The 57,671-nt window shown below is 64.9% G+C and carries 51 protein-coding genes (2 of these 51 cut by a window edge); 25 read left to right on the top strand and 26 right to left on the bottom strand.

The window, feature by feature from the left end:
- Both ACODSP_RS00570 and ACODSP_RS00575 read right to left on the bottom strand, forming a co-directional pair.
- Nucleotides 1-818: the beginning of a TonB-dependent receptor family protein gene (locus tag ACODSP_RS00570; RefSeq protein WP_488963692.1), read on the bottom strand. Its footprint begins 1,249 nt before the window's first position; only the first 818 of its 2,067 coding nucleotides appear in the window; the start codon lies at nucleotides 816-818; the stop codon falls past the left edge of the window.
- A 100-nt stretch (nucleotides 819-918) separates the two neighbouring features.
- Complete coding sequence (locus ACODSP_RS00575) at nucleotides 919-1,299, bottom strand: hypothetical protein (RefSeq protein ID WP_488963693.1); 381 nt, start codon at nucleotides 1,297-1,299, stop codon at nucleotides 919-921.
- Between the two features lie 154 nt (nucleotides 1,300-1,453).
- Here ACODSP_RS00575 and ACODSP_RS00580 point away from each other — a divergent pair, with 154 nt between their 5' ends.
- On the top strand, nucleotides 1,454-2,134 hold the full coding sequence (locus ACODSP_RS00580; protein WP_488963694.1) for an RluA family pseudouridine synthase: 681 nt from the start codon (nucleotides 1,454-1,456) through the stop codon (nucleotides 2,132-2,134).
- 59 nt (nucleotides 2,135-2,193) lie between these two features.
- Here the strand turns inward: ACODSP_RS00580 and spt are convergent, their stop codons facing one another.
- From spt to ACODSP_RS00610, 6 genes are all read right to left on the bottom strand, one after another.
- On the bottom strand, nucleotides 2,194-3,411 hold the full coding sequence (spt, locus tag ACODSP_RS00585; protein ID WP_488963695.1) for a serine palmitoyltransferase: 1,218 nt from the start codon (nucleotides 3,409-3,411) through the stop codon (nucleotides 2,194-2,196).
- A gap of 3 nt (nucleotides 3,412-3,414) precedes the next feature.
- Nucleotides 3,415-3,666, bottom strand: coding sequence for an acyl carrier protein (locus ACODSP_RS00590; RefSeq protein ID WP_054167148.1), 252 nt, complete (start codon nucleotides 3,664-3,666; stop codon nucleotides 3,415-3,417).
- A gap of 213 nt (nucleotides 3,667-3,879) precedes the next feature.
- On the bottom strand, nucleotides 3,880-4,824 hold the full coding sequence (locus tag ACODSP_RS00595; RefSeq protein ID WP_488963696.1) for an NAD-dependent epimerase/dehydratase family protein: 945 nt from the start codon (nucleotides 4,822-4,824) through the stop codon (nucleotides 3,880-3,882).
- 2 nt (nucleotides 4,825-4,826) lie between these two features.
- A complete protein-coding gene (locus ACODSP_RS00600) occupies nucleotides 4,827-6,560 on the bottom strand; it encodes a fatty acyl-AMP ligase (RefSeq protein WP_488963697.1) in 1,734 nt (577 codons plus the stop codon).
- 175 nt (nucleotides 6,561-6,735) lie between these two features.
- On the bottom strand, nucleotides 6,736-7,863 hold the full coding sequence (locus ACODSP_RS00605) for a hypothetical protein (RefSeq protein WP_488963698.1): 1,128 nt from the start codon (nucleotides 7,861-7,863) through the stop codon (nucleotides 6,736-6,738).
- Nucleotides 7,860-9,221 (bottom strand): lipopolysaccharide biosynthesis protein, encoded by a 1,362-nt coding sequence (locus tag ACODSP_RS00610; protein ID WP_488963699.1) that lies wholly within the window; start codon nucleotides 9,219-9,221, stop codon nucleotides 7,860-7,862. Before ACODSP_RS00610 ends, ACODSP_RS00605 begins: the two co-directional genes overlap by 4 nt.
- A gap of 211 nt (nucleotides 9,222-9,432) precedes the next feature.
- Between ACODSP_RS00610 and ACODSP_RS00615 the strand changes: the two genes are divergently transcribed.
- The gene (locus ACODSP_RS00615; RefSeq protein WP_102111595.1) at nucleotides 9,433-10,254 is read left to right on the top strand and encodes an MlaA family lipoprotein; all 822 of its coding nucleotides are present in this window, start codon (nucleotides 9,433-9,435) and stop codon (nucleotides 10,252-10,254) included.
- 204 nt (nucleotides 10,255-10,458) lie between these two features.
- Here the strand turns inward: ACODSP_RS00615 and ACODSP_RS00620 are convergent, their stop codons facing one another.
- Genes ACODSP_RS00620 through ACODSP_RS00640 form a run of 5 tightly spaced genes read right to left on the bottom strand, consistent with a single transcriptional unit; the run spans nucleotide 10,459 to nucleotide 14,938 of the window.
- Nucleotides 10,459-11,214, bottom strand: a complete 756-nt coding sequence (locus tag ACODSP_RS00620) for a sulfite exporter TauE/SafE family protein (RefSeq protein ID WP_488963700.1) — start codon at nucleotides 11,212-11,214, stop codon at nucleotides 10,459-10,461.
- Nucleotides 11,215-11,271: 57 nt separating this feature from the next.
- Nucleotides 11,272-11,886, bottom strand: a complete 615-nt coding sequence (locus ACODSP_RS00625; protein WP_488963701.1) for a class I SAM-dependent methyltransferase — start codon at nucleotides 11,884-11,886, stop codon at nucleotides 11,272-11,274.
- On the bottom strand, nucleotides 11,886-12,821 hold the full coding sequence (locus tag ACODSP_RS00630) for a hypothetical protein (protein WP_488963702.1): 936 nt from the start codon (nucleotides 12,819-12,821) through the stop codon (nucleotides 11,886-11,888). The genes ACODSP_RS00625 and ACODSP_RS00630 overlap by 1 nt, the downstream gene beginning before the upstream one ends.
- Nucleotides 12,818-13,771 (bottom strand): diacylglycerol/lipid kinase family protein, encoded by a 954-nt coding sequence (locus ACODSP_RS00635; RefSeq protein WP_488963703.1) that lies wholly within the window; start codon nucleotides 13,769-13,771, stop codon nucleotides 12,818-12,820. The genes ACODSP_RS00630 and ACODSP_RS00635 overlap by 4 nt, the downstream gene beginning before the upstream one ends.
- Before the next feature lie 6 nt (nucleotides 13,772-13,777).
- Nucleotides 13,778-14,938 (bottom strand): CDP-alcohol phosphatidyltransferase family protein, encoded by a 1,161-nt coding sequence (locus tag ACODSP_RS00640; protein ID WP_488963704.1) that lies wholly within the window; start codon nucleotides 14,936-14,938, stop codon nucleotides 13,778-13,780.
- Nucleotides 14,939-15,033: 95 nt separating this feature from the next.
- Between ACODSP_RS00640 and ACODSP_RS00645 the strand changes: the two genes are divergently transcribed.
- The 7 genes from ACODSP_RS00645 (at nucleotide 15,034) to ACODSP_RS00675 (ending at nucleotide 21,718) form a co-directional block, all read left to right on the top strand.
- Nucleotides 15,034-15,933, top strand: coding sequence for a metallophosphoesterase family protein (locus ACODSP_RS00645; protein WP_488963705.1), 900 nt, complete (start codon nucleotides 15,034-15,036; stop codon nucleotides 15,931-15,933).
- Between the two features lie 200 nt (nucleotides 15,934-16,133).
- On the top strand, nucleotides 16,134-16,580 hold the full coding sequence (locus tag ACODSP_RS00650) for an HIT family protein (RefSeq protein WP_488963706.1): 447 nt from the start codon (nucleotides 16,134-16,136) through the stop codon (nucleotides 16,578-16,580).
- A complete protein-coding gene (locus ACODSP_RS00655; RefSeq protein WP_488963707.1) occupies nucleotides 16,577-17,827 on the top strand; it encodes an LptF/LptG family permease in 1,251 nt (416 codons plus the stop codon). Before ACODSP_RS00650 ends, ACODSP_RS00655 begins: the two co-directional genes overlap by 4 nt.
- Nucleotides 17,824-18,903, top strand: coding sequence for an LPS export ABC transporter permease LptG (lptG, locus tag ACODSP_RS00660; RefSeq protein WP_488963708.1), 1,080 nt, complete (start codon nucleotides 17,824-17,826; stop codon nucleotides 18,901-18,903). The genes ACODSP_RS00655 and lptG overlap by 4 nt, the downstream gene beginning before the upstream one ends.
- Nucleotides 18,904-19,020: 117 nt before the next feature.
- Nucleotides 19,021-19,803, top strand: a complete 783-nt coding sequence (locus tag ACODSP_RS00665; RefSeq protein WP_488963709.1) for a sterol desaturase family protein — start codon at nucleotides 19,021-19,023, stop codon at nucleotides 19,801-19,803.
- A complete protein-coding gene (locus ACODSP_RS00670) occupies nucleotides 19,800-20,954 on the top strand; it encodes a dATP pyrophosphohydrolase (protein WP_488963710.1) in 1,155 nt (384 codons plus the stop codon). The genes ACODSP_RS00665 and ACODSP_RS00670 overlap by 4 nt, the downstream gene beginning before the upstream one ends.
- Before the next feature lie 5 nt (nucleotides 20,955-20,959).
- Nucleotides 20,960-21,718: an NTP transferase domain-containing protein gene (locus ACODSP_RS00675; RefSeq protein ID WP_488963711.1), complete on the top strand. Its 759-nt coding sequence runs from the start codon at nucleotides 20,960-20,962 to the stop codon at nucleotides 21,716-21,718.
- Between the two features lie 149 nt (nucleotides 21,719-21,867).
- On the opposite strand, the gene ACODSP_RS00680 is transcribed toward ACODSP_RS00675, so the two are convergent.
- A complete protein-coding gene (locus tag ACODSP_RS00680; RefSeq protein ID WP_488963712.1) occupies nucleotides 21,868-23,289 on the bottom strand; it encodes an aminotransferase-like domain-containing protein in 1,422 nt (473 codons plus the stop codon).
- A 277-nt stretch (nucleotides 23,290-23,566) separates the two neighbouring features.
- On the opposite strand from ACODSP_RS00680, the gene ACODSP_RS00685 reads away from it, so the two are divergent.
- From ACODSP_RS00685 to serA, 11 genes are all read left to right on the top strand, one after another.
- Nucleotides 23,567-24,166, top strand: a complete 600-nt coding sequence (locus ACODSP_RS00685; protein WP_488963713.1) for a LysE family translocator — start codon at nucleotides 23,567-23,569, stop codon at nucleotides 24,164-24,166.
- 69 nt (nucleotides 24,167-24,235) lie between these two features.
- A complete protein-coding gene (locus ACODSP_RS00690; RefSeq protein ID WP_488963714.1) occupies nucleotides 24,236-24,532 on the top strand; it encodes a type II toxin-antitoxin system HigB family toxin in 297 nt (98 codons plus the stop codon).
- A gap of 40 nt (nucleotides 24,533-24,572) precedes the next feature.
- Nucleotides 24,573-24,959, top strand: a complete 387-nt coding sequence (locus ACODSP_RS00695) for a helix-turn-helix domain-containing protein (RefSeq protein ID WP_488963715.1) — start codon at nucleotides 24,573-24,575, stop codon at nucleotides 24,957-24,959.
- 116 nt (nucleotides 24,960-25,075) lie between these two features.
- On the top strand, nucleotides 25,076-26,437 hold the full coding sequence (locus ACODSP_RS00700; RefSeq protein ID WP_488963716.1) for a pyridoxal phosphate-dependent decarboxylase family protein: 1,362 nt from the start codon (nucleotides 25,076-25,078) through the stop codon (nucleotides 26,435-26,437).
- Between the two features lie 23 nt (nucleotides 26,438-26,460).
- On the top strand, nucleotides 26,461-27,249 hold the full coding sequence (locus ACODSP_RS00705; RefSeq protein WP_488963717.1) for a PhzF family phenazine biosynthesis protein: 789 nt from the start codon (nucleotides 26,461-26,463) through the stop codon (nucleotides 27,247-27,249).
- Nucleotides 27,250-27,278: 29 nt separating this feature from the next.
- Complete coding sequence (locus ACODSP_RS00710) at nucleotides 27,279-27,872, top strand: DJ-1/PfpI family protein (protein WP_488963718.1); 594 nt, start codon at nucleotides 27,279-27,281, stop codon at nucleotides 27,870-27,872.
- Nucleotides 27,872-28,516 carry a LysE family translocator gene (locus ACODSP_RS00715; protein ID WP_488963719.1) on the top strand — a complete coding sequence of 215 codons (645 nt, stop codon included), beginning with the start codon at nucleotides 27,872-27,874 and terminating at the stop codon, nucleotides 28,514-28,516. Before ACODSP_RS00710 ends, ACODSP_RS00715 begins: the two co-directional genes overlap by 1 nt.
- Nucleotides 28,517-28,528: 12 nt before the next feature.
- A complete protein-coding gene (locus ACODSP_RS00720; RefSeq protein ID WP_488963720.1) occupies nucleotides 28,529-28,966 on the top strand; it encodes a GNAT family N-acetyltransferase in 438 nt (145 codons plus the stop codon).
- Nucleotides 28,967-29,152: 186 nt separating this feature from the next.
- The gene (locus ACODSP_RS00725; RefSeq protein ID WP_488963721.1) at nucleotides 29,153-30,859 is read left to right on the top strand and encodes a hypothetical protein; all 1,707 of its coding nucleotides are present in this window, start codon (nucleotides 29,153-29,155) and stop codon (nucleotides 30,857-30,859) included.
- Between the two features lie 251 nt (nucleotides 30,860-31,110).
- Nucleotides 31,111-32,268, top strand: a complete 1,158-nt coding sequence (locus ACODSP_RS00730; RefSeq protein ID WP_488963722.1) for a phosphoserine transaminase — start codon at nucleotides 31,111-31,113, stop codon at nucleotides 32,266-32,268.
- Nucleotides 32,269-32,472: 204 nt separating this feature from the next.
- Nucleotides 32,473-34,053 (top strand): phosphoglycerate dehydrogenase, encoded by a 1,581-nt coding sequence (gene serA / locus ACODSP_RS00735; RefSeq protein ID WP_488963723.1) that lies wholly within the window; start codon nucleotides 32,473-32,475, stop codon nucleotides 34,051-34,053.
- A 67-nt stretch (nucleotides 34,054-34,120) separates the two neighbouring features.
- On the opposite strand, the gene ACODSP_RS00740 is transcribed toward serA, so the two are convergent.
- Nucleotides 34,121-34,684 carry a DUF1993 domain-containing protein gene (locus tag ACODSP_RS00740; protein ID WP_488963724.1) on the bottom strand — a complete coding sequence of 188 codons (564 nt, stop codon included), beginning with the start codon at nucleotides 34,682-34,684 and terminating at the stop codon, nucleotides 34,121-34,123.
- A 217-nt stretch (nucleotides 34,685-34,901) separates the two neighbouring features.
- Here ACODSP_RS00740 and ACODSP_RS00745 point away from each other — a divergent pair, with 217 nt between their 5' ends.
- Together ACODSP_RS00745 and ACODSP_RS00750 are read left to right on the top strand one after the other, a co-directional pair.
- Nucleotides 34,902-35,264, top strand: a complete 363-nt coding sequence (locus ACODSP_RS00745; protein ID WP_054167173.1) for a methyl-accepting chemotaxis protein — start codon at nucleotides 34,902-34,904, stop codon at nucleotides 35,262-35,264.
- 244 nt (nucleotides 35,265-35,508) lie between these two features.
- The gene (locus tag ACODSP_RS00750; RefSeq protein ID WP_488963725.1) at nucleotides 35,509-36,732 is read left to right on the top strand and encodes a TIGR03862 family flavoprotein; all 1,224 of its coding nucleotides are present in this window, start codon (nucleotides 35,509-35,511) and stop codon (nucleotides 36,730-36,732) included.
- Nucleotides 36,733-36,839: 107 nt separating this feature from the next.
- Here the strand turns inward: ACODSP_RS00750 and ACODSP_RS00755 are convergent, their stop codons facing one another.
- From ACODSP_RS00755 to ACODSP_RS00805, 11 genes are all read right to left on the bottom strand, one after another.
- Nucleotides 36,840-38,132, bottom strand: a complete 1,293-nt coding sequence (locus tag ACODSP_RS00755) for a DUF3422 family protein (protein WP_488963726.1) — start codon at nucleotides 38,130-38,132, stop codon at nucleotides 36,840-36,842.
- A gap of 88 nt (nucleotides 38,133-38,220) precedes the next feature.
- Complete coding sequence (locus ACODSP_RS00760; RefSeq protein ID WP_488963727.1) at nucleotides 38,221-41,310, bottom strand: hypothetical protein; 3,090 nt, start codon at nucleotides 41,308-41,310, stop codon at nucleotides 38,221-38,223.
- 22 nt (nucleotides 41,311-41,332) lie between these two features.
- Nucleotides 41,333-42,127 carry a MinD/ParA family protein gene (locus ACODSP_RS00765; RefSeq protein WP_054167179.1) on the bottom strand — a complete coding sequence of 265 codons (795 nt, stop codon included), beginning with the start codon at nucleotides 42,125-42,127 and terminating at the stop codon, nucleotides 41,333-41,335.
- On the bottom strand, nucleotides 42,124-43,131 hold the full coding sequence (locus tag ACODSP_RS00770; protein WP_488963728.1) for a flagellar biosynthesis protein FlhF: 1,008 nt from the start codon (nucleotides 43,129-43,131) through the stop codon (nucleotides 42,124-42,126). Before ACODSP_RS00770 ends, ACODSP_RS00765 begins: the two co-directional genes overlap by 4 nt.
- A gap of 112 nt (nucleotides 43,132-43,243) precedes the next feature.
- On the bottom strand, nucleotides 43,244-45,361 hold the full coding sequence (flhA, locus tag ACODSP_RS00775; RefSeq protein ID WP_488963729.1) for a flagellar biosynthesis protein FlhA: 2,118 nt from the start codon (nucleotides 45,359-45,361) through the stop codon (nucleotides 43,244-43,246).
- Between the two features lie 55 nt (nucleotides 45,362-45,416).
- Complete coding sequence (locus ACODSP_RS00780; RefSeq protein WP_488963730.1) at nucleotides 45,417-46,952, bottom strand: sigma-54-dependent transcriptional regulator; 1,536 nt, start codon at nucleotides 46,950-46,952, stop codon at nucleotides 45,417-45,419.
- Between the two features lie 43 nt (nucleotides 46,953-46,995).
- The gene (locus ACODSP_RS00785; RefSeq protein WP_488963731.1) at nucleotides 46,996-47,901 is read right to left on the bottom strand and encodes a motility protein A; all 906 of its coding nucleotides are present in this window, start codon (nucleotides 47,899-47,901) and stop codon (nucleotides 46,996-46,998) included.
- Nucleotides 47,902-47,904: 3 nt separating this feature from the next.
- Nucleotides 47,905-48,234: a flagellar motor switch protein FliN gene (fliN, locus tag ACODSP_RS00790; RefSeq protein ID WP_444732615.1), complete on the bottom strand. Its 330-nt coding sequence runs from the start codon at nucleotides 48,232-48,234 to the stop codon at nucleotides 47,905-47,907.
- Between the two features lie 39 nt (nucleotides 48,235-48,273).
- A complete protein-coding gene (locus ACODSP_RS00795; protein ID WP_488963732.1) occupies nucleotides 48,274-49,017 on the bottom strand; it encodes a FliH/SctL family protein in 744 nt (247 codons plus the stop codon).
- A 12-nt stretch (nucleotides 49,018-49,029) separates the two neighbouring features.
- Complete coding sequence (gene fliF, locus ACODSP_RS00800) at nucleotides 49,030-50,685, bottom strand: flagellar basal-body MS-ring/collar protein FliF (RefSeq protein ID WP_488963733.1); 1,656 nt, start codon at nucleotides 50,683-50,685, stop codon at nucleotides 49,030-49,032.
- A 270-nt stretch (nucleotides 50,686-50,955) separates the two neighbouring features.
- A complete protein-coding gene (locus ACODSP_RS00805; RefSeq protein ID WP_488963734.1) occupies nucleotides 50,956-51,789 on the bottom strand; it encodes a helix-turn-helix domain-containing protein in 834 nt (277 codons plus the stop codon).
- Between the two features lie 153 nt (nucleotides 51,790-51,942).
- Here ACODSP_RS00805 and dnaE point away from each other — a divergent pair, with 153 nt between their 5' ends.
- The 3 genes from dnaE to ACODSP_RS00820 form a co-directional block, all read left to right on the top strand.
- Nucleotides 51,943-55,434, top strand: a complete 3,492-nt coding sequence (gene dnaE, locus ACODSP_RS00810) for a DNA polymerase III subunit alpha (RefSeq protein ID WP_488963735.1) — start codon at nucleotides 51,943-51,945, stop codon at nucleotides 55,432-55,434.
- A 2-nt stretch (nucleotides 55,435-55,436) separates the two neighbouring features.
- Nucleotides 55,437-56,897 (top strand): calcium-binding protein, encoded by a 1,461-nt coding sequence (locus ACODSP_RS00815; protein WP_488963736.1) that lies wholly within the window; start codon nucleotides 55,437-55,439, stop codon nucleotides 56,895-56,897.
- Between the two features lie 134 nt (nucleotides 56,898-57,031).
- On the top strand, nucleotides 57,032-57,671 hold the start of the coding sequence (locus tag ACODSP_RS00820; protein ID WP_488963737.1) for a calcium-binding protein. 2,087 nt of this gene lie beyond the right edge of the window; the window shows 640 of its 2,727 coding nt (coding positions 1-640); its start codon is at nucleotides 57,032-57,034; its stop codon lies off the right edge, out of view.

The raw sequence follows: 57,671 nt of genomic DNA on the forward strand, positions 1-57,671 counted from the left end.
GGGGCCAGACGCGGCGTATCCAGGGCCGAGGCGCGGCTGACCGTGCCGGGCACTTCCTGCTGGATATGGTTGGCCGACAGGTAGAAGCGGGTTTCGGCACTGTCGGTCAGTTTGATGCCGACATTGCCGGCCAGCCGCGCTGTCTGCTGTGCCGTCTGCTGGCGATAGCCGTCGGACTGGATGCCATTGATGCTGACATAGCCGTCCAGCGTCTCACCGGCGGCGGACGCCGTGCCGGCAAGGCGGATGGTGCCGAAGCTGCCGCCATCGATGGCGATACTGTTGGCGCTGCTGGCCGTGCGGCCCGTGGGTGTGACGACATTGATGGCCCCGCCCAGGCTGGCGGCACCGTAACGCAGGGCATTGCCGCCCTTGAACACCTCAACATAGCGGGCCTGGCGGGGGTCGATTTCCTGGAAATCGGTGCTGCCGTCGGCCAGATTGACCGGCACCCCGTCGATTAGTAGCGACAGGCCGCGCATATGGAAACTGCGTGACAATCCAGAACCCCGGATGGAAATGCGGACTTCCTCGGCAAAGCGCTGCTGGGCATAGACGCCGGGCGTGCCGGACAGCATGTCCTTCAGGTTCAGGGCATACTTGTTACGAAACTCTTCCGCCGTGACCAGATCGACGCCGCCGGCAACCTTGTTGATCTGTTTGCGGGCTTCGTCAACGGACGGGGCGGTGGCGCTGCCCTGACGCTGACCAACCACTTCCACCACGCTGGCGGGATCGGCGGCCATCTCGGCGGTGGCGGGCAGGGACAGGCACAGGGCGGGCAGGCAGGCGCCGGCCAGCAGGAACGAACGCGACATAGGGAAACTTCCTTCATCATCGGCCCGGCACCGCTCATGGGATGGCCGGACGCAAATCTTCTGGGGCCGCGACGGGCGCGACCGGTTCAGGATTTGGCAATCAGATGAAGGCGGGTGGGGCGCGGGGCGGGGTATCGCCCGGAAGGCGCAGATAGGCCGGCCATTGCGTGCAGCCGGGTGAGGGGCGCCACAGGATGGTCTGCCGGGGCCAGAGCGGCACCAGCAGCGACAAGGCCAGCAGCAACGGCACCGGCAGGGCGGCCAGCAGGGCGAACAGGCAGGGGACGTCGCTGGGCGCCGGCATATCGCTGGTCTTCACCGGCTTGCCGTCAGCATCCAGCAGCAGCGTCACATCCTGTGCGGCACCCGTACAGATGATCAGGGGCAAGCCGCCCTCGCCCAAGGCCGACAGGTCGGGCATATAGCCAGGGGGCAGCATCGCCCGCAGCAGCAGGGCGCAGAACAGGGTCCAGGCGGCCATTGTCCGCCCGATACGACCGATGCCCTGTATGGCTGATTGTAAATCCCATCCCCACATGCGCGCTGCAATGCGCGCAGACGGGCCTTCTGTCAAGGCATGTGGCCTGCGACGCGACAGCACGCTATGACAGGGCGGCGACGGACGGAGCGGGCGAATGTCTTACACAGCGCAGGAAATGCGCGAACGGGTGCTGTACGAGGATGAACGCGTCATCATCCTGAACAAGCCCTATGGGCTGCAGGTCCATTACGGGACCAAATGCACCGACCATCTGGAGCTGTACCTGCCCCTGATCCAGGGGGACCGGCCGGAGCCGCCGCGTCTGGCCCACCGGCTGGACAAGGAGACGGCGGGTTGCCTGGTCCTTGCCCGCGATGTGGAGGCGGCGGCGCGGCTGGGCGCCATGTTCCTGGATGGGCGGGTCCGGAAGACCTATTGGGCGGTCACGATGGGTGGGCCGACGGTGGTGGAAGGGGTGATCGACCTGCCGCTGGGGAAGGTCCGGGTGCCCGGCACGTCCAAGATGGTGGTGGATGTGGCGGCCAAGCCCGCCCTGACACGCTGGAAACGGCTGGCACAGTCCGACGGCCTGTCCCATATGGAGCTCTATCCCCGGACGGGGCGCATGCATCAGTTGCGCGCCCATTGCGCCTACATGGCCATGCCGATCCTGGGGGATCGCATCTATGGGGCGGAGATGCCGCCGCCGTTACCGCTGCACCTGCTGGCCCGGTCCATCCGCTTTCCGTCCTTGGACGGGGCGGGGGAGATCATTGCGACCGCGCCACCCCCGCCGCATATGGCTGAAACCTTGGCCGCCATGGGATGGGCATAAAAAAAGCCCCGCAGGCATGATCCTGCGGGGCTTTCTTTTCCGGTAGATATCGCGCGGCCTTACTCGGCGGCGGTCTGTACCAGGGCCGGCTGCACGTTCAACTGACGGGCCACCTTGCCGAACAGCTCAATCGCGGTATCGATCTGCTTGGTCGTGTGGGCGGCGCTGACGCTGGTGCGCAGCAGGGACTGGCTGTTGGGCGTGGCCGGCGGCAGGGCGAGGTTCAGATACAGACCCTCTTCCAGCAGACGGTTCCAGAAAGTGATCGCCAGCTCAATCGAGGGCAGGGAAACCGCCACGATGGGGTTCACGTCGGGACCGACCTGGAAGCCCTTGTTCCGCAGGCCCTCATACAGGCGCTTGGAATTGGCCATCAGCTTGGTGCGCAGGCCCGGCTCCTCCTGCATCCGCTCCAGCGAGCGCAGGCAGGTGGCGATGACCGACGGCGGCAGGGAGGCCGTGAACATGTACGGGCGGCAGGCGACCCGCAGCACGTCAAAGTCCGGCAGGTCGGAGACGCAGAAGCCGCCGACGGCGCCCAGGCTCTTGGAGAAGGTGCCGACGATGAAGTCGACATCATCCTCAACGCCCACTTCCTGCGCCAGACCACGGCCCGTATCACCCAGCACGCCCATGGAATGGGCCTCGTCCACCAGCAGGTAGACGCCATTCTCGCGCTTGACCTGAGCGAATTCCTTCAGCGGGGCGACATCGCCCAGCATCGAATAGATGCCTTCGACCACCACCAGCTTGTTGCCGGGATGATCGGCGACGCGGCGCAGACGTTTGTTCAGGTCTTCCGGGTCGTTGTGACGGAAGCGGATGACCTGGGCCGGGGTCATCTTGGCCGCGTCATAGATGCTGGCATGGCTGTCGCTATCCAGGAACAGCAGGTCATCCTTGCCCACCAGGGTGGAGATGATGCCCAGGTTCGCCTGATAGCCGGTCGTGAAGACCATGCAGTTTTCACGGCCATAGAACGTTGCCAGTTCCCGCTCCAGCGCCGCATGGCCATCGTAGCTGCCATTGGCGATGCGCGAGCCGGTGGTGCCCGTGCCAAACGACTTCAGCGCTTCGACGCCCTTGTCGATGCAGCTCTGGTCGAAGGTCAGGCCCAGATAGTTGTTGGTGCCGAGCAGGATCGTGCGGCGACCGTTCAGCATGCCCTCCGTGGGGGAGAGCATGGCATCGAACTTTACCGTGAACGGGTCACGGCCGGCGCCGGCAATGCGGTGATAATGCTCGCGGAGCTTGGTGTACTTGGCAAGGATCGTCATTTCTCAGGCGTGCCCCCGGAGTTCCGATATGGTCCTGGCCAGGTCGCCGATGGTTTCAACCTCCGCGATCCGTTCCATCGGGATCGAGACGTCGAACTTATCCTCGAGCACCATCACGAAATCCATGACGGCCAGGCTATCCAGGCCGAGATCACGCGTGATGCTGGTCTCCGTCGTAACGGTGACCGGCGTTGGCAAGGTCTTGACCAGGGCGGCGATGATGGTTTCGACGATGTCGTTGACGTCGGTAGTCATTAAAGCGCCCCGGAAATCTGTCAGACTAGGTTGTTGCAGTGGCGAATAGGCCGGTGCCCCCCGGCCTCAATCCTAAAAAGCGTCACTTTCCGGTAAGGTAATTGCAACGCCGAAGGATGCAAGAGCAAACCACAAAACGCATGGAACACCTGTGACAGATGACACAGCGCAGGGTAATTTCGCAACAGTTTGCAGCGAACTTTGTTCAATTCGCTATAGCCAGCGATGCTCTCGATACCATTTTGCCGCACCCGCGAACCCTTCGCGCAGCCCGACGCGGGGTTTCCACAGCGATTCAGGCGGCATTTGCTGCGACGCGACAGACCAGTCGGGATGGGTGATTTCCCGCGTCTTGGGGTATGTCAGCATCACGGCCTTGCCCGTCACGGCGGCGGTGAGACTGCCGGCCAGTCCGATGGCCCGCAGGACCGGGACAGGGACCTGGATACGGGCCGCGCGACGGCCCACCGCATCGGCGGCGCAATCCAACAGCGTGGTCCAGTCATAGCCGGCGGTCACCCCGTCACACAGGGCATATTCCTGTCCCTGCGGCCCGCCGGGTTTGGCCAGAGCGGCGATGGCATCGGCGGCATCTGCCACCTGTACCATGGCCAACCTCGCTTCCGGCCCGCCCAGCACAGGCACGACAGGTCCCGCTGCCGCCTTGAACAGCGACAGAGTTTCGCGGTCCCAGGGGCCATAGATGGCGGGCGGGCGGATGATGCACCAGTCGGCGCCGCCATAGGCCGCCATTGCCGCCACCTCTCCCGCCCGCTTGCTGGCGGCATAATGGGACAGGTGCGGCTGGGTCGCGGCCTGGCTGGAGATCAGCAGCAGGCGGGCGCGGGGTGCGTGGGTGGCGACGGCGCGACCGATGGAAGCCGAACCGCCCTCGTTTACGGCAAAGAACTGTGCCCGGTCCCTGGCCTTGATCAGGCCGGCGCCATGGATGACGACATCGGCACCCGTGACAAGTCTGGCCAGGGCCGCGTCATCGCGTAGATCGCCCAGCACCAGTTCGGGCCGGACATCGGCCAGCAGCGGATGCACCGGGTCCTGACGCACCAGCATGCGGACGGCAAAGCCGGCGCGGTGCAGGGCCGCCACGATATAGCGGCCCAGAAAGCCCGTGCCACCCGTGATGGCGGCGACCTTCATGATCAGGCGGACAGCAGCGCGTTGGCGCCGAACTCACCAGCCAGCAGCATCTGCTTGGCCTTGGTGCGCGACAGCTTGCCGGAAGAGGTCTGGGGCAGGGAGTGGGTGGGGACCAGCACCACCTTTACCTCCAGCCCGTGGGCGGCGCGCAGCACGCCCTGCACCTGGGCTGCCAGGGCGGCGCGGGCCTCGTCCTGCGTCGGGCGGCACTGCACCAGCACCACCACCTGTTCCCCGCCATCACCATCGACGGAGAAGGCGACGACGTCGCCGCTACGCAGGGACTCGATTGAATGTTCGGCGGACCATTCCAGGTCCTGCGGCCAGATGTTGCGGCCATTGACCAGGATCAAATCCTTGGCCCGGCCCGTGATGACGATCTGCCCTTCGCAGAGATAGCCAAGGTCGCCCGTATCCAGCCAGCCATCGGCGGACAGCACCGCCGCCGTTTCCTCCGGCCGGTTGAAATATTCGCGCATCAGGGAGGGGCCACGGGCGAACAGGCGGCCCACCTGCTTTTCACCCAGCACCTTGCCATCAGGATCGCGCACCTCAATGGCGTGGCCCGGCAGCATGGGGCCATTCAGCACGAATTCCCGCTCGCGCTCCGTCCCCGGGCCAGGCGGCACGGCGACCGCGTCACCTTCCAGCCGGTCCAGATCAACACGGTCGGTGACCAGCCCCACGCCCAGCGGCGCGAAGGACAGGGCCAGTGATGCTTCTGCCATGCCGTAGGAGGGGACCAGCGCACCGGCGCTGAACCCACGCGGGGCGAAGGTTTCCGCAAACTTGCGCAGCACGCGCGGGCGCACCATGTCGCCGCCGATGCCGGCCCCGCGCCAGGTGGACAGGTCGATGCCTTCGGTGGACGCCGTCTCCGCGCGCCGGGCCGCAAGCTCGTACCCGAAGCTGGGGCTGTAGGAGAGCGTACCGCCATTGCGGGTGATCAGGTTCAGCCACAGCAGTGGACGGCGGGCGAATTCGCGGGTCGGCAGATAGTCGATGGAAACCTGACAGACCAGCGGGGTCAGCAGGAACCCGACCAGCCCCATATCGTGATAGAGCGGCAGCCAGGAAACACAGCGGTCAGCCGCCGTGATCTTCAAGCCATGATGGGTGATCGCGTAGGCATTGGCCATCAGCGCACGCTGCGTCACGGCCACGCCCAGGGGGAAACGTGTGCTGCCCGAGGAGAATTGCAGGTAGCAGAGATCGTCGGGGCCAACGGTCGGCAGCTCGATCCCCGCACCGTCGACATCATCGAACACGGACAGCGTGCCCACAGCCTTCATGTTCAGGCCATCGGCGGCGGCCTTCACCCAATCGGCCAGCGAGGCGGGCGACAGAACGGCGGCGGCATCGGCCCCCTGCATCATGCGGCGGATATGCTCGATATAGGCATCCTTGCCACCGAACGCCGCCGGCAGGGGCAGGGGGGCGGGGACGAGGCCTGCAAACTGGCACGCCGTGAAGGCGCGCATGAAGTCGCCATCGCTTTCGGCGATGATGGCGACGTGGTCGCCCTTCACTAGCCCCTTGGCCAGCATCTTCCGGGCCAGCGCCACGCCCTGTTCATACATCTGGGCATAGGGCAGCGCCTCCGTCAGTTCGCCCTTGCCGGAGTAGAAATTCAGGCCGGTCTCCCCGCGCGACGCGTATTCAATCGCTTCCGGCACCGTGGCGAAATCGGCCAGGCGGGAGGCGAGCGCATGCTTGGAAGGGGTGGGGCTGACCATGGCGTACTGTTCCGAACAAGGGGGCGCGGGGCCCGAACCAGAGGATTGAATGCCGTTCACAGCGTGCAGCGGCAAAAGCGTGCCCCCAACATAGGGAGGCCTGTCCATGCCGGCTCATACCAGAGCGGGAGGTTTCGGGCAATCAGCGCGGATGTAGGGGCACCCTTGCCACCTGTCAAATGGAGCGGGACAGCCATTCCGCCAGCAGCGTCGCATTATGCTGCCCTGGATTATTCACCGACAGGTCGAAATTCGCCGCAAAAGCCTGTTCCTGTACGGCCCGCCATTGCAGGTGGCTGGCAATGGCATCATCCAGATGGAGCAGCAGATCATCAGCCGTGTCCAGCACAGGTCCGAAGGTCCAGAACCGGTAATTGGCGTTGTCCCGCCAAGCGACGGCATGCGCGTTCAGGAACACGCATGGACGCGGTTTGCACAGGAACTCATAGACTTGGCTGCTGACATCGCCCAGATAGAGGTCTGCTGCCATCGTGTAGGTCATGTCGCAACTGGCATCGCTGCCCAGATCAATGCGGATATGATCCAGCCCCCTGAATCGCTCAAACGCTGCCAGCTTGGCCGGTGTCACCGGGTCGTACAGCCGCATATGGGGCGCGAAAATCAGGTTGTAGCGGTCCTGGCGGGCCATGATCTCCAGAATCATCATGCCAAAGCGTGGCCAGGACCCCAGCGTTGTAGAGAAATGCGGGTTGTAGAGGATGGTGGGCCGGCCATTGCCGAACAGGGGGGGGCGTTTGCCCGCCAGCCGGTTGACCGCGTCGAACTTCGTATAGGCGGAAACCGCATAGCGGTTCGCCGTCAGATATCCCGCCTCCACGAGGCGTTGCGCGCTTTTCGGGCTGGGGATCAGGTTGAAGTCGAACTTGGCAACGCGGGGGTCAAAGGTGACGTCCCGGTCACCAGCGCCATGTTCGGTATTGATGAATTTGGGCCGACTGACGCCGAACCGGCGCAGCAGGAGGCTGGTCTTGTCCGTCGACACCAGCGCGTCATAGGTATTCAGCAGCCGGCGGTTATGGAACAGCGACCAGGCCTTGGGCGGCACCGGCAAGGCGCGGAAACGCCGGTAGAGGCGAATGCCCAGCGGCTGCGGCATCAGGCGCAGGCTGACACTTGCGCCGGGATAAAGCGGGATGAACTGCTGGACATAGTCCAGGTGGCCCTGGCTGGGGGCCAGGATATCGACCTGCCAGTCCGACCGGAGGATGGACAGTTCCAGGGCCATGGGCAGGGAATGCAGGATCTGGTGGCTCTGACTGTTGTAGAGAAACCCGATCCTCATGCCCTGTTCCGCTCCTCCGCCATCCGCTGCCGGAACCAGTGCACCACGGGCACCAGAAACGCGACAAGCACCAGGATTGCGGAGAACATGCGGGCCCAGCCGGCGCCAATCAAGCCAAACCAGTGGATACAGGCCAGAAGGATCGGGATATAGAGCGTCGTGGTCCAGATGCGCACCATCAGCGCCTTGTGCGCCTCACCCGCCGAAACCATGACGGGTTCCAGCGGGAAGGACCAGATGCCGACCACGGCGGCGGCCACCAGCCACATCATGACGGGCCAGGCGGGTACGAACTCCTCCCCCACGATCAGGCGCAGGCCGATTTCCCCAATGAACCAGCAGATGACCAGCGCCAGCAGGGCGCCGGCCCCCGCCAGCAGGGCCGAACGCTGGATCAGGGACCGCATCTCCCCGAACTGCCGCGCCTCGATCATGCGCGACAGTTCCGGATAAATGGCGGGGATCAGCAGCTTTGCCGGCTTGGCCAGCGCCTCTCCCAATTGCCGGGCGATGCGGAACAGGGCGGCGTCGCGCGGGCCCAGCATCCAGCCGACGGCCAGCGTGCCGATATGGGTATAGGCCAGTTCCAGGGTGGAGGAGAGGTTCGTGGACCAGACGAAGCTCCACACCCCATCGAATCCATGCGTCATCGGCTTGCCATCGCCGCGCCAGCTATACCCGTCCAGCAGGCCACGCTTGCGCAGTTCCGACCAGCCCTTGGCAATCAGATAGATGCCGGCGACGGCGGTGGCGACGTACCAGGCCACCAGGAAGGCCACGATGCCGCCGCCCACGAACCAGGCAATGCCGCCGCCCACCATGCGGATGATGGCGCCCAGCGTGCTTTGCACCGACAGGATGTCGAACCGGTCGATCAGGCGCAGGATGCCCGTGGGCGTGGCCTGCACCATGAACAGGACCGAGGTGACATAGATCAGGGCAGCAGGCATCAGGTCCGCCGGCCAGTCGAAGGAAGGCCCCAGCGCCCAGGCGACGGCCACCGACAGGAAGGTGCCGGCCACGGCACTCCACCCGTCCAGATGGGCCGTGAAGCGCAGCAGACGCTGGAAGTCGCCGATCCGTCCCTCGTTCAGAGCGGGCGTGCCATAGCGCAGGACGGCCTGCCAGCTCTGGAATTTCGCGATCTCACCGATGGTCTGGGTGAAGGTATGGATCAGGACCAGAATGCCGAACTGTTCCACGCCCAGCGCGCGCGCCGCGATGGCCAGACCTGCCAAGCCGGCAATGGCGTTCACCGTCTTGCCACCCAGCAGGATACCGGCATTGGCGAACAGACGGCGCAGGCGGTCATCGCCGAACCAGGATTTAAGGGGGGAACGGAACGTCTTGCGGGCCACGTGTCGAGCTGTCTGAAATGGGTATGCCCTGCCCATTTAGCAGCAGGCCGCCCATCCGCATAGGCCATGCATGACGGGATAGACGAATTGCAGCGTTGGCAATGGCGCCCTGTCCTGTGACTGTGATCACTTTACGGGGGACGGATGCGGCCTACATGAACAAGGTTCGCGTGCCGTCCGCCGAATATCCGTTGCTGTTGAGGCCCTGCCCATGTCGCGTTTGTCCGCCACCCATCTGCTGCACCGCACCGCGCTGGCCACCGCGCTGGCCCTTGCTGTTACGGCTGTGCCGGTTGCGGCGCAGGATAATGCGGCGGCGCCGTCGCCCGCGCTGAACGTGGATAATGCGGCCCTGGTCGCCGCCGGTCCGGCCGAGGATGTGAATGACCCGCTGGAGCCGGTGAACCGGGCCATCTTCTGGGTCAATGAGGGGCTGGATGTCGTGATCATCCGCCCGGCGGCGAAGGTCTACCGTACGGTCCTGCCGACGCCTGTGCAGAAGGGCGTGCGCAATGTCCTGCGCAATCTGCGTTCACCCCTGGATCTGACCAACCAGCTTTTGCAGGGTGACTGGCATGGGGCGGGCGATGTCCTGCGCCGCTTCACCATCAACACGACCATCGGCCTGGGTGGCTTGATGGATGTGGCTGCTGACCATGGCATGCCCTACGAATATGAGAGCCTGGATCAGACGCTGGCCGTCTGGGGCATTCCGGAGGGGCCTTATCTGGTGCTGCCGTTGCTGGGCCCGTCATCGGTGCGCGATGCCACCGGCTTTGTGGGTGAATATTTTGCCGATCCAGTGTCGAACTATGCCAGCAATACCGATCAGGACTGGATCACGCTGACCCGTGGCACCCTGACGGCGCTGGATACGCGGGCCGAATATATCGAGGCGCTGGACGATGTGAAGCGCAACAGCTTCGACTATTACGCCTCCATGCGCTCCCTCTACCGTCAGCGGCGCGACGGCTGGATTCGCGACGGCAAGCCCGACGTGGAGCAGATGCCGGATATTCCGGATTACGAGTAAGGGTATGAGGGCTAGGTCTTGAAGACTGTCAGGTTTTGATAGAACCGGGTTGGCCCTTCTTCAACAGTCATCCCCGCGAAAGCGGGGACCCAGCGTCAGGCGCGGTCAGCGCCGATATGAGTCATATCGCGGCTATCGCCGCTATCGCTGGGTTCCCGCTTTCGCGGGAATGACACGGGGGGCTTCAACCTAAATCTGACAGACCTAGGCCAGCCATTTCTGCACGACATCGACCAGATTGCGCAGGCTGAGCAGCATGATGACCACGGCAACGAGGATCATCATGGGCTTGTCGGGCAATTTCTGCGTCACCATCGCCGCAAAGGGGGCGGCAATGACGCCGCCGATAATCAGGCCCAGGATGGCGGGCCAAAGCTCCAGCCCGATGGTGAAGATGAAGGTGAAGGATACCGTCATCGTCACGAAGAATTCCGCCAGATTGGTGGAGCCGATGGCATAGCGCGGCTGTGTGCCGCCGCCGATCAGGGTGCTGGCCACCATCGGACCCCAGCCGCCACCGCCAATCGCATCCAGAAAGCCGCCGCCAAGCCCCAGGCCCGCGACCTTGCGCGTTGATAGCTCATGCGGTGGCGGCGGGTGCAGCGCCTTCCACAGGATCAGCCCACCCATGGCCAGAAGATAGACCGCCACCACGGGCCGGATGACATCGCCATCGATTCCCGACAGCACATAGGCGCCCAGCGCGCCGCCCAGCATGCCGGGAAGTGCCAGCCGCCAGACAAGATCAGGGCGGACATTCTTGCGCCGCCAATGGGCAAAGCCGGAGGCCCCGGTCGTGAACATTTCCGCCACATGCACGCTGGCGCTGGCCGTGGCGGGGGGCACGCCCATCGACATCATGACGCTGCTGGCCGTCACGCCATAGGCCATGCCGATGGCCCCGTCCACCATCTGGGCGGCAAAGCCGACAGCGATGAAAAGCAGGATGTCTTCGATCATCGGTGTCCTTCCGAATGGCGGCCTGGGCGCCCTTTGTGCGGGAAAAATCCGGTCAGGTCAAAGCCGGCGCCACAGGGTGGCCAACCATTCCTGCCGGTGACGGGGCAATCCTTCGGGCCGGCGCCAGTCGGCCAGCAGGATAAACCCAGCCTGCTTCACCGCCGCTTTCCAGCTTTGTGGGCGGCGAAAGGCCAGATAGCGGCCATCGGCGGCCATGCCTTCCATGCCATCGCCGGTCGGGTCGCAGGCATAGAAAACACCGCCCCGCCGCAGCCAGTTCCCCACCCGGTGCAGAACATGCGGAAGGGCGATGTCCGGCAGGTGAAAGAACAGATGATGGGCCCATATCCCGTCAAACGATTGGTCGTCCCACGGGGCGGGATCGGCAGACAGCAGGTCCAGCACATGCACCGGGCAACCTGTCTGCCGGGTGGCGATAGCGGCCAGGGCGTGGCTGCCGTCAGCCCCGGTTGCCAGGGCGCCAGCATCCCGGAACCCGGCAAGGTCCCGCCCGGCGCCGCACCCCAGGTCCAGAATGGCGGGCGCCTGGCTGTCGATAGTCGTCAGGAACCGCTGCCTTGCACCGGCGCTGTCATGATCGGCCAGGTGACTGGCATAATGCGCGGCATGCGCGCTGTAATGGGCGAGCGTGGGGTTCGCTACCCGCCCCATCAGCGGATGATCCCCATCCGCTTCAGCTTCCACAGGATGCCGGGTGCCGACAGGATGGGGTGGCGCCGCTGCCATGGCGTCAGCTCCAGGCGCACACCGGAGTGGCGGTGCAGCTTCCACAGCAGATAATCGACCCCGCCGGTGAAGGTGAAGGCCGCCTTCACCAGCCGGGCGATGTTCAGCGCCTTGCCGAACCGTCCGCGCCAGGCCCAGGCGCTGGCTGCCCTTGCCCGTTCAGCCGGCGACAGAAGCGGGTGCAGGCGACCATCGGGCCGTTCCTCAAACGGAACCCGTGCCGATGCCCAGGCGGGGGGCAGCAAGGCCGTGTAGCGGTCGGCGGCATGGTCCACAATGCTGACCCCGCGCGACGCCTTCTCCACGCGCAGTTCGGCGCTGTAGGTGGCCTTGAACAGCGCCTCCCAGTAATCGCGTGCCGTACCCTCGGCGGGACCCAGCAACGCGGCCCAGCGGGTGGCTGTCGTCACGGCCTGGGCCACGGCGGCGCGTACCTGCCGGCGGGCGGCTGCATCGCGGGTATGGGCCAGCATCACCGGCTGGGTGAACCGCGCCCAGATGGTGGTGTCCAGGCCGTCAAAACGGGTGCTGCGCGCGAACTGGTCAATACCCATCACGGCCACCTTGGCCCGCAAGGTGTGGCCCTGCCACGGCACCTCCCAATATTCCACGCTGGGCGGCAGCAGACGGGTGGCGGCAGCCAAAGGGCGGCTGTCGCGCCAACCCGTCAGACTGTCGACCAGTACATAGAAATCCAGCAGCCCCTCGACATCGCCCGTGCGCAGGTTGGAGCCGTAGAACAGCACCGAAGCGACATTGTCCCCGCCATGCGCCACCAGCGCCGCCACCAGGGCGGCGGCGGGTGCGGGCAGGGGCAGGTCCCATTCCTGGTCAATCAGGGTGGAAAGCGGGTCGGTCACGGCTGAACGAAGCGGATGCTGTCATGGGCGGACAGGATGACACGGCCCGCAGGATACGTCTCCCCATCCATGATCAGGGGGCGGGTCAGGTGCAGTTCGATCCGTTCCGCCCCGCCCGACCGATAGGCACCCGCATTGCGCATGCCGGCGCTGGGCCGCCCCTTCATCAGGCGCGGCAGGGCACCCAGCAGGCCGGGCGGACTGGCCGCCACATCCAGATAGCGCAGGGGAAGGCTGCCATGGTCCCAGAAGGGCCACAGCCCCATGATCAACTTGTCGAGCGTCGTCGCCAGGAACAGGAAGCGGTTACCGTCCACGGCCGGGCTGTCATCGACCGTTGCCGTGAAAGGCTCTCCCGCCAGCCAGCCATGGCTGTCATTGCCGATCAAGGCCCGGCCCAGAACACCGGCCATGGTCAGCACCACGGCAATTTCCTGGGTGAAGCCGGCCTTGTGGATGGCGGCATTGGCAAGGTCGGTGCCGCGCGTGAAGGCACCGGCCCCCATGAACATGCCGCGCACTGGCCCATGTTCCCCGTCGGGCCAGTGCAGCGACAGGATGGGCCGCCGCGTGGTGCGGGTGCCCAGCGTCCCCTCATGTGCTGCGCGCACCAGTCCGGCCAGACCGCGCGGGCCATAGCCGTGGGTGCCGACATCGGCGGCGATCAGGTTGGTCTTGCCCGCCGCCAGGATGGCCAGCGCCGGGCTTGCATCGCCATAGGCATGGGGAAGGGCGGTCAGCACCTCCCGCACGGTTCCGTCACCACCATCCACCGTGATGATATCCACCCCGCCATCGGCAAAGCCGCGCAGGGCCTGCACCAGCTTTTCAGGGGTGTCCGGGGATGCCACATGGCTGCCGAATAGGCGCGTGGCATCCGCCGGCAGATCACCGGCCCCCGCCTTGTTCCGGTGGCTGAACGGATTACGGATAAGACCCGGACGCGCCATGACGGGTCAGGCGGACAGGTAGGAGGTGATGGGGCCCTTCTTGGACGCCTGTTCGGCCTGAACGATCTGCGCCATATGCACGCCGAAGCAGGCGGCGATCCAGAAGACCACCAGTGCCATGCCGATATCCGGGCGGCCCAGCAGGGTGGCCAGCGTCAGGATCACCAGATTGGGGTTGCGCCGCGCCGTGATCAGCCGGAAGAAGCTGTCGAACGGGCGCCAGGTGTGCATGTCGATCTTGAAGCGCTTGATGAAATAACCTTCCTGCAAACGCTGCGACACGTAACCGACCCAGATGACGACCAGGGCAAAGACCTCCCCGCCCGGCATGGTGAAGCCCGCCGCCGACAGGCCCGCGACCCAGGCCCACCACCAGAACGGCGGGTGGACCAGATCGATGCCATGGTCGAAAATATTGCCCCACTTGCTGCTGGTCAGTGTCACCCGCGCCAGCTTGCCATCAACCGTGTCCAGGAAGGTCATGACCCAGCCGGCGGCAAGGCCGGGCAGGTAATGCCCCTCCGCAAACAGCCACAGGGCCAGCAGCATGAGGACGGCGCCGATGCCCGTCACCATGTTGGGCGTCATGCCCAGCACGGCACACAGCTTCGTCACGTGCCGGGCCGGCAGCGGCCAGACATATTTCGTCACGACGTCGGTGATGCCCTTATAGCTGCCTGCGAACATGCGCTGTTCGATCTTGGGCAGCGCCTCCGGCGTCAGGCGCAGCAGGAACGGGCTTTCGCGCTTGCGCAGCGCGTGATTGTAGGACGAGGAAAGGTCACCGGGCACCAGCAAGCGCAGGCGTGCCGCCAGATCGGCGGGCACGATTCGGCTGCTGTTCAGCATCTCCGCCACCTCGGCGGCATCCTCGGCGGACACATGGGCGGCCACGGGTTCCTGATTGCGGCTGTCCACCAGGATGGTGCCGGGCCGCTTGGCCAGATCGCGCACCAGTACCTCGTCAAACACCCAGTCGGTGCGCAGCAGCAGCTGTGAACGGCCCTGGTCCAGCCCGTCCCAGGCACGGACCTCCGTCACGCCATTGCGCACGCATTGGCGGCGCAGACGTTCGACGGAACTCATGCCCCACAGTCGGACAGGATTGTCGCCGATGGTGGCGGCCATGGGCGGGGTGGTCTCAGCGGCGTGATTGTCGGCGGACAAGGCGTGAACCATGATCAGGTTGGTTTGTTGATGGTCTACATACTCCCTGACGCGGGCTTTGCCTATCGCCTGTAAGGCATTGTAGCTTGGCTTTCATGCAGCCCTTCCGCTTCGCCCACCTGTCCGATCCGCATCTGCCGCTGGAACCCGACCGTCCGAAAGGGCTGGAATGGCTGTCCAAGCGAACCCTGTCTTATCAGTCGTGGCAGCGAAAGCGCCGCCATGCCCACACGCCCGCCATGCTGGCCGCCATTGTCGCTGATATTCGGGCGCAGGGTGTGGACCATTGGGCCGTGACGGGCGACATCGCCAATATCTCCCTGGCCGGGGAGTTCCAGCGCGGTGCCATCTGGCTGCGCAGCTTGGGTGCGGGCCACGATGTGTCCTATGTCCCCGGCAACCATGACGCCATGGTGCATGTGCCCTTCGCCGATGGTCTGGGCCTGTGGGCGGATTACATGACGGGCGATGGTGGGGGGGAGGTGGCTTTCCCCTATCTGCGGCAGCGTGGGTCCGTTGCCTTCATCGGGGCCAATTCCGGCGTGCCGACCAAACCGCTGCTGGCACAAGGGTCTTTGGGGCGGGAGCAGTTGGAACGGCTGGGCGATATGCTCGCCGATGCCGGGCGGCGCGGGCTGTTCCGGGTGTTGATGGTGCACCATCCCGTGGCCGATGGTGTGGTGTCGGGGCGCAAGGGCCTGACCGACCGGCGGGAACTGCGCGACCTCCTGTCGCGGACAGGGGCGGAGCTGCTGCTGCATGGCCATGCCCATGTTGCCAACCTGTCGATGATCAAGGGGCCCAAGGGGCCGATCCCCAGTCTGACGGTGCCATCGGCGTCGGCCATCGGTTATCGCCATGACATGCCCGCCCGCTGGCACCTTGTGACGGTGGACACAGACGGCCCGGATTGGCGGGTGCAGGTGGAGGTTCGGGGTGTGGAACGCCGCGATGGGCCAGTCACGGCGCTGGGCGGCTGGACGCTTCGGGTTTAGGGACGGTTCTGTTGTTCCGCGGATTACGCTGCGCTAATCCGCGCTACGGATGGCGTTCCTTTCGTAGTGCGGATTAGGCGTCAGCCGTAATCCGCAGAAACCCCGGTTCTGCATGTCCGCTGCATCGGTAATCGTTGTTTCGGTTGCCCGCGTTCCGCACTAAAGTGCCTTTTATTCTGCCATTTTGAGTTTGCCGCCCCATGATCCAGCCCAATGCCACCATGCTGAAATTCGGCCATCCGGCCAGCGTTGTGGCGGATACGGCCCTGTGGTCGGTGCAGGTACGTCCGCAGCAACCGGCGCTGGGCTCCCTGGTTCTGGTGTGCAAGGAACCAGCGACGGCCTTCGGGCAGTTGACGCCGGCTGCGTTTGCCGGGCTGCAAGAGGTGGTGGCGCGGGTGGAGACGGTGCTGACCCGGTTCACCGCCTATCAGAAGATCAATTACCTGATGCTGATGATGGTGGACCCAGACGTGCATTTCCATGTCATCCCCCGCTGTGAGGGCGCGCGAGACTATCGCGGGATTAGTTTCCCCGATGCCGGCTGGCCCGGTCCGCCGGCGCTGGGCCAGGCGGTGGTGCTGGATGCCGATATGCTGGCGGCGCTGACCGCCGATCTGAAGGCAGTGTGGGTGGATGTGACGTGAACGGTTCGCCGCTGCCGTCAGAACGGCAATATAAGCTCCACTCAACGCGGCTGATCGACCGCTACATCCTGACCGAGACGCTGAAGCCCTTGTTCGCGTCGCTCCTGGTCGTGCTGGTGGCGCTCCTGATGGAACGGCTGCTGCGTCTGTTCGATCTGCTGGCCAATCATGGCGGGCCGTTCGACATGGTCATCCGGCTGGTCGCCAATCTGGTGCCGCATTATCTGGGTCTGGCCCTGCCAGCGGCGTTCTTCATCTCCATGTTCATCATCGTCGCCCGGATGGGGGAGGATAATGAACTGGACGCGTTGCAGTCGGCAGGCCTGTCGGTGCCGCGCATCGCGCGGTCCTTCCTGGGGCTGGGTGTGGCGCTGATGGTGTTTTCCATCATCCTGTTCGGCTATCTCCAGCCCTATGGCCGTTATGGCTATAGCGCCATCTATCACATGGTGGTCAATGCGGCCTGGGATGCGACGGTGCCGCAAGCCACCTTTGTCGATGCCGGCGAAGGGGTGACCATCTCCGCCGATATGGTGGACCCGACGGGGCGCCGGCTAGAAAAGGTGTTTGTGCAGCAGGACCGCGACAATGGTGAGAAGTGGGTGACCACGGCTGTCACCGGCGCCCTGGCCGCCACGCCCGACCGGCAGCGTGTGCTAGTTACTCTGCATGACGGGGTGCAGGTGCGCGTACTGCCCGATGGCCGCCGGCAGGTGATGGAGTTCGGGGAAATGACCCTGGACAAGCCATTCCGGCTGGTGACAGAGCCGTTCCGCGAACGTGGCGGCAGCGAGCGTGAACTGACCTTGCATGAGCTATGGTCGGAAATGCACGACCCGCAATCGATCCTGCCCTTCAACAAGGTGCGGTCGGAACTGCATGCGCGGCTGGCCCGGTCACTGTCATTGCCGCTGCTGCCCCTGCTGGCCGTGCCGATGGGAATGGCGGCGAAGCGGGCGCGGCGCGGGCAGGGGATCGCGTTGGCGACTCTGATCCTGATCATCTACCATCATCTGATCCAACTGGGTGAAAGCTTAGGTGATGTCGGGCGTCTGCCGCCCAGCATCGGCATCTGGGTGCCGTTCGGCCTGTTCTGCCTGCTGTGCGGCTGGTTGTTCCACCGCGCCGATGTGCGGCCGGGGGAAAACCCGTTCGCGGCCATGTTCGATGCCATCGACACCGCGACAAGCTTCGTTGGCCGTCTGTTCAAGCGCCGCAAGAAGAAGGCGGGGGGGGCCAAGCCATGAACCGCAGCACCATCACCCGTTACCTGACCCGCACCTTCCTGGTCCGCGTTCTGTCGGTTCTGTTCGCGCTGTCGGCGCTGTTGCAACTGCTTGACCTGCTGGATGCGGCCTCCACAGTTCTGGAGCGTGGGCTGGGCGGCGGGGGACTGGTCTATTACACGATGATCCGCTTGCCCATGGTGATGGAGCGGGTGGTGCCGCTAGCTGTGCTGATCGGCTCGCTGTCCACGCTATGGACCTTCGCCTCCACGAACGAGATCGTGGCCATGCGGTCGGTCGGCATGACGCCATACCAGATCATGGGCGCGCTGCTGCCGGCGGCACTGGTCATTTCCATCGCCCATTTCATCATGGCCGATCAGGTGGCCCCGCGCTGCGAACGCGCCTTCGTCAGCTGGTGGACGGCGACGGAACTGCCCTCGGAAAAGAAGGATGATGACCCGGTGAAGCCGGTCTGGTTCCGGCTGGGCGATCATGTCGTGCGGATCGGCAGCATTTCTGATGATGGCAAGCATATCGAGGGTGTAGAGATGGTCACCCGCGATGCGGACGGCAAGGCGACGGGCCTGATGTCGGCGGTCAGCGGTGACCATGGCCGTGATGGCTGGCAATTGTCGGGCGTGGTCCGGACCGAGATCGGGGAGCCGCCGCGCGTGACGCAGGATGACAAGCTCCGCTGGGATGTGGACCTGTCGCCCAACAACATGATCGACCTGCGCAAGCCGCCGGAGAACATTCCCTTCAACCGACTGCTGCGCATCGTGCGGGGTAGCTGGGCTGGCGGCGAAAGCCCCACCTACTATGCCACGCGCCTGCATTCCACCTATGCGGCTCCGCTGGCGTCGCTGGTCATGCTGCTGCTGGCGGCACCCGTCGCGCATGGCATGCGCCGGCGCGGTGGGGCCATGGGAAGTCTGGCATTGGGCACCGTCATCGGCCTGATTTTCCTGCTATCCTCTGGCATTCTAAGCTCCATGGGGCAGGCGGGGGCCTTGCCGCCGGTGATGGCGGTCTGGTCACCGCTGATCCTGTTTGCCGCCATCGGCGGGGCCATCATGGTCTATGTGGAAGGATAGGGCGATACGGTGTCGCATTGCGGCATCGCCCTTGAAGACCGGTCCTTCGGGGCCTAATTTGACGCCACGGTTAATGGGCCGGATGGCCTGTTCGATGATTTGGGAAAGGGTAGGGGCATGTGGGGCGATGCCTGGCGCGGCCGCAGCTATGACCTCGGCAAGATGAACCTGCGGGAATTGGCCTTTGCCTATTCCACATACCCGGCCATCCAGGCCTATGCGGCGCTGGCGCTGGTCTCTGCCGTGCTGGCGGTGATCTGGACGGAGAATTGGGGCCTTATGGCGCTGACCGTGCTGGTCGCGACCTTCATCTATCCGATGGCCTGGTACCTGATCCACCGCTACATCCTGCACGGTCGCTGGCTGTACCGGATGAAATGGTCCGCTGCCCTTTGGAAGCGCATCCATTTCGACCATCATCAGGACCCGCACAAGCTGGAAGTGCTGTTCGGCAGCCTCGCCAACACCCTGCCCACCATCGCCCTGGTGACGGTGCCTGTCGGTTACCTGATCGATGGCAAGGCAGCGGCCGCAACGGCGCTGGCCACGGGCCTGTTCACCACCTGCATCTATGAATTTTTCCACTGCATCCAGCACTTGAACTACAAGCCGACCTGGAACTGGGTGGCGCGGATCAAGCAGTTGCACCTCTATCACCATTTCCATAATGAGGATGGCAATTACGGGATCATCTCCTATGGTCCCGACATGCTGCTGGGCACCTTCTACCGCGAGGCGAAGCAGAAGCCGCGCAGCCCGACCGTGTTCAACCTGGGCTATGATGTGGAAGAGGCCGGGCGCTATCCCTGGGTCATGGAACTGACCGGGTCGCCGCCGCGTGACCGGCCACCGCGTCCGCCCGTATCGGGCAACAGCGACAGCGTGAAGGCAGCATCTTGAGCGGCGGTCAGGGCGGGGACGCCGGCATCCGTATCGAACAGGTGGAACCCGGTTCCAAGGGTGTGGACCGTTTCATCGCCCTGCCATACCGGCTGCATCAGGGGGACCCCAACTGGGTTCCGCCCTTGTTCATGGAGCGGCAGGAAACCCTGTCGCCCAAGACCAATCCCTATTTCCTGCATGCCGACGTCATGTATTTCCTGGCCCTGCGGGGGGACCGGGTGGTGGGCCGTATTTCGGCGCAGATCGATCGCGCCGGCCTTGAAATCCGCAAGGATGCCACGGGCCATTTCGGCCTGCTGGCGGCAGAGGATGATCAGGCGGTGGTCGACGCGCTGTTTGCGGCGGCGGCGGACTGGCTGCGTGCCCGTGGCATGGTGCACATGGTCGGGCCCTTCAACCTGTCGATCAATGAGGAGACCGGCCTGCTGGTCAATGGCTGGGACCGGCCACCCATGCTGATGATGGGCCATGACCGCGCCTATCTGGGATCGCGGATCGAGGCGGCGGGACTGACCAAGGCCAAGGACGTCTACGCCTATCTCTATGACATTGAAAGCGAACTGCCCTCTGCGGTTCGTCAGATGATCGACCGGCCCTTGCCGTCCAATCTGACGCTGCGCATGCTGGACATGAAGCGGTATGAGGAAGATCTGGGCCACGTCACGTCGATCTTCAACAATGCCTGGTCCGGCAACTGGGGTTTCGTGCCCTTGTCGGAGGCCGAGACCAAGCAGATGGCGAAATCACTGAAACTGCTGATCAATCCCAAGCTGGCCTGGATTGCCGAGGTGGATGGCAAGCCGGTCGCCTTTGGTGTCTGCCTGCCCAACCTGAACGAGGCCATTACTGACCTCGGTGGCAAGCTGTTCCCGTTCGGCATCGTCAAGATGCTGTGGCGGTTGAAGGTGGCGGGGGTGAAGACGGCGCGTGTTCCCCTGATGGGGGTGCGGCGCGACGTTGGCGGCTGGCTACAGGCCATTCTGCCCTTCCTGGTGGTCGACCGTATGCGCCTGGAAGCGCGCAAGCTGGGCTATGAATGGATTGAGCTGTCCTGGATCCTGGAAGACAACCGGCCCATGCGCCGCATGATTGAGGCCATCGGATCGGAGCGGTACAAGACCTACCGCCTGTATGAGCGCGCGCTGTGACGGGGATGACGACCCTGGTCCTGGCGGGATCGCGGGGACCGGAGGATCCGGTGGCAAAGCTGATGGGCGTCAGCCACAAGGCCTTTGCCCCCATCGCCGGTGTGCCCATGCTGGTGCGCGTGGTGCGCGCGCTGACCGCGTCGCCCCGCGTCGGCATGATCCATATCGCCATTGAGCGGCCCGAACTGGTGGAACAGCACCCTGAACTGGGCCTGTTGCTGGCCGGCGGGCGCATCGCCTTGCTGCCGGCGGAAGGCAGCCCCAGCCGCAGCGTTTCGGCAGCGCTGGAGACGCTGGGCACGCCCTTGTTCGTGACAACGGCGGACCATGCGCTGCTGCGCCCCGAATGGGTGGATCATTTCCTGACGCATCTGCCGGACGGGACCGATGTCTGTGTCGGTCTGGCGCGTGACAGCGTGATCCAGGCAGCGGTGCCGGAGACGAAGCGCACCTATCTGCGCTTTGCCGATGGGGCCTTCTCCGGCTGCAACATGTTCGCCTTCCGCACGCCCGCCGCCGCCGGTGTGGCACAGACCTGGCGACAGGTGGAGGCCCAGCGCAAACACCCGCTGCGCATGATCCGCCTGCTGGGCCTGCTGTCGATCCTGAAATTCCTGCTGGGCCGCCTTACCCTCACGGCGGCACTTGCCCGTCTGGGCCGGATCACGGGGGCCAGGGCAGGGGTGGTGGAAATGCCCTTCGGTCTGGCCGCCGTCGATGTGGACAAGGCGGCGGATGTGGAACTGGCAGAACGGCTGCTGTAAGTCTAGAGCGGTTTCCGTCGACCGGAAACACGCTCTATCCTTTCGTTTTCCTCAAGCGCCGGCGCGGCATCCGCCGCTTGGCTTCACGCCGCACGTGCGGCGCGGCGGCAGTCGCCGCCAGAGCTGTTTACGGTTTACCGGAAACAGCTCTAGACCCAGGCCGCGCTGGTGGCGACGGGGTTGCTGATCAGGCTTTCCACCACGGACAGGCCCTTTTCCAGCTGGCTGGCATGGTCCACGCCCAGTAGGCAGATGCGCACCGCATTCTGCACCTCGCCCTTGCCGGGGCTGAAACCGTCGGCAGACGTGATCTTCACCCCGCGTTCCAGGGCGCCGCGCACCAGTTCGTCCCGCCGCACGCTTTCCGGCAGCGGCAGCCAGAGATGGGTGACCGCCGGGTCGGAGGCGGAAAGATCCATGCCCGACAGCACCGACCGGGCCAGGGCCTGGCGTTCGGCCACCAGGGCACGGCGGCGATGGGCGATGCGCACCGCCTCCCCACTATCGATCAGTTCCGCCGCGACCACGACGCCCAGATGGGCCGGGGCCAGGACGGTGGCGCGCAGGATCGTGGCCAGCCGGTCGAACAGAGGGCGTGGCCCCACCACATAACCGGTGCGCAGACCGGGGAACAGCGACTTGGACAGGCTGCTGATATAGAGCGTCACGTCCGGACCCAGGCTGTACAGGGTCGGCGGTGCCGGCTGCTTCAGGAAGCCATAGACATCATCCTCGATGATCATCAACCCGATGCGCCGTGCCACATCGACCAGCGCACGCCGGCGTTCCAGGGATAGGGTGGCCGTCGTCGGGTTCTGCAATGTCGGCATGCAGTAGAGCGCGTGGGCGCCATGGGTGCGTGCCGCCTGTTCCACGGCGTCGGGCAGCAGCCCGTGGGCATCCATGGCCACGGGCACCAGCCGCAGCCCCAGATGCAGCGCCACTGCCCGCAATCCGGTATAGGTCAACTGTTCCACCAGCAGCGTATCACCCGGCCGCGTGACGGCGGACAGGGCCGTCAGCATGGCCCCCTGGCCGCCGACGGCCAACAGCACCTGTTCGGGGGCGACATGCATGTTGGCGCTGTCGGCCAGCCAGTCGGCAATGGCGGCGCGCAGGCGCGGATGGCCCAGCGGCGTCTGATAGGACATCAGGGCCACCAGATCGGGCCGCTGCGCCACGGCCTGCGTCGCCGCCGTCAGGGCGCCGGCGTCGGGCCACAGGGCCGTGGCATTTACCGACAGGTCGATCAGCCCGACATTCATCTCCATCAAGGTGCCGCCCGTGTCCGCCACCGGCTCTGTCAGGCGGCGGGGGTCGCGCACGAAAGTACCGCGCCCGACCTCACCGCCGATCAGGCCCTGACGCTCGGCCTCCTGATAGGCCCGTGTGATGGTGCCGACAGTGACTTTCAGGTCCCAGGCCAGATCGCGATGGGTGGGCAGGCGGGTGCCGGGCGGCAGGGTGCCGTTGGCAATATCCTCTGCCAGGGCCGCCGCGATGGCGCGGTAAAGCGGGCCCGGACGATGGGCGATGGCGGGCTGCCAGCGGACGGTGGCGGGCTGATTCATGGCACGCATCCTCAATCCAGATCCCGGTGACCATGGCCGATCATCGGTTTCAGGTGTCGAAAGTACCCGGCTTCACCGGGTATGTCCCCGTCATGGCGGAAATTGTCCCCCTTTGTCGCATGGGTGCCAGGAACAATCCGCACATTGACGCCTGATTGTCCTCAAAATATCCAGAAGAGACGGCGTGATCAACCCGGCAATTCTGCGATACAGGGTGACAATTCACGCAAGGCAAAGGTGACAATGGCGATTGTCACCCATACATGGAGGGTGCGTGATGGAAAACAGCCTGAACGGAACCCTGCTGGCCTTGGCGGCCTATTGCGTCGCCACCTCCGTCACACCGGGCCCCAACAACATGATCCTGGCCGCCAGTGGCGCTACCTTCGGCGTGCGCCGCACGGTGCCGAATATTCTGGGCATTGTCGCCGGCTTCGGTTCCCTGCTGCTGCTGGCCGGTATTGGCGGGGAGGCGTTGATGCGCGCTGTGCCGATACTGGAACCGATCCTTAGATATGCCGGCGTGGCCTATATGCTGTACCTGTCCTGGAAGATCGGAACGGCGGGCCGTCCGGAGGCGGGATCACGCGCCGCACCCTTGACCTTCCTGCAGGCGGCGGCATTCCAGTTCATCAATCCCAAGGGTCTGGCCATGGCCCTTTCCGTCCATGCCATCTACCGCATGCCGGCACTGGGGGAGGTGGGCAGCATCCTGACCGTCACGGGCATGTTCCTGGTGGTGGGCATGCCCTGGACCCTTGTCTGGGTGCTGTTCGGCCAAGCCATGGGCCGTTGGTTGCGGGATGACCGCCGTCTGCGCCTGTTTAACGGCGCCCTGGGGCTTGCAACGGCGGCCAGCGCCTTGTTGCTGCTGTGACTTTGGGCTTGTTCCCATATCGGGAACGGCGTACAGTGCCTTGAGCGGTCAAGCCAACCCACGGCATCGATGCATATCATCTCCAAGCGCACGTTGAAGCTGTTCTGGCAGCAGCATCCACAGGCGGAGGTGCCGCTACAGACGTGGTTCGGTTTGGTGTCAAAGGCGAGTTGGGCTGGGCCTGTGGATGCCAAAGTCATGTTTGGAAATGCCGTCGATTTCGTGGGCGACAATCGCCTTATCTTCGACATCGCCGGCAACAAATATCGTCTGGTCGTGCATGTCGCCTACCGGCATGGAAAGGTCCTTATCAAGTTTGTTGGAACCCATGCCGCCTATGACCGGATCGACGCGGCGACAATCTGAAAAACAAGGTGCTTCTAAGGGGGACAATCGGGTGGTGAACATGATGGATGTCCGTCCCATTCTGACCGAAGAAGATTACGACTGGGCCTTGAAGGAGATTGAACCCTATTTCGAGCAGGAGCCGGAATTGGGAACGTCGGAATCTGATCGCTTTCTGGTCCTGGCCGATCTTATCAGCGCTTATGAAGCCAAGCATTGGGCCATTGAGGGGCCGGACCCGGTTGATACGGTCATGGCGGTGATGGAAACAGCTGGTTATAAGCAGGCGGATCTGGCCCGCCTGCTGGGCTCCCGCTCCCGCGCGTCGGAGGTTCTGCGTCGCAAACGCGCACTGACAACGGAGATGATCTGGCGCCTTCATCAGGAATGGAAGATACCGGCGGAAATGTTGGTCCGTCCCTATCACCTGTCGGGCAGCGCGCGCTGAACAGCCTGGACTGATCTTGTTATGGGTACAATTTCGCGATTGCACCTTTATTGTCCTGATTGTACCTGATGATTGTGCTGCTCATGTGCGGCGTTTCCCTTCCGACAGGGACAATCATGGACGAACTTTCCCTGATCCGGGATGCCGACAGGCGTGCCGCCGATTATCTGGCGGGCGTGGCGGGGCGCCGGGTCTTTCCTGATCAATCGGCGCTGGATGCCCTGTCTGCCTTTGCGGAGCCGCTTCCCCGTCAGGGCCGCCCCTCGGCTGAGACGCTGGCGATGCTCGACGGCATCGGCGGCCCGGCGACCGTGACCAGCAATGGTCCGCGCTATTTCGGCTTTGTCATCGGTGCAGCACTGCCGGTTGCGGCGGCGGCGGAACGGCTGATGCTGGCCTGGGATCAGTGCGCCTCTTCCTATGACAATTCACCGGTGGCGGCTGTGCTGGAAAGGCAGGCGGGCGACTGGCTGCTGGAGGCGCTGGATTTGCCGCGTGAGGCAGCGGTGGGGTTCGGCACGTCGGCCACCGCCTGCGGTCTGGCTTGTCTGGCGGCGGCGCGGCGGTCGCTTCTGGCGCGAAAGGGCTGGGACTTCGACCGTCAGGGTCTGGCCGGGTCGCCGCCCATCCGGATGGTCGTGTCGGAGACGGTGCATATCACGGTGCATAAGGCGCTGCGGGTGCTCGGTTTCGGCCTGGATAGCCTGATCATCGCGCCCACCGATGAATTCGGCCGGATCGATCCTGACCGTCTGCCGCCCTTGGATAATGCAACGATCCTGTGCTTGCAGGCGGGGGAGGTGAATATGGGGGAATTCGATCCCTTCATCCCCCTGATCCGGGCGGCGCGGGCCGTCGGTGCCTGGGTGCATGTCGATGGAGCTTTTGGCCTGTGGGCGCGGTTGTCATCGGATGCCATGCGCCTGACCGCTGGTGTGGAAGGGGCGGATAGTTGGACCACCGATGGCCATAAATGGCTGAACACTCCCTATGATGGCGCCATCGCCATCTGCCGCGATGGTCACGCCCTGGCTGCCGCCATGAACAGTGACGCGGCCTATTCCACCGCCGATCCGTTCGCGCAGAAGAACCTGACCTTGGAATTTTCCCGCCGGGCGCGCGGAATTCCCATCTGGGCGGCGCTGCGCACGCTGGGCGTGGAAGGGATATCGGCGATGGTGGACCGCCACCGCGCCCTAGCCCGCCGCCTCGCCGACGGGTTGCGCGCCACGGGGTTCGAGGTGCTGAACCGCGTCGTCCTTAACCAAGTGCTGATCCGGGTGGCGGGCGATACGGATGATGGCGCCCATCTGACCCGCATCCGCAAGGCGGCGGAGGCGTCGGGCGAGATCTGGTTCGGTCCCACCGTCTGGCGTGGACGTCCCGCCGCCCGCCTGTCCGTTTCCAGCTGGCGCACAGGTGAGGCGGAGATTGATCACGCCATCGCCGTTCTGGCCCGTTTACGCGAAACTGTCTGAAGCCCATCTTCGAGGAACCCATCATGCGTCTGCCGCTCTATCAGGTCGATGCCTTCACCGACACGCTGTTCGGGGGCAATCCGGCTGCCGTCGTGCCGCTGGAAAGCTGGCTGCCCGACGCCGTCATGCAATCCATCGCGGTGGAGAACAATCTGGCCGAAACCGCCTTCATCCTGCGCGATGGCGAGGGATGGTTCGTGCGCTGGTTCACGCCGGCCAACGAGATTGACCTTTGCGGCCATGCAACCCTGGCCTCGGCCTTCGTCATCAAGAATTTCATCGATCCCGATGTCAGCGAGATCCGGTTCCGCACCAAGGTGGCGGGGGACCTGCGCGTGATCATCGCCGATGGGCTTTACACGTTGGATTTCCCGACCCGCGCGCCAAAGGATATCGATGCCCATCCTGACCTGATCCGGGGGCTTGGCGGTCCGTCGCCGGAACTGGTGCAGGCGGCCCGCGACTGGCTCGTCGTCTATAAGGATGCGGCCACGGTCCGTTCCCTGTCGCCCGATTTCGCCCTGCTGAACGGGGTGGGGCGCATGGTCATTGTGACCGCACCGGGGGATGAACCTGGCGTGGATTTCGTCTCCCGCTTCTTCGCCCCCATGGATGGCATTCCGGAGGACCCCGTCACGGGGTCGGCCCATTGCACCCTGATCCCCTATTGGGCGGAACGGCTGGGCAAGGATGTGCTGGAGGCGCGGCAGGTTTCGGCGCGTGGCGGCACGTTGCATTGCCGCCTGCTGGGTGACCGCGTCCATATCGCGGGCCGCGCCGTCCTTTATCTGGAAGGCACGATCCATATCTGATCCCCGGTTCTGCTGAAGGCGGCCATCCCATGCCCACCATCGCCATCATCTGTTTCGACGGTTTCACCGACATCGATGTCTTCCTGCCATGGGACCTGTTCAACCGGCCTGTTCATGCCGGGCTGGTCAAGGATGGGACCGAATGGCATGTGCGTCTGCTGGGCACGGCGGATCGGCATGTCTCCCGCACCGGCCTGTCCATCGCCATGCATGGCCGGGTGGAGGCGGCGGCGGATGCCGATGCCGTGATGTTCGCCAGTGGTTACGTCACCCGCGCCCTGCACCGTGATCCCGCCTATCTGGCGCGGTTCGCGGGTCTGGACCCCGCCCGCCAAATGCTGACGGCGCAATGCAGCGGGTCGCTGATCCTGGGTGCGCTGGGCCATCTGCGCGGACGCCGCGCCACCACCTATGCCGCACCCGATGCCATTGCGCGGCTGGCGGAACTGGGGGCGACCTATATAAATGACGGTCTGGTGGTGGATGGTCCGGTCGCGACGGCGGCCGGGTGTCTGGCCAATGCCGATCTGGTCGGCTGGGTCGTGACGCGGCTGGCGGGGCCGGAACTGGCCGCCGCCATGCTGGCCGAGGTGGCGCCCAATCCTGGCCAGGGTGCGGCGTGATGGCGACGGAGCTTCTGCCGGTGCCGCTGCCGGTTCTGGGCGGTTTCGCGGCACTCAGTCTTGGCATGGTGCTGACGCCCGGCCCCAACATGGCCTATCTCGTCTCTCGTTCCATCTGTCAGGGACGGGGGGCTGGCCTGATCTCACTTGTGGGGGTGGGAACCGGCTTTGTCGTCTTCCTGATGGCGACGGTTCTGGGTCTGACGGCGGTGCTGTCCGCCATTCCCCTGGCTTTCGACATCATCCGCTGGGCCGGTGCCGCCTATCTGGTCTGGCTGGCCTGGAACGCGCTGCGCCCCGGTGGGCATTCCCCGTTTCAGGTGCGCGATCTGCCGCCCGACAGCCCCCGCCGGCTTTACATGATGGGGCTGGTCACCAACCTGCTGAACCCCAAGGCGGCGATGCTGTACCTGTCGCTGCTGCCGCAATTCATTGATCCGGCGCGCGGCTCTGTCCTGGCGCAGGGCCTGGAGCTGGGGGCGGTGCAGATCAGCATCAGCCTGTCGGTGAACGCCATTTTCATCCTGATCGGCGGCGGCATCGCCCGATTGCTGGCGGGGCAGCCTGTCTGGGCGCGGTTACAGCGCATGGTCATGGGTTCGGTCCTGGCCGGCCTTGCCGCCCATATGGCGATCAATCGGTAAGGGAAGGGCGTCATGGATATCTGGGAAACCCGCCGCGACGACGGGCATGTCGTCAGCAATGATCCGGCCCGTCTGAACTTCGACGTCATCCATCCGGCCCTGGCATCCAGCTACTGGTCACCGGGAATCAGTCGCGCGAAAGTCGAGAAGGCTGCACGCCATTCGGTGGCAATCGGCCTCTATGATTTCAATTGTTTCCAAATCGGCTATTGCCGCGTCATCACGGACCACACCAGTTTCGCCTATCTGGCGGATGTCTGGGTTAACCCGGAACGGCGTGGTGCGGGGCTTGGAACCTTCCTGGTGGACAGTGTGGTCAACCGTCCGGAATGGGCGGATTTGCGCCGATTCCTGCTTTTCACGGCGGACGCGCACGGGTTGTACGCAAAGTTCGGCTTTGCAGCACTGGATAAACCGGAAAGGGCCATGTGGCGGCCTGCAAAAGCCTGATGGATACGCGCATAGGTGGTATAAATCGCCTATGCCTTTCGGCCTATCCAACCCGTCCGTTATTCCTCTGTTTACCCCGGATGGAGAATTGAGCAAGATAGCCCGGCTTTCAGACTTGTCGTCCGCTGGCGCCGACCCGTTGCTCTCATGGTCGGCGTTCGGGATGGTTTTATCGAGCCCTGGCCTGTGGACAAACAGAAACTCATCGGTGCCGTCCAGACGGTCTATGAACTGCACAGTTTCCACACGGACCTGTGGCTGGTGGTGCGGGAGTCGCCCGACCTTCGCCAGCTGGAGCCGTCGGCGGCCATGCTGGTTCAACGCAACGAGGTGGATGGCATCCGCCTTGTGCGCCGTTCCGACTATAAGGATCATGAGTTCGTCACGACCGTGACCATGGTGAAACGCCTGCGCAATGGCGTGCAGGAGGTGGACCCGCTGGCCCGTGCCAATCCGGGCCGGGACGCATCCTGGTGCGATAAGCCTGAAGACCTGATGGGCGATATCCAGCGCCAGATGTTCCGTACCTTCTTCGTGAAGTTCCTGGATGAGAAACGGCTGACCCCGCTGGAAATCCTGAATTACGAGGTGCATGCCCGCGTGCTGGATCAGGCGGGCACAACGGTGCAGGGCGCCTTGCAGCGGCTGGCCTCGGTACAGGTGCGCGGCACCAAGCAGACCGCCGTGTCGCGCATGAAGGAATTGATGAACATCGCCGACAATGGTCTGGCGACGCTGGTCAAGGAATCCAAGGGTAACCCGCCGATCAAGATCGGCCCCGGCGGATTGCTGGAGGTTGTTTCCGCCTATAAGGGCCCGCCGGAAGGGCTGTCGCGCGCGCTCTATCGCGCCGTGGCGGCGTATCTGGCCGATGCCAAAAGCTGGGTGGAGAAGCTGGATCGGCTGTTCCAGATGTTCACGCCCGACCTGTCCTTGCGCGAAATGCGGGTCCTGGACAGCTTGGCCGCCGAAATCCTGGCCTCTCCCCTGGCGTTGAAGGAACTGGCGGGGCAGGAGAAGACGCGCCTGGAACTGGTGCTGAATGCGGTCGACCTCTATGTCGGCAATCTGGGGGCAGGGCAGGGGGAACAGCCGGCGGGTGTGAAGGCCCTGTCCATGCTGCTGTCCGAAGGGGTGCTGCCCCGCACGCTGGCCGAACTGCGCCTGGGCCTGTTGCGCCATCTCCATTCCCGTCTGCCGCTGCGCAGCGACCGGGGCATCCGGGATGAGATGGAGGCCACGGTCGAGGTCATTACTTATCTGCGTCAGCATGCGCCGTCCCTTGGCAGGGATGAGGAAGTGCTGGAGGCGCTGGCCCAGCGCGCCGACCGTCTGATCCAGCCGGAGGCGATGTCCGAACTGATCGGTCCCATCCGGGGGGCGGTGACCAAGGCGGAAACGGTCCTGTCCCTGGCAGAGACGGCCCCCGGCGATGCGCCCAAGGCCAAGATCGCCTCATATCTGCGCAGCTTGATCGTGCCGGAGGATTTCATCCGCGAGGTCGGTAACCGGATGGAGGCGATCAAGACGCTGGGCACCATGGCCCGGCGCATCGTGATGTCAGGCATGCCGGCGGCACCCAAGCGGGAAATGGCCGAAATCCTGGACAGCGCTATCTTCGACAGTATCCGCACGGAAATCCTGGCCAACCAGGCCATGCCCTTTGCCGATCGTATCCTGACCATCGTGCGCCTGTGCGGTGGCCTGCCGGAAGGGCGGGCGCGGCAACTGGCGGCGGATCAGCTGACCCAGGCGCTGAAGCGGCCGGAATTCATATTGAACTATCTGGAACGCTTCCCCGGCGCCACCGAACGCCGCGACGCCTATTTCAAGCTGTGCAATGCCATGCTGGAATCCGGGCTGGTGGATAAGTCGCTGCTGCCGATGGGGTAGGTCAGGTCGAGCAGAGCGAGCCCTGACAGATCAGGCTTTTAATCCATTGCTGTCAGGGCTCGCTACGCTCGACCTGACCTACGGCAATGCGTATTGCGACCGTAACTTTCTTTCCTCTGCGTGCCCCGCAGAGCAGAAATCTGATCCACGCGCAGCGATGCCCCATTGACGGGCACCTTCCAAATCCATAGCTTCGACGGCGGGTCACACCCCCCCAACGGGGTGCTACTATTCTGGAAGGAATAGCCATAATGGCTGCGCCGAAGCCGGGCAATCGCCCCGCTAATCCGCAATTCTCGTCGGGCCCCTGCGCCAAGCGCCCCGGCTGGACGATCGAAGCCCTTAAGGGCGCCCTGACGGGCCGCTCGCACCGCTCCAAGCCCGGCAAGGCCAAGCTGGAGCAGGTGATTTACCTCTCCAAAGAAATTTTGGGCATCCCCGCCGATTATCGGCTGGGCATTGTTCCCGCTTCCGACACCGGCGCCGTTGAAATGGCCCTGTGGTCGCTGCTGGGCGCCCGTGGCGTCGACATGCTGGCCTGGGAATCCTTCGGCAAGGATTGGGTCACCGACGTCGTCAAGCAGTTGAAGCTGACCGATGTCCGCCAGATGGTCGCCGGTTACGGCGCGCTGCCCGACCTCACCGCCGTGGATTTCTCCCGCGATGTCGTCTTCACCTGGAACGGCACCACCTCGGGTGTCCGCGTCGCCGATGGCGACTGGATATCCTCCGACCGCGAAGGCCTGACCATCTGCGACGCGACGTCCGCCGCGTTCGCCATGGACCTGCCCTGGGACAAGCTGGATGTCGTCACCTGGTCCTGGCAGAAGGTGCTGGGTGGTGAAGCCGCGCACGGCATGATCGCCCTCAGCCCCCGCGCCGTTGACCGGCTGCTGAACTACAAGCCGGCCTGGCCGCTGCCGAAGATTTTCCGCATGGCCAGCAATGGCAAGCTGTCGGAAGGCATCTTCAAGGGTGAGACGATCAACACCCCGTCGATGATCGCCGTCGAAGACGCGCTGGACGGTCTGAACTGGGCCAAGTCGGTGGGCGGTCTGGAAGGGCTGATCGGTCGCTCTGAAGGTAACCTGAAGGCCGTGGCCGACTGGGTTGCCAAGACCGACTGGGTCGATTTCCTGGCCGACACGGTGGATAGCCGTTCCTGCACCTCCATCTGTCTGAAGATCGTCGACCCCTGGGCGACCGAACAGCCGGCAGAGGCGCAGGCCGAGATCGCCAAGAAGCTGACCAGCCTGCTGGAAAAGGAAGGCGTGGCGCTGGACGCCGGTTCCTACCGCGATGCCCCGCCGGGCATCCGCATCTGGGGCGGCGCCACCGTCGAGAATGCCGACATCGTGGCCCTGCTGCCCTGGCTCGACTGGGCCTACCAGACGGTCAAGGCCGGCTGATTTCTTGATTTGACGGGGTGACCCTCACCCTCCCATCGCTTGGCAGCGATGGGCCCCTCCCTCTCCCGCCAGGCGGTAGAGGGGCAGATTTCGCCCCTCGCCCACGATAGTGGGAGAGGGAGGGGCCCGCCCGCAACGCGGGTGGGAGGGTGAGGGGACCCCGCTTGCCCATACATCCCGCATCTTCATGCGAAGGACATTCCCATGCCCAAGGTTCTGATTTCCGACAGCCTGTCCCCCCGCGCCGTAGAGATTTTCAAGGAGCGCGGCGTTGAGGTTGACGTCAAGGTCGGTCTGAAGCCCGATGAGCTGAAGGCCATCATCGGCGAGTATGATGGTCTGGCCATCCGGTCCAACACCAAGGTGACCAAGGATATCCTGGCTGCTGCCACCAACCTGAAGGTTGTCGGTCGCGCCGGTATCGGTGTTGATAATGTGGACATCCCCGCCGCCACGGCCCGTGGTGTGGTCGTGATGAACACGCCGTTCGGCAATTCCATCACCACTGCCGAACATGCCATCGCCATGATGTTCGCGCTGGCCCGTGAAATCCCGGCGGCCAACGCCTCCACCCATGCCGGCAAGTGGGAAAAGAACCGCTTCATGGGCGTGGAGCTGTTCGGCAAGGTGCTGGGCGTCATCGGCTGCGGCAATATCGGCGGCATCGTCGCCGACCGGGCTATCGGCCTGAAGATGAAGGTCATCGCCTTCGACCCGTTCCTGTCGCCCGAACGCGCCACCGAGATCGGCGTGGAGAAGGTGGAACTGGAAGAGCTGCTGAAGCGCGCCGACTTCATCACCCTGCACACGCCGCTGACCGAGGCGACCAAGGGTGTGCTGGACGCCAAGGCCCTGGCCAAGACCAAGAAGGGCGTGCGCATCATCAATTGCGCCCGTGGCGGCCTGATCGTGGAAGAGGCCCTGCAGGCCGCCATCGAAGCTGGTCACGTTGCCGGTGCCGCCCTTGACGTGTTCGCGGAAGAGCCGGCCAAGGCCCATCCGCTGTTCGGCAATGAAAAGGTTGTGGCCACGCCGCACCTGGGCGCCTCCACGACTGAAGCGCAGGAAAATGTCGCCCTGCAGGTGGCCGAACAACTGGCCGACTATCTGGTGAATGGCGCCGTCGTCAATGCCTTGAACATGCCGTCCGTCACGGCGGAAGAGGCCCCGCGCCTGCGTCCCTATATGAAGCTGGCCGAACAGCTGGGCGGCTTCGTGGGCCAGCTGATCGACGGCAGCCTGAAGGGTGTGGCCATCGAGTATGAAGGTCAGGCCGCGACGCTGAACACCAAGCCGCTGACCGCCATCGTGCTGAAGGGCCTGCTGGGCCCGCTGATGGAATCGGTGAACATGGTCAACGCCCCCGTCATCGCCAAGGAGCGTGACATCAAGGTGGCCGAGACCAAGCGCACCAATGACGGCGATTATCAGACGCTGGTCCGCATCATCGTCACCACCGACAAGGGCACCAACAGCGTCACCGGCACCCTGTTCGGCGGCGACAAGCCCCGCCTGGTGGAAATCGACGAAGTGCCGATCGAAGCCGAGGTCACGCCCTTCATGCTGTTCGTCCGCAATGAGGACAAGCCGGGCTTCATCGGCAAGCTGGGCACGACGCTCGGTAATGAAAGCGTCAACATCGCCACCTTCCACCTGGGCCGCACGGCGCCGGGCGCCAACGCCATCTGTCTGGTGTCCGTCGATCAGAAGGTGGACGACGCCCTGCTGGCCACCATCCGGGCTTTGCCCAGCGTGGTGCGTGCGACGGAACTGACCTTCGCCTGATCCTGACCAGGATCGGCCAAGGGGAGAAGGGAGGGCATTGGCCCTCCCTTTTTCTTTGTGCGCGATGTCAGGCCGGTGTCGCACCGGGTGGGCGCAGATAGGCCAGCATGTGCGCGACATAATCGGCCTTGCCCAGCGGAATGCTGTGATGGCGCAGGATCGTGTAGGCCGTTGTCAGGTGAAAATAGAACTGCGGCAGGCACCAGTCCCGGGCATATTGTTCAGGTGACATGTCAAAGACCATGCCGTTGGGCAGGGCCAGCGCGATGGTGCGCCCATCATGCCGGTCCAATGCGCTTGGCTCCAGTCCCGTCAGGAAACCGATCGCCGCCGACAGGCATTCCCGCGCCTGGACCCAGTTGCCGGGATCGGCATTGGCGTTCCAGCCCTGCTGACGCACGGCCAGCAGCGTATCAGGCAGGGCGACGCCTTGAAGACGGTAAAATGGCTCCTGCGCCTGGAAACAGGCAAAGCGGATTTGTGCGGCCAGAGGATACATGTCAGGTGCCAGCCGATTCGACAGCAGTGCGTCGGTATCCGTCCCCTGATGGGCCTGCGCCTTGTCCAGCCAGCCGCCCATGGCGCGCAGCATCTGCGTGAAGGTCGGCACCAGAAGCTCATGCAATGACATTTCATCCCTCGTCCGGTTGATCGTCCCCGGACTGTAGCGCCTATGCACGGCACCCGCACCATACCGCCGATGCCGGTGCCCTTCTTCCTATCCGAAAGTGATGTGTTCGGTGGAAAATCGTAACCATGGTGTTCGACAGTTTGTGCTATGTAGTCTGTCGGACCCGGCGGACCCGGGCCCTTGATCGGACAACCCCTGAGACGCAAGGCCTTTGCAGATGAAGTACGGCAGCGAATCGAGCAATCTCTCCGGCGCTGGCAAGAGCGAGGTGTCCTCCGCCTTGCAGGAAATCAGCCGTGAGTTGGAAGGCCTGCGGACCGAAATTGAGAAGGTCGGCACGGTGGCGCAGCAGATTGACGCCATCGCCAAGCAGACCAATCTGCTGGCCCTGAACGCCACCATCGAAGCCGCCCGCGCGGGCGAAGCCGGCAAGGGCTTCGCGGTCGTGGCCGGCGAAGTGAAGAACCTGTCGGGCCAGACCGCCGCCGCAACGGCGGAAATCTCTGCCGTGCTGCAGAGCCTGACCAAGCGCACCCAGCATCTGGGCCAGCTGGTCGAGCGCGCCATCACCCACGCCTGATCGCGTGTTGTGACATTGTAAGGGGCGGTGCCGGCGACGGCGCCGCCCTTTGCGTTTATTGTCCTGTCGATTGCCCTCACCCTCCCGTTGTCTGACGACAACGGGCCCCTCCCTCTCCCACTCACGTGGGCGAGGGGCGCAACCTTGATTTCGCCCCTCTACCGCTTGCGGGAGAGGGAGGGGCCCAAGCCTGCCAAGGCTTGGGAGGGTGAGGGAGCACCAGCCCTGCCGAGGAACCACAAGAATGACCCGCCCCATCCTGATCATTGGCGCCGGCCCTGCGGGTCTGATGGCGGCAGAAATCCTGGCGGGCGCGGGCCACCTCGTGGAAATCCATGACGCCATGCCCAGGCCGGCGCGCAAGTTCCTGATGGCGGGGCGCGGGGGGCTGAACATCACCCATTCTGAACCGCTGGACCGGTTCATTACCCGCTATGGTGCTGCCCGTCCCTTCATGGACCCGCTGATCCGGGCCTTCACGCCCGCCGACCTGCGCGACTGGTGCCATGGGCTGGGGGTGGAGACATTTGTCGGTTCCTCCGGTCGGGTGTTCCCGAAAAGCTTCAAGGCGTCCGTCCTGCTGCGCGCCTGGCTGCAACGGCTGGACGGGTTGGGGGTGAAGCTGTTCACGCGCCATCGCTGGACCGGTTGGGCCAATGACGGGGCCGTGTCGTTTGACACCCCGACGGGTCCGCAGACGGTCCAGGCCGCCGCCACCATCCTGGCGCTGGGTGGGGCCAGCTGGCCGCGGCTGGGCTCCGATGGCGGGTGGAGTGCGCTGCTGGCGGCGCGCGGTGTGCCGCTCGCCCCGTTCCGCCCGTCCAACAGCGGCTTTGATGTCACCTGGAGTGCCGGGTTCCTGGAGCGGGCGGAGGGTGAGCCACTGAAGCGCATCGCCCTGACCTTCAAGGACCGAACCGTCCCCGGTGAATTGGTCGTCACGCGCACGGGGCTGGAAGGTGGGGCGCTTTACGCCCTGTCGGCGCCGCTGCGCGACGCGATTGAGCGGGAAGGCGAAGCGGTGGTGCATCTGGACCTGAAGCCCGACCTGACGGGGCCGCAGGTGCAGAACAAGCTGGCGCGCACCCCGCCCGCCGACAGTCTGGCCAACAAGTTGCGCAAGGGCCTGACCCTGGGGCCGCCCACCGGTGCCCTGATCCGGGAATTCGCGGGCGATGTTGATCTGGGTCGAACCACCAATCTGGCGGCACTGGTCAAGGCCCTGCCGGTGACCCTGTCCGGACAGCGGGGGCTGGACCGGGCCATCTCCAGCGCGGGCGGCATCAAGCTGTCGGCCCTGGACGGCAATCTGATGCTGTCATCACTGCCGGGCGTCTTTGCCTGTGGCGAGATGCTGGATTGGGAGGCGCCGACGGGCGGATACCTGCTCCAGGGCTGCTACGCGACGGCGGTGGCGGCGGCCAGGGGGGTGGAGCGGTTTATGGCGGATCAGACGAAACAAATGTAGGTCAGGTCGAGGCGCCAAGCCTCGCCCTGACAGAACATGCTTTCAATCCTTATCTGTCAGGGCTCGCCTGCGGCTCGACCTGACCTACGGTTTTGGCGGCCGGCGCTTTACTTGCCCGACGACACCGCTCGGCGAAGGCGCCTGATCCCCACCCAGACGGCGGCGACGATGGTCGGCACGGCAATGCCGGTCATCATCGCCTTGGGCGGCAGGCCGCCAATGGTGGGCAGGCCATCCACCACGTACTTCACCAGCCCCAGCAGATAATAGGAGATGGCGAAGACCGACAGGCCTTCGACCGCTTCCTGAATACGCAGCTGGGTGCGGGCGCGGTGTTCCAGGCTTTTCAGGATTTCGGCGTTCTGTTCCGCCCGCTGCACATCCACACGGGTGCGCAACAGCGAACTGGCGCGGCTGATCCCGGCGGCCAGTTCGCCCTGACGCCGGGCCACCGCCTCACAGGTGCGGACGGCGGGGCGGAAACGGCGTTCCAGGAAGACGCCGAGGCGCTGCAGGCCCGGTATCCGTTCCTCCCGCAATTCCTCCACCCGCCGTTCGACCAGTTCGGCATAGGCGGTCGTGGCCCCGAACCGGTAGCGGCAGCGCACCGACAGGGCTTCGGCTTCCGCCGCCAGACGGGTCAACGCATCCAGCAGACCATGTTCTTCCGCTAGATTGCCGCCCAGGGCGGTGCGGGCCACGATGCCCTCCAGACGCTGTTCCAGACTGGCCAGCTCCGGCCCCGCCTCCCGCGCCAGGGGCAGGCCCAGCAGCGCGGTCATGCGGTAGGTCTCAATCTCCAGCAGGCGCTGGATCACACGGCCGGCATGGCTGGCCGACAGCGCCTTGTCGCGGACCAGGACGCGGGTATGGCCGTCGCTGCCCAGGTGGAAATCGGTCCAGACCAGCGCTTCGCCTCCCGCCACCTCGCTGCCCAGCAGCTCTCCGCGCGGGAAGATGGCCGACAGGCTGTCGGGCGTGTGATGCGGGTTCCTATCCGGCTCCAGCCGCAGATGGCAGGCCACCAGACGCGGCCCCGGCAGCCGCGAGGTCCAGTCGGCCAGACGCGGGGACAGGGCCGACCATTCCCCCGCCTCACCCGGTGCCATGTCGGCGATGGTGACGGCGGTGAATTCGGTGTGGCGTTCCCATTTTACGGTGCGGCCATCGACCAGCAGCTGCACCTGCCGCAGTTCCAACCCTGGCAGGGGCAGACCGACATCGCGGCACAGCGCCAGCAGGTGGGCATGATCAGCCCCCAGCTCCCCCGTCAGATGGGCAAGATGGGTAACGCGCGCCGGGGTCGTGATCCGCATGTGCGGACGCGCGTGCAACTCGTCATTCAGCTGCGTGCGTTGGGGATGGTCCCTTCCGTCGCGCCCGTCCGGTGCCATCGCCATGAAGTTCCCCCGGTTCATTATTCTGATTATGGTTAACTATGACGTGGGCAGTGATGATGCGCCATGAGACATGTTGGCAAGATGCTCGTCAGGCCCGCACCCCGGAACCGCGTGATGCCGATTGGACACGCGCCCAGAAATGCGCGCCCGTCTGAAAGCCGATGGTGCCGGCGTATCCGACCGTTTCAAGACTGTCGCGGAAGATGGTGCCGATGGATTGGCGCAGGTCCGCCGACAGCAGCGTCTGGGTCCGGATCATCAGGTCGAAGCGACCGGGCCAGACCAGCCCATCCAGCTGCATGGGGCCAAGACGGCTGAAATTCAGGTCCAGAAGGAAGCGCTTGGCGGGGCCACGGCCATCGCCACGCTTCTCGTCTCCCTCCTGTTCCGTCGCGCTGCGCACATGCAACTGGGCGCGCATCACCTGTTCCGGCACGCCGAACGGGATGGGCATGCTGCGCCAGCCGTCGGGCGTTGGTTCCGCCGCCTGCCGTGCCGCCGCCTGGAAATCTTCCCGCAATTGGGCCAGCAGGCGGGCGCCGCCCCGGCCCTTCAGAATCTCGGTCGCTTCCCCACCCAGCCAGCCCGACGCATCGCCACCGCGCAGGGCCGACAGGAAGAAGGTCAGGTTGGTGGTCAGGCGCTTGCTGGGCTGCGGCAGGATAGTGGCGGCGATGGTGCGGGCCATGGCGGGATCTGCGGCCATCAGGGCCGACATCACCTCCCGCATGGCGGGCCAGTCGCTGCCCTGGCCGGGGTCAAGCGGGGGCAGCATGCTGGCCATATCCCGGTTCTGCGGGATTTCCAGGGACAGGATCAGGTTGGTGCCGGGCGGAAGATCGGTGCGGGCGCGCAGGACCAGGGTGCCCTGCGGCGTGGTCACCACGGGTTGCCCCTGGCTGGTATTGCCGACCAGGGTGCCGGTGACAGAGTTGGCCGGCGCGTCGTCCAGGCCTGCCGGGGTTGCCCCCGCCATCTCCACCGACAGGATACGCAGTTGCACCGGTTGCCCGTTGGGCAGGGGGGCCGGGCGGGGGGGGGGCGGGGGTGCGGACGGTACGGTGGGTGGGGCGGTCGCTGGGGTTGGTGCGTCGCCGCGCAGACGGGCGGTCTGGAGGGTGGGTTCAGCCTCCGGCACCGAAGCAAGGCTGGGGGTGGGTGCCGCACGGGCCGGCTCGCCGCTGGTCTGGGGCATTGTGGGCGCAGACGGACGAGGGGCGTTGCTGCCGGGAGATGTAGCGGCGGGCGCGGGCGTGGCCGGGCCGGTGCGCTCCGGCTTGTCGGGTGTGGCTGCCGGGCTTGTGGGGGGCTGTGCCGCTGGTGCTGGCCTCGCGCCTGGCTGTGTGCCAGCCGGCGTCGTTGCGGGTGCCGTCGGGGGCGATGGCGGCAGGGCGTCACGCGCCCGCGCCACCTGCACCGGCGGGGCGGGGGCTTGTTCCGCCTGACCAGGGATCGGCGGCGGGGAGGGGCGAGTGTCGGTACCGACGGGAGGTATGGCGGGTGCTGTCGGTTGTGCCGGACCGCCGGGCACCGGTGCCGGTGGCGCGCTGGGTGCGGGTACTGTTGACGGTGCGGTCGGTGGGGGTGAGGGTTGCGGGTCGCGCAGCCGTGCAGCCTGGATCGCCTGTGGCTGTGGCGCGCCGGGTTGGGTGGGTGTTGGCTGTGGCCGTGTCTGTTCCCCCGTCGGTGGGGCCGTGGGGGGGGATGGTGGCTGTCCGTCCCGGATGCGGGCCAGGGGTATCTCACCGGTCTCCGGCTCCGCGCCGGGTGGCTGCGGTGTCACCGGCGGTGGCGACGGGGCCTTGCCGGGGACCGGACTGTCGGGAGCCGGGCCATTCGTTGGGGCGGGGGGTGTCGGGGCCTGACCATAGGCGGGTTTTGCTGCCTCCGGAGCGGGCGCCGTTGAACCGGGCAGCGGCGGGAGGGCTGGTCCTGTCGGTGTGGTGTTGGTCGAGGGCGCTGTTGGCGGCTGGGGTGGCGATGGCTGCCGCGCCCGTGCCAATTCCTGCTCCCCCGCAGCGGCGGGCAGGTCGGGCAGGGGAATGCCGGGTGTGGTCGGTGCGGCGGGGCGGGAGGGAGCAGCCGCAGGCTCAGCGGGCCTTCCGCCACCCGTTGGTATGGGGCTGGGCGTCGGAACCGGTGTCCCCGCCGCCGGCTGTGTCGATGGGGCGGTCGCTGGGGCTGACGGTGCCGCCGACCGCAGCCGTGCTTCCGTTACCGGCGGCGGCTTCGATGGAGGGCTGTCCAGGTCCTGGAAGGAGAACAAGCCGGATGAGGGTGTGGTGGGGATGTTGTACCGCGCCAGACGGGCCAGACGCGCGGCGTCCGGGGCGGGTGGCGTTGTTGGCCTTTCAGCTGCGGGTGCCGGGGGCTGGTCCGGTGTATCGACCGGGGCCGGTGTGGGTTCCGGCGATGGCGGGGCGGCAACACCAGGCTTGGCCCCGACCGCTGGCGCATCACCCAGCAGGGCGGTCAGAGGCGGCAAGGAGGCCGAGCCGGGGAGCGGCACCTGCCCCTGGGTCGGCGCGGGGCTGGACGCGCTGCCCGTGGCGGGGGTGGGCGTCTGGGGAGCAGGCGCGGATGCTGGAGGGTTTATCGTTTCCGCTGTGGCCGCACCGCCGCCGGGCGCCGGCGCCTGTCCCGATGGCGCGGCGGTATTGGCACCGCTGGCGGCGTTGCTGGTGCTGACGGGGGGCGGGGGTGATGGTGCGCGCGGCGTGGCGGCCACGACGATGGCGGCGATGGTGGCCCCAGGCTGAATCTGCGGCAGCGGCTGGGCCGGTGGGGTGGGGGCCGTGGTCTGCGGTGCGGCGGCCTTGTCGGTGGCAGGATTACTCACCGCCGGAGCAGGTGTCTGCGTCTGTGGCGGGGCCAGGGCGGCGGCGCGGGGCGGGGTTCCCGCCACCTGCGGCGGGATGCGCAGGGTGACGGGGCGGTCGGTGGGCAGCGGGGTTGGCGTTTCCACCGACACGTCCCCGGCGGCGGTGCGGATGGTGGCCTTGCCATCCTCCTGTGCCACCACCTGACCGGACACGACCAGCGCGCGGTCAAGTCCCGCCAGCTTGTCCGGCAAGGCACGGATCATGACATCGGCCAGCGGCACCAGACCGGGGCCGGATGGCGCCGGGCCGGAAGTGGTTCCGGCCCCTGTCAGGGCGGGGGGAAGGGGGGCGGACATGGGGGCCGGCCCGCCCGATGGATCAACCCGCCGTCAGCTTCTGTGCCAGCGCCATGATGTCGTGCGCCGCGTCGGAAGTGGGGGAACGGACCAGCAGCGGCGTCTGCGTCTTGATGCTTTCCCGCACCTTCATGTCGCGGCGGATGATGCCGGCCAGTTGCGGCGACTTGCCCAGGAATTTGCGGCAGGCGGCCAGCAGGGTCTCGTACGTCTTGTCGCCTTCGGCCCGCGTCTGCGCCATGTTCACCACGATGCGCAGGTCGGCCATCGGGTTGGCCTGATAAGACAGCTTCAGGAAGGCGTAGGCGTCGGTGATGCTGGTCGGTTCGTCCGTCGTCACCACCAGCGAGATGCCGGCAGGAGCGGTGAAGGTGCGGACATTGCGGTCCACGCCGGCGCCCAGGTCGATGACGATATTGTCGTAGGACCGGGCAAGATCGGTCAGGTCGTTGCGCAGCTGGGTCAATTTTGCCGGGGGCAGATTGGCCAGGCTGCCAGACCCGGAACGGCCGGCAATGATGTCAAACCCACCCTCATTATAGCGGGTGGTGGAACCGGCCAGGGTGACCATGCCGTCGATGACCTGACCCAGGTCCCGCTTGGGCATCAGGCCCAGCTGGATATCGACATTGGCGAGGCCCAGATCGCCGTCGAACAGCAGGGTCTTGCGGCCCAGCTTGCTCAGCGCGTGCGTCAGGCTGATGGAGAAGAAGGTCTTGCCCACCCCGCCCTTACCACTGGCGACGGCCAGAATGTTGCGCTGGCGCAGCGGGGTGACATTGGCGGAGGCGGCCATCATCGCGGACAGGTCGTTCATGCGTGGGTCCCCGTTTGCTTGGCTCGCCGCTGTTCGGCTTGCAGTTCCGGCATCATCATCTTGGCCAAAATTGTCGGCGTCAGGGCGGTCAGCCCGTCGGCAACTTTTGTCGTCGCACTCACATCTGCAAAAGCCAGGCCAGCCTCGTGCGCGGCGGCCAGCAGGCTTCCGTAACGTCTTGCCATGTCCATGCGGGTGGCCAGCAGGCGCCTGACCCCGATGGCACGGAAGGCCTTGGCGATCTCCACCGCCTCCACCGGATCAAGGCCGGCGGGCATGACCAGCACCGGCTCCATATCCGTGGCGGTGACGAATTCCCGCAGATCCTTCATGTCCTGCGCGCTGTAGGGGTTGCGACCGGCGCTGTCGACCAGCACCTGCTCCATCCCCCGTGACACTTCCACCGCGTCCGACAGGGCGGTCGGGTCCTCCACGGTGATCAGGCGCAGTTTCAGCACGCGGGTGAAGGCCTGCAGCTGTTCAATGCCGCCCGCCCGGATCGTGTCGGTTGAAATGACCCCGACGGGACGTTTCTGCAGGGCACAGCGCGCGCACAGCTTGGCGACGGTCAAAGTTTTCCCACCCCCCGGTGGACCGACCAGCATCATGGGGCGGGGTGCTTTGCCATCGGGCAGGGGCTGGAAGCTGAAAACGGCATCCAATGCTGCGGCCATGGCCATCATCGGGTCGCGCGTGTCGAAATCTTCCAGACTATCGACCAGCCGCTGGTTCAGTTCCGCCGGCACGCCATGGCGCAGCAGGGCATCGGCGACGACATCAATAGGTTCCGGGCCTTCGGGTTCCAGGAAGCGCAGGGGATTGGAGGCGGCGACCGGGGCGTGGGTCGCCAGCATGCCCTCATCTTCCTCAATGGCGGCGGTTACGCGGACGCCGACGCCTTCCTCCTCGCGGGTGGCCACGATGATGGCGTCGTCGCCCAGCACCTCGCGGACAAGCCGCATGGCTTCCTGCATGGATGGCGCATGGAACGATTTCAGACGCATGCCGACCCCGCCTTCCCGGCCCTCCAGCCATTGTTGATCCGATGAAACGCCACTATAGCAGCCTTTCCGGCGAAAACCCTATGGCGGTGGAGGATATGTCTCGCCCGCGCCATCATATCTGCCCCAACGTCTTGATCTTGGCCTTGGGATGGATTTCGTTCTGTGACATCACAACCGTGGCCGGACGGAAGCGTTCGATGATGGAGCGCACGAAGGGCCGGATCAGCGGGGAGGTCAGCAGCACTGGCGCCTCACCCTGCATCGCGAACCGTTCGAAGGATTGGCGCACGGCGGTGATGAACTGCTGCAGGCGCGACGGGGCCATGGACAGCTGCCGCTCGTCCCCGTCGCCCACGATGCTTTCCGCGAAGGCCTGTTCCCATTCCGGCGACAGGGTCACCAGTGGGATGAAGCCCAGATCGTTGGTATTGCTGTCCGAAATCTGGCGGGCCAGACGGGCGCGCACATGTTCGGTGATCTGGGTCATGTTGCGGGTATAGGCGGTCGCTTCCGCCACACCCTCCAAAATCGTGGGCAGGTCGCGCACCGACACACGCTCGCCCAGCAGGTTCTGCAACACGCGCTGCAGGCCGCCGATGGTGATCTGGGTTGGGACCACATCGCCCACCAGCTTCTGGTGCTCCTTGCCCATCTCGTCCAACAGCTTCTGCGTCTCCGCGTAGGAGAGCAGGTCGGCCATATTGTCCTTGATGATCTCGGTCAGATGGGTGGTGACGACGGTGGGCGGGTCGACAACCGTATAGCCCTTGAACAGGGCCTCTTCACGGTACGCCCCGTCGATCCACATGGCCGGAAGGCCGAAGGTGGGTTCCGTCGTTGCCTCACCCGGCAGTCCGATCCGGTCGCCACGCGGGTCCATGCACAACAGCATGTTGGGCCGCACATCGCCCCGGCCCGCCTCAATCTCTTTGATGCGGATCAGGTAGGTGTTGGGCGGCAGTTGCAAATTATCCTGGATGCGGACGGCGGGCATGATAATGCCGATCTCACCCGCCAGCTGCCGGCGCAGGCCCTTGATCTGATCGGTCAGACGGTGGCCGACCTCCGAATTGATCAGCGACAGAAGGCCATAACCCAGTTCCAGACGGACAAGGTCGATGGCCAGGGCCGTTGAGATCGGTTCATCGGCAACAGGAGCGGGGGCGGCGGTCGCAGCGGCCTGCGTCTCCTGCTCCGCCTCCATCGCCTGACGCATCATCTTGGTTTTCGGCAGGTAATAGGCGGCGGCGGCCAGACCGATGGCCAGCAGGCCGAACGGGATCTTCGGCATGCCGGGCAGCAGGCCGATGGCCAGCACAACGGCCGAGGTCAGGCCCAGGGCGGTGGGATAGAAGGTCAGCTGCCCGAACACGGCCTTGTCGGTCGAGCCGGTGGAGCCCGACTTCGACACCATAAGACCGGCGGCCAGCGAGACCAGCAGGGCCGGGATCTGCGACACCAGACCGTCACCGACCGTCAGCAGCGTGTAGGTCTGGCCGGCCTCCAGGAACTTCATGTCCTTCTGGGCGATACCGATGATCATGCCGACGATGATGTTCAGGAAGGTGATGACCAGACCGGCCACGGCGTCGCCGCGCACGAACTTGGACGCACCGTCCATGGCGCCGAAGAACTGGCTTTCATCTTCCAGTTCCTTACGGCGCTTACGGGCCTCCGCTTCTTCGATCAGGCCAGCGGACAGATCGGCGTCGATAGCCATCTGCTTGCCGGGCATGGCGTCCAGGGTGAAGCGGGCGGCCACTTCGGCGATACGGCCCGAACCCTTGGTGATGACGCTGAAATTCACCAGCATCAGGATGCCGAACACGGTCACGCCGATGATGAAGTTGCCGCCCATGATGAATTGGCCGAACGTCGCGATGACGTGGCCGGCAGCGTCCACCCCCTCATGCCCGTGCCCCAGGATCAGGCGGGTCGATGCCAGGTTGAGCGCCAGCCGCAACATGGTGCTGACCAGCAGGATGGTGGGAAAGCTGCTGAATTCCAGGGGCTTCTGGATCGACAACACCGTCATCAAGATCAAGACGGAGAAGGCAAAGGAAATGGTCAGGCCCACATCCAGAAGGAAGGTGGGCAGGGGAAGGATCAGGACCACCACGATGGTCAGGATGGCAATCGCGAACCCAACCTCGCCGCGTTTCAGCGACTGGCCGATAAGGCGCAGAGCATCCTGGGCGGAGCCTACATTCGTCTGCGGTTGGTCGGTCATGGGCGGTGGTCTTAAATCTCTGTATTAGGGACGGTCGGGATCAGTGGGCGGGCGGTCATCCCACCGCCCGGTCATCCTCCACCCCGCCGGCCGGCGGCGGTACCGCCAAGCCACCCTCGCTATACTCCTTCAGCTTGTTGCGCAGGGTGCGGATGGAGATACCAAGGATATTGGCGGCATGGGTGCGGTTGCCCAGCGTGTGTTTCAGCGTATCGATGATCAGATCGCGTTCAACATCGGCAACGGTACGCCCCACCAGGGCCTGCGTCGCCGACCCGCCGGTCAGGAAGCTGCTGCCGGCATCGGCCACCGGGATGACCGGAGCGGGCGGGGGATAGGGCTGCGGTGCGTAAGGCTGCGGCGAATAGATGGAGGCATTGCCATAGGTATTGGCGGCGCGGGCTGCCGCCGGCATCACCGGCTGCGGCGGGGGCGCCGGCTGATAGACGACAGCTTGCGGGGCGGGCGTTGGCGTCGGCGCATAGGTCGGATCGGCACCCGTCAGCAGGATGGCGTCGGTCCCGATATCCGTTCCGCGCGACAGCAGGACGGCGCGATGCATGGTGTTTTCCAGCTCACGCACATTGCCGCGCCAGTGATGCGACTGGAGCAGAGCCATGGCCGCCGGGCCGACAGTGCGCTCCGGCAGGCCGTTGGCCTCGGAATATTTCGTCGCGAAATGCTGGCACAACAGGGCGATATCGTGCGGACGGTCGCGCAGCGGCGGCAGCTGCAGGGCCACCACGTTCAGGCGGAAATACAAATCCTCGCGGAACCGCCCGGCCTTGGCTTCCGACAGCATGTCACGGTTGGACGTGGCCAGAATGCGGATATCGACCTTTACGGGCGTGTTGCCGCCCACGCGGTCGATCACCCGCTCCTGAATGGCGCGCAGCAGCTTGGCTTGCAGGCGCAGGTCCATTTCCGAAATTTCGTCCAGCAGCAGGGTGCCGCCATTGGCCTCTTCAAACTTGCCGATGCGCCGGGCGACGGCACCCGTGAAGGCGCCCTTCTCATGCCCGAACAGCTCGCTTTCCAGCAGGTTTTCCGGGATGGCGGCACAGTTGACGGAGACGAAAGGCGCCCCCGATCGCCGGCTTTTGCGGTGCAGGTAACGGGCCATCAGCTCCTTACCCGTCCCGCTTTCGCCGGTGATCAGGACCGATGCGTCGCTTGGCGCGATCTGATCGGCCAGCGACAGAGTAGCGGCCATGGCGGGGTCGCGGCTGACGATGGCGTGGCTTTCCTCCGCCACCGCCTCCAGCACGGCGGCGATCAGGTTCGCGTCGGGGGGCAGGGGGATATACTCCTTGGCACCCGCCCGGATGGCCTTCACGGCGGCCTGGGCATCGGTGCCCACGCCACAGGCGACGACGGGAACCGCGAAGCGTTCATTCTTCAAGGCATCAACCAGGATGCGCACATCCAGCTTGACGTCGATCATTACCAGATCGGCGCCCTGGCCGGTGCGCAAGGCGTTCAGCGCCCCCTCGATACTATCGGTATGCGCGACCTTCGCCCCCTTTTGCAGGGCGATCTTGCCGGCGGCGCTGATATAGCCTTCGAGTGTTCCCACGATCAGAAGACGCATCGTCTTACCCTTTCACTCACCGGTCCGGTCGTTCAAACAGAAATCATTCATAATTGGTCAGCCGCAATTCGGGCGGCAGCACCGTATTGATCATCACCTCCAGCCGGCGGGGATTTTCCTGCCGCGCCACCGAACCGGCAGCCAGCAGGTAAAGCCCGTCGACCAGCGCCTCACGTTCCGCATTGCGGTCGATCTTGGCGGCGAGCGGCGAGAAAACCATGGAGCCCAGGATGGCCCCGTAAAAGGTGGTGATCAGCGCCACGGCCATGGCGGGACCAACGGTTGACGGGTCCGACAGGTTGCCCAGCATCTGCACCAGACCGACCAGCGTTCCGATCAGGCCCATGGCGGGCGCCACCTCCGCCGCACGGCGCATCACGGCGGATGCAGTGCGGGCGCGTGACAGGTTCGCCTCGATTTCCGTGCGCAGGATGCGTTCGGCGTCATCGGCGGGCAGACCGTCGGCAATCAGTTCCACCGCCTTGGACAGAACCGGCCAGGCCTTTGTGCTTTTGGCCAGCGGCTGGAGTGCCAGGGGGCCGCTACGGCGCGCGAACTCTGCCAATGACAGGGCCGTCTGCGCCGCCGCACGCGGGTCGGGCGTATTGGCGATCATGGTGGAGGACAGCGCCTTGATCGCCGCCTTCATGTCGGGCAGGGAGAAGGAAATGGTGGTGATGGCCGCCGTACCGCCTAGCACGATCAGGATCGACGGAACATCGACGAACGATCCCAATCCGCCACCACCCATGAACAGCGCGCCCAGCACCAGCAGCAGGCCCGACGACAGGCCCACGATGGTCGCAAGGTCCAGCCGCCGGCGCATGCGCGGCAGCGGCGGAACCTTGGCTGCCGGCATGGGGGCAGGTGCGGGGGCCGCCGCCGCTACCGGTTGCGGCGGCGGTGCAGGTGGTGTTGTGCGGCTGCGGTTGGGGATGCGGTCGCTCATGCGCTACGCCCGCTCCGTCTTGATGATTTCGGTCATGGTCACGCCCAGCCGGTCTTCCACGACCACCACTTCGCCGCGCGCCACCAGCCGGTTGTTCACATAGATGTCGATGGCCTCACCCACCTTGCGGTCCAGTTCCACCACGGCACCCTTGTTCAGGCGCATCAGGGTGCTGACTTGCATGTTGGTCTTGCCCAGCACGGCGGAAATCTGCACCGGGATGTCGTAGACGGACTCCAGGTCCTTGACGACGGGCAGCGCTTCCAGCTCCCCGCCGCCGCCGCCGCGGTTATTCTCGAAATCGCTCAGCGACATGTCGTCCTTGGCGGCCATCTCAGCCCCTATCCGCGCCGTTTATGATGTTCAGCATGCTCACAGCGTCACCTCACGTTTGGGTGCAAGGATCACATCCTTCGGCCCACCGGGGAAATCCGCCAGGACGTCGCCGGCAATACGCTCGATCTCCGTCCACAGCCGTCCGACCTCGCGCTCCGCGCCGCCGGCGGCCCAATCCACCTTCACATCCATCTGGCTCAGCTTCGGGTCGGCCAGGACGGTAACCTGTCCGGCGAAGCCATGGCGCAGGGCCATGTCGTCGATACGTCCGCGCAGCTCATCGAACCAGCGTTCATTGACGCGGAAAACCAACTTAGGTTCTTCCACCAGTTCTTCCATGAAGGCGGCGATCACCACTTCGATCTCCGCCAGACCCTGCCGCTCCACCAGACCGGGCCACAGCTTGCGCATGATGGCCAGGGCGATGCGGGCGGTGTTGTCCTGCCGCATCTGCGCCTGCGCGTTCTGCACCGTCACCAGCTGCTTCAGGCTGTTCTCCACGCTGCGGAGCGCATTGGACAGTTCCTGTTGCGCCTCGACCTCTGCCTGCTGCCGGCCCTGCTGGATGCCTTCGGCCAGGGCGGCGGTGCGCGCCTGATCCTTGGCCATCTTCACCTGCTGCTGCAGCTGCTCCACGCTGAAGGTGGGCGGTGGCGGCGGGGGTGGTGGGGCCGGCGGCAGTTCGGGCTCGGGTTCGGGCGGCGGGGCAACGGCCTTTGCCGCGCCCCCAAACCCGTCCTCGAAATCCTTTTCGAACAAAAACTTCTGAATGGTTGCCATGCCTCAGAAGCCTCAATTTTCCGTGTAGAGCCAGTTGCGGATGATCGACACAGCCTCTTCGGGGTGTTTTTCCACAATCTCACCCACCTTGCGCAGCGAGGAGGCGCGGACACGGCCATCGACACGGTTGATGTCGATCATCTGCTCCAGTTCCTCGTTGGCCTGCGCCGCCTCCATGGCCAGTTCGCGGGCCAGCGCACCGCCACCGGGGCCGGCCAGCTGCGGCACACCGCTGCCATCGGACAGAAGATCGGGCTCCTCATCCAGCTGCGGCGACCGGTCCAGGGCGCGGGTCACCAGCGGCTTGATCACCAGCAGGATCACCAGGATCGCGACGATGGCCAGGATCAGCGTTTCCGCAATGCGGATCACGTCAGCCTTCGGCATGCCGAAGATCGTGTCCTCCATGGCGGCCAACTCATCCTCCGGCCGCGAGAACTGCATGGAGATCACTTCGACATTGTCGCCACGCGACGGATCGACACCGACCGCCGACTGCACCAGCCGTTGCAGCTGCGCCAGTTCGGCGTCGCTGCGCGGCGTGTAGGTGCGGGTGCCATCCTCGGCAGTGGTATAGTTTCCATCGACCAGCACGGCGACCGACATGCGGCGAACCTGGCCCGTCTCACGCTCATGCACCTTGGTGGTCTTGGAAATCTCGTAATTCACCGTCTCTTCGGAACGGTTCTTCTTCTCCGAATTGGCGCCGGCGATGCTGTTGGCGGCGTCCGCGTTGGGCAGGTTGTTGGCCACCGTGACGGGATCGACGCCGTCGCGGTTGGTGCTTTCGCTGTTTTCCGTCACCGATTGCGTGCCGCGCACCACCTGACCTTCGGGATCATAGATCTCGCTGTTGGTGGTGATGCGGTCGAAATCCATTTCGACCGAAACCTGCGCCTGCACGCGGCCCTGGCCGACGGAGCGGCCCAGCAATTCCTCGATGGTCTGCGTCAGTTCGCGTTCGCGCGCCAGACGCCGTTCCTCCGCGCCGGCGGCCATGGCCTCCGGCGTGTTGGGGCGCAGGCCGCGCGACAGCAGATTGCCCTTGTCATCCAGGATGGAGACGTTGGCCGGCTCCATCTGCGGTACGGCGGTTGCCACCAACTGCTGGATGGCCGCGACCTGTTCCTTGGACAGCGGCTTGCCCGGACGCAGTTTCAGCAGGACAGAGGCCGTGGCCGTCTGCGCCTGCCGTGCGAACAGTTCACGCTTGGGCAGCACCAAATGCACGCGGGCATTCTGCACCTGCTGCAAGGTCTGGATGGAGCGGACAAGCTCACCTTCCTTGGCGCGCAGCTGCTGCATCTGCTGCTGGAAGGCGGTGGTGCCGAGGCCTTCCGGCTGATTGAAAATCTCGTTGCCGACATTGCCGCCGCTGGGGATGCCCTGCTGCGCCATCATCATGCGCAGGCGGCCCACCTGTTCGGCCGGCACCTCGATCCGCGTGCCGTCGGGCGATGCCTTGTACGGGATCTGCTGTGCTTCCAGCTGTTGCACGATGGCGCCGCCATCGGCGGGCGACAGGTCGCTGTATAGCAGCGACAGGGTCGGTGTTGACCATTGCCCCGCGAAGAAGACGATGGCGCCGATGGTGACAAGCACGGCGGCCCCGATCCCCGCCAGGCGCAGGGTGCCGAGATTCCGCAAGGTTTGCAGAAACGACTCCACGTGGATCATCTCCTGTCAGGCGAGGGCACTTTGAGGCACAAAATACTAGCGTTTTCCCGCCTTTACGAGGTGCTTTGCATCCGGATCGTGAAGTTTGGCGGTGTCAACTGGGCAATTTTTGCCCGATTCGCTGGCACTGTGACATGAAAAGCACGCCTCGTGCAATGTACAAGAGGGATAGATGCAGGTGGCTTTGCGGAATGCAAAAAGCCCCGGCCCTGTCCCGGTTAAGCGGAACAGAAGCAAGGGCGGTGCCAGGATGGGGGCATTTCAGGGGTGGGAGAACCATTCCCTGGTCGCGGCATCCGCCGGATAGAACAGCTCCACCCGCAGGTTCTGCAGCCCCGCATCCAGCGGCGTGCCCACCATGGCAATGATGGAGAATAGCGACAGGCGCACCCCATCCTTGTGGAAGCGGGTGTACAGGGTGGGGGCATCCGGCAGCCCGTCCCCAAATGGCGCGCCCAGCGCGGCCAGGGCGGGGTCGGCCAGCAGATCGGCAAACGGGTCTGCGCCCACGGCCTGCACCGGGTCCTCCAGCAGGGCCTCCGCCTTGATGCGGCGGATCATCCAGGCCGCGACCTCCGCCCAGTTTTCCACCAAGCCCCGCATGTCCGGCGACAGCAGCAGGCGGACCAGATTGGGGTTCGGCATCTGGGCGATGGCAGGGCCGGCCAGGAAGCCCAGCAGGCGTTGCGCCCCGTCATTGGCCTGGATCAGGTTATAGTGTCGGTCCACGACGACGGCGGGAAAGGGTGACTGCGTTTCCAGCATATGGGTGATGGCAGCCTTCACCGGGGCCATTTCCGGGGCGTCCAGGGGTGAGCTGTCCCAGGCCGGGGCGAAGCCGGCGGCCAGCATCATGGCGTTCTGGTGGCGCAGCGGCACCGACAGGGCCGTGGCCAGTTGCAGCACCATCCCCCGTGAGGGTCGCGACCGTCCCGATTCCAGGAAGGACAGGTGCCGCTGACTGGTATTGCAGCTCAGTGCCAAATCCAGCTGGCTCAACCCCCGCGAGGCGCGCCAACGCTTCAGCAGTGGGCCGAAAGCCTCGGCATTGTTGATGCGGCGGCGCGGGGTGGGCTGGCGGGCGGGGCTGGACATAGGGCACCTGTGCGGTCGTGACACCGCCCTTTTCCCATGCGCTATGGGGCCTGTCGATTACATCACAGGTAATGAACGCCGACAGGCTCGCCATTCGCGACCCATCCGCGCTAAGGTCGGGCACCTGTCCCGCCGCCGGAAGCCTGCCGCCCCATGTCCGCCGATCCCGGTTTCATCCATCTGCGTGTCCATTCCGCCTATTCGCTGGCCGAAGGGGCCATCAAGACCAAGGAACTGGTGAAGCTGTGCAAGAAGCACGGCTATCCGGCGGTGGGTGTCACCGATACGGGCAATCTGTTCGGCGCGCTGGAATTTGCCATGGCAGCGTCCGACGATGGCATTCAGCCCATCATCGGCTGTCAGGTCTGGGTCACCCCGTTCGGGCCGCAGAAGAAGGTAGCGGGCCGCGTGCTGGGGCCCGGTGCCGATCAGCTTGTGCTGCTGGTACAGAGCGAGCAGGGCTACCGCAACCTGATGCGGCTGGTCTCCGTCGCCTTCATGGAGACGGAAACGGGTCTGCTGCCACAGGTCTCGCTGGACAAGTTGGAGGGGCTGACGGATGGCCTGATCTGTCTGACGGGCGGGGTCGGAGGCGGCCTGAACCGTCTGCTGCTGGATGGGCAGAAGCCGCACGCACTGGACCTGCTGGAGCGGCTGAAGGCCCTGTTCCCGGACCGGCTCTATATTGAGCTGATGCGCCATGTGGAGGGGCCGCTGGCCCAGGCGGAGGATAAGGTAGAGGCCGATCTGATCGATCTGGCCTACGCGCATGACATCCCGCTGGTTGCCACCAACGATGCTTATTTCGCCGACGCCTCCATGTATGAGGCGCACGATGTCCTGCTGTGCATCGCCGACGGCGCCTATGTGATGCAGGAGGAGCGCCGCCGCGTTTCCCCCCATCATTATTTCAAGTCACCGCAGGAGATGCGGGAGCTGTTCGCCGACATTCCGGAAGCGGTGGACAACAGTGTCGTCATCGCCCGGCGCTGCGCCTACATGCCGCGCAAGGTCAACCCGATCCTGCCGCCCTTCGCCAGTGCCAATGGGCGGGAAGAACCGGACGAGCTGCGCGCCCAGGCCCATGATGGCCTGACCTACCGCCTGAACAAGTATGTCTTCACCAGCGGCATGGCGACCGACGAAAAGGAAAAGATCGAGAAGGAGTACAGGGCGCGCCTGGATTTTGAGCTGGAAACCATCATCAAGATGAAGTTCCCCGGCTATTTCCTGATCGTGTCGGACTTCATCAAATGGGCCAAGGACAGTGGCATTCCCGTGGGGCCGGGCCGTGGCTCGGGTGCCGGCAGCCTTGTCGCCTGGTCACTGTTGATTACCGACCTTGATCCCATCCGCTATGGCCTGCTGTTCGAACGCTTCCTGAACCCGGAACGCGTGTCGATGCCCGACTTCGATATCGATTTCTGCCAGGATCGCCGTGAAGAGGTGATCAAGTATGTGCAGCAGAAATACGGCACCGACAAGGTCGGGCAGATCATCACCTTTGGTAAGTTGCAGGCCCGCGCCGTGGTCCGCGATGTGGGGCGCACCTTGCAGATGCCCTATGGTCAGGTGGACCGTATCTGCAAACTGATCCCTAACAACCCCGCCAATCCCGTCACCTTGCAGCAGGCGCTGGATGGCGAGCCGCAATTGCAGGAGATGAAGCGCGGGGATGAGAATGTCGCCCGTCTTTTGACCATCGCGCTGCGCCTGGAAGGCTTGTACCGACATGCCTCCACCCACGCCGCCGGCGTGGTGATCGGCGACCGACCGCTGGATCAACTGGTGCCCATGTACCGCGATCCGCGTTCCGACATGCCGGTCACGCAGTTCAACATGAAATATGTGGAACTGGCCGGGCTGGTGAAGTTCGACTTCCTGGGTCTGAAGACGCTGACAGTGTTGAAGACCGCTGTGGACCATGTCCGCGATCTGGGGCCGGAACTGGACCTGCTGGACCTGGATATGGAGGATCAGAAATCCTATTCGATCCTGGGCCGGGCGGAGAGTGCGGGCATCTTCCAGCTTGAAAGTTCGGGCATGCGCGACGTTCTGCGCCGCATGAAGCCCAACCGGATCGAGGATATTATCGCGCTGGTGTCGCTGTACCGTCCCGGCCCGATGGACAATATCCCCAAATACATCAAGGTGAAGTTCAAGCAGGAAAAGCCCGATTACATGCACCCGGCCCTCCAGCCTATTCTGGAGGAAACCTTCGGCATCATGGTCTATCAGGAACAGGTGATGCAGATCGCCCAGGTCCTGGCCGGCTACTCCCTGGGCGGTGCTGATCTTCTGCGCCGTGCCATGGGTAAGAAGATCAAGGAGGAGATGGAGAAGGAACGGGCCAAGTTCATTGCCGGTTCGGCCGAAAAACTGGCCGTGCCGGAGGAACAGTCGGGCTTGATCTTTGATCAGGTGAACAAGTTCGCGGGCTATGGCTTCAACAAGTCGCACGCCGCCGCCTATGCCCTGGTCGCGTATCAGACGGCCTTCATGAAGGCCAATTACCCGGTCGAGTTCATGGCAGCCACCATGACCTATGATATGGGCAATACCGACAAGCTGAACCAGTTCCGCCAGGAACTGGTGCGATTGGGCATCCGGCTGCTGCCGCCCGATGTCAATGCATCGGACCCGCGCTTTCGCGTGGAAAAGCTGGCCGATGGCAGCCGGGCCGTGCGCTACGCCCTGGCCGCCGTGAAGGGCGTGGGCCAGCAGGCCATGGAAATGGTGGTGCGGGAGCGGGCGGCCAACGGTCCCTTCAAGGACATTTTCGACTTCGCACGGCGCGTGGACAGTTCGGCGCTGAACAAGCGCATGCTGGAAAAACTGGTCTGCGCCGGCGCCTTCGACAGTTTGAACCGCAACCGACAGCAGCTTTTTGCGGGCCTGGAAACCGTGGTCCGCTACGCCCAGGCAGAGGCGCAGCAGCGTGAAAGCGGCATGGCCAGCCTGTTCGGCGGGTCGGAGGCGATGAAGGCCCCGGACCTGCCCAAGCTGCCCGACTGGGACCCGCTGGAACGGCTGCGGCATGAGTTCGAGGCCATCGGCTTCTACCTGTCGGCCCACCCGCTTGACAGTTTTGCGCCGGCCATGACCCGCATGAAGGTGGTGAAGTTCAGCGAACTGCCGCGTCTGATGCGGGATGCGAAATCTACCCGCTTCAAACTGGCCGGCATTGTCGTTGCTAAACAGGAACGAACCGCCAAAAGCGGGAACCGTTTTGCCTTCGTAACGCTGTCGGACGCATCCGGTGTTTTTGAGGTGACGCTGTTCGCCGAAACCTTGGCGCAGAGCCGGGAGATGCTGGAAGCGGGCAGGGCGGTGCTGCTATCGGTCGATGCGCAGAAGAATGGCGAGGAAATGCGCCTGACCTGCCAAGGCGTCCTGTCGCTGGAGGATGAGGTCGCGAAAAGTGCCGCTGGCCTGCGTATCCTGCTGGATGATGTGAATGCCGTTCCGGCCATCAAGACCACCCTGGGCCGCCTGCCACCGGGCCGAGGCAAGGTGACGCTGGCCGTGGAACTGGACGCCCTGCGCGAAGTGGAAATCGCCATTCCGGGTGCCGTGTCGATCAATGCCGCCAGCCGGGGGGCCTTCAAGTCCATCCCCGGTGTTATCGAAGTTCAGGAGCTTTGATCATGACGACCCTCAATCCCCAGGCCGCCCCGGGCCGGACCTTCACGGGCACGGCCAATGCCGACCGTCTGACCGGAACGGCGGATGACGACACGCTGAATGGCGGGGCCGGCAATGACACGCTGGACGGGGGCGCGGGCAACGATGTAGTGGCTTTCGACCACCTGTCCACCGTCAATAGCGGTCTGACCATCACCATCACGACCGACCGGATCACGGTCACGGGTGGAGAGGTCGACACCCTGACCAGCATTGAGCAGGTGAACCTGACCGGCACCCGGTTCAGCGATGTGATCACCGGCAGTGACCGTCCCGAACGTCTCGACGGGTCCACGGGGGCCGATACGATCAATGGCGGCGGCGGCAACGATACGATCATCGGTGGCGGCAACCTGGACCGGCTAACCGGCGGGGCGGGGCAGGACCAGTTCTGGTTCTATGGGCCAGACACGGGCGGTTATGATCTGATCACCGATTTCGGGACCGATGATGTCCTGGTATTCCACAATAATGTCGGCGGCCAGACCGTCGTCATGCCCATCACCAGTGTCGCGGTTGGCAGCGGGGCCGGCCTTCTGGCGGGGCAGGCGCATGTCCAGGCCATCACGGGCGGGGTCCGCGTCTATGTGGGGCAGGATGCCACGGCGGGTTTCGACATGGCCGTCGATCTGTCCGGCAGTTTCACCCTTGCCGATTTCGAAGCGTCGGCCAGCGGGCAGATGCGTCTGGTCACCGCGCGCACCGTGAATGGCACGGCCAATGATGATGTGCTGCGCGGCGGTCTTTTCGACGATACAATGTCCGGCGGTGCCGGGGAGGATAGTCTGGTGGGTGGTGCCGGGTCGGACCGGTTGGACGGTGGTACCGGCGTCGATGCGGCGGGGCTGAAGGCCAGCTTCGCCAATGTCACCATCACGCGGCAGGCGGATGGCAGCACCCTGGTCAGCACGGCGGAGAATGGCCTGACCGTCGCCGACCGGCTGACCAATGTCGAACTGCTGTACCTGTCCGACCGCGTGGTCCTGCTGACCCCGGCGGGTGGTGAGTCACCCAGCCCCAGCCTACCCCTGGGCTTCAACGAGGCGCAGTATCTGGCCGCCAATCCCGATGTTGCCGCCGCCGTTGCCGATGGCCGTTTCGCCAGTGGCTGGGCCCATTTCCAGGCCTATGGCTATGCCGAGGTGCGGACCACCAGCAGCCTGTTCGATATCGACTGGTATCTGGCGCATAACCCGGACGTTGCCGCGGCGGTTTCGCAGGGAACCATGACGGCGCTGAGCCATTATATGGCCTATGGTTGGCGTGAAGGGCGTGATCCGTCCTCCGCCTTTGATACCAGCGCCTATCTGGACCGTTACAGCGATGTGAAAGCCGCCGGCATGAACCCGCTGGTCCATTACATCGCCTGGGGACAGGCGGAGGGCCGGATCATCAATGCTGCGGATGCAGGGTGGCTTGGATAGGCGCGAAACGGAGCAGTCACCCTGTGTCCTGCACGCAGAGCGGCCAAAGGTCGTACCTCCTATGTCGTGATAGGATTTTAGATTGTTGATAGTTATAAAGTTGGTGAACATTCGTCAGCGCAGGGAGCGGGACCGTGGCCATCAACTTTTCTACTCGGGACAGCGGTACACCGGGCCAGGCGCCCATTCTTGTTCTGACCGGTAGCGGCACAGGGCAGTTGCGCATTACGATGAACGCGGGTGTTCCGCAGGTGACCCTGGATGGGGTTGTGCAGGCGACACCCGCCGGCCTTCTCGTCTCCGGCTACGACGCGACGGCGGTATCCGGTGTGACGCTGACGGCGGTGGCCGATGGCGCTGCCTCCTACCTGACCTTTGCCGCAGGCGACGGTACCGTGACGGGCGGTGCTGGCGCCGATATCTTTCTGGCGGGCCGGTCCAGCCCCGGCACCACCAATCTCATCACTGATTTCGGCTATGATGACAGTCTGGCCTTCCCATACCCGATCCGTCTGGTCAGCCAGAGCGGCGGCGGGTTCCGTATTGGGGATGGGGAGTTGCAGGTCGATAGGGTCAGCGGCAGCCTGACGCGTCTGTTCCTGGGTGCCGACAACATCAATGGCGCTGAATATACCGTCAGCCTTCAGGGTGATTACGAGCCCTATGCCTTTGCTGTGTCTGCGCAGACGGGCCGGCTGGTCTATCTGCCGGGGACCAATCAGCAGGGTGGTGCCGGAAATGATGTCCTGACGGGAACCGGGAACCGCGACACGC

The organism is Niveispirillum sp. FG156, assembly GCF_057809555.1.

Coding starts and splice junctions, on each gene's coding strand:
- ACODSP_RS00590 (WP_054167148.1), bottom strand. CDS start 3,666: ATGACTACCGACGTCAACGACATCGTCGAAACCATCATCGCCGCCCTG.
- ACODSP_RS00580 (WP_488963694.1), top strand. CDS start 1,454: ATGTCTTACACAGCGCAGGAAATGCGCGAACGGGTGCTGTACGAGGAT.
- ACODSP_RS00815 (WP_488963736.1), top strand. CDS start 55,437: ATGACGACCCTCAATCCCCAGGCCGCCCCGGGCCGGACCTTCACGGGC.
- ACODSP_RS00675 (WP_488963711.1), top strand. CDS start 20,960: ATGACGACCCTGGTCCTGGCGGGATCGCGGGGACCGGAGGATCCGGTG.
- spt (WP_488963695.1), bottom strand. CDS start 3,411: ATGACGATCCTTGCCAAGTACACCAAGCTCCGCGAGCATTATCACCGC.
- ACODSP_RS00730 (WP_488963722.1), top strand. CDS start 31,111: ATGGCTGCGCCGAAGCCGGGCAATCGCCCCGCTAATCCGCAATTCTCG.
- ACODSP_RS00795 (WP_488963732.1), bottom strand. CDS start 49,017: ATGGCAACCATTCAGAAGTTTTTGTTCGAAAAGGATTTCGAGGACGGG.
- flhA (WP_488963729.1), bottom strand. CDS start 45,361: ATGACCGACCAACCGCAGACGAATGTAGGCTCCGCCCAGGATGCTCTG.
- ACODSP_RS00780 (WP_488963730.1), bottom strand. CDS start 46,952: ATGCGTCTTCTGATCGTGGGAACACTCGAAGGCTATATCAGCGCCGCC.
- ACODSP_RS00720 (WP_488963720.1), top strand. CDS start 28,529: ATGGATATCTGGGAAACCCGCCGCGACGACGGGCATGTCGTCAGCAAT.
- ACODSP_RS00785 (WP_488963731.1), bottom strand. CDS start 47,901: ATGAGCGACCGCATCCCCAACCGCAGCCGCACAACACCACCTGCACCG.
- ACODSP_RS00710 (WP_488963718.1), top strand. CDS start 27,279: ATGCCCACCATCGCCATCATCTGTTTCGACGGTTTCACCGACATCGAT.
- dnaE (WP_488963735.1), top strand. CDS start 51,943: ATGTCCGCCGATCCCGGTTTCATCCATCTGCGTGTCCATTCCGCCTAT.
- ACODSP_RS00760 (WP_488963727.1), bottom strand. CDS start 41,310: ATGTCCGCCCCCCTTCCCCCCGCCCTGACAGGGGCCGGAACCACTTCC.
- ACODSP_RS00750 (WP_488963725.1), top strand. CDS start 35,509: ATGACCCGCCCCATCCTGATCATTGGCGCCGGCCCTGCGGGTCTGATG.
- ACODSP_RS00645 (WP_488963705.1), top strand. CDS start 15,034: ATGCAGCCCTTCCGCTTCGCCCACCTGTCCGATCCGCATCTGCCGCTG.
- ACODSP_RS00765 (WP_054167179.1), bottom strand. CDS start 42,127: ATGAACGACCTGTCCGCGATGATGGCCGCCTCCGCCAATGTCACCCCG.
- ACODSP_RS00700 (WP_488963716.1), top strand. CDS start 25,076: ATGGACGAACTTTCCCTGATCCGGGATGCCGACAGGCGTGCCGCCGAT.
- ACODSP_RS00680 (WP_488963712.1), bottom strand. CDS start 23,289: ATGAATCAGCCCGCCACCGTCCGCTGGCAGCCCGCCATCGCCCATCGT.
- ACODSP_RS00690 (WP_488963714.1), top strand. CDS start 24,236: ATGCATATCATCTCCAAGCGCACGTTGAAGCTGTTCTGGCAGCAGCAT.
- fliN (WP_444732615.1), bottom strand. CDS start 48,234: ATGGCCGCCAAGGACGACATGTCGCTGAGCGATTTCGAGAATAACCGC.
- serA (WP_488963723.1), top strand. CDS start 32,473: ATGCCCAAGGTTCTGATTTCCGACAGCCTGTCCCCCCGCGCCGTAGAG.
- ACODSP_RS00575 (WP_488963693.1), bottom strand. CDS start 1,299: ATGGCCGCCTGGACCCTGTTCTGCGCCCTGCTGCTGCGGGCGATGCTG.
- ACODSP_RS00650 (WP_488963706.1), top strand. CDS start 16,134: ATGATCCAGCCCAATGCCACCATGCTGAAATTCGGCCATCCGGCCAGC.
- ACODSP_RS00740 (WP_488963724.1), bottom strand. CDS start 34,684: ATGTCATTGCATGAGCTTCTGGTGCCGACCTTCACGCAGATGCTGCGC.
- ACODSP_RS00770 (WP_488963728.1), bottom strand. CDS start 43,131: ATGCGTCTGAAATCGTTCCATGCGCCATCCATGCAGGAAGCCATGCGG.
- ACODSP_RS00715 (WP_488963719.1), top strand. CDS start 27,872: ATGGCGACGGAGCTTCTGCCGGTGCCGCTGCCGGTTCTGGGCGGTTTC.
- ACODSP_RS00615 (WP_102111595.1), top strand. CDS start 9,433: ATGTCGCGTTTGTCCGCCACCCATCTGCTGCACCGCACCGCGCTGGCC.
- ACODSP_RS00635 (WP_488963703.1), bottom strand. CDS start 13,771: ATGGCGCGTCCGGGTCTTATCCGTAATCCGTTCAGCCACCGGAACAAG.
- ACODSP_RS00755 (WP_488963726.1), bottom strand. CDS start 38,132: ATGGCGATGGCACCGGACGGGCGCGACGGAAGGGACCATCCCCAACGC.
- ACODSP_RS00625 (WP_488963701.1), bottom strand. CDS start 11,886: ATGGGGCGGGTAGCGAACCCCACGCTCGCCCATTACAGCGCGCATGCC.
- ACODSP_RS00685 (WP_488963713.1), top strand. CDS start 23,567: ATGGAAAACAGCCTGAACGGAACCCTGCTGGCCTTGGCGGCCTATTGC.
- lptG (WP_488963708.1), top strand. CDS start 17,824: ATGAACCGCAGCACCATCACCCGTTACCTGACCCGCACCTTCCTGGTC.
- ACODSP_RS00665 (WP_488963709.1), top strand. CDS start 19,021: ATGTGGGGCGATGCCTGGCGCGGCCGCAGCTATGACCTCGGCAAGATG.
- ACODSP_RS00620 (WP_488963700.1), bottom strand. CDS start 11,214: ATGATCGAAGACATCCTGCTTTTCATCGCTGTCGGCTTTGCCGCCCAG.
- ACODSP_RS00605 (WP_488963698.1), bottom strand. CDS start 7,863: ATGAGGATCGGGTTTCTCTACAACAGTCAGAGCCACCAGATCCTGCAT.
- ACODSP_RS00705 (WP_488963717.1), top strand. CDS start 26,461: ATGCGTCTGCCGCTCTATCAGGTCGATGCCTTCACCGACACGCTGTTC.
- ACODSP_RS00595 (WP_488963696.1), bottom strand. CDS start 4,824: ATGAAGGTCGCCGCCATCACGGGTGGCACGGGCTTTCTGGGCCGCTAT.
- ACODSP_RS00805 (WP_488963734.1), bottom strand. CDS start 51,789: ATGTCCAGCCCCGCCCGCCAGCCCACCCCGCGCCGCCGCATCAACAAT.
- ACODSP_RS00600 (WP_488963697.1), bottom strand. CDS start 6,560: ATGGTCAGCCCCACCCCTTCCAAGCATGCGCTCGCCTCCCGCCTGGCC.
- ACODSP_RS00745 (WP_054167173.1), top strand. CDS start 34,902: ATGAAGTACGGCAGCGAATCGAGCAATCTCTCCGGCGCTGGCAAGAGC.
- ACODSP_RS00695 (WP_488963715.1), top strand. CDS start 24,573: ATGATGGATGTCCGTCCCATTCTGACCGAAGAAGATTACGACTGGGCC.